This is a genomic window from Lacinutrix iliipiscaria (genome assembly GCF_042686125.1).
GTDB lineage: Bacteria > Bacteroidota > Bacteroidia > Flavobacteriales > Flavobacteriaceae > Oceanihabitans > Oceanihabitans iliipiscarium.
The window spans coordinates 520249-577919 of the sequence record NZ_JBHUOV010000001.1; the positions used below are offsets into that span (position 1 = coordinate 520249).

The window sequence follows — 57671 nt, forward strand, 5'->3', positions numbered from 1 at the left end:
GATTTATCTTTACTAGTGCCTTTTTTATCTGAAGTCACCATACCTTTATCTAGTCCGCCAGACTCTAACCTTTCTTTTTCCTCTTGATCTATTCTTTTAAGGTTTTCAACATGCTCCTGAAAAACCAGAAGTCTGTCTTCATCAGATAATGAAACTAAATTTAAAATACTATCATTTCTATTCGCAATACCTTCGTAGTAAATAACATCATCTAAATTGTCTCTCTTACGCTTTATTGCTCTATAGGGTTTACTGTTTAAGGTCATCGCTAACAAAGTGCTATCATAATACGCTCCTGCATCGATGTACTGCATATAATCAAAACTCATATCGCCAAGTATCTCATATGTTTTTCCTTTAAGTACTATATCTGTCATACTAGCTCTTAAAGATTTATTGTAGTAAGCAACCGCTAATGAATCTGATTTGTTTTTTAAATGGTATTCTGCAATCTGAAAGTATATCTTATCTAAATATGGTCTATTCTCTCTATTCTCTTCTAAATCAGTTAATAATTCTAAAAATTCTAATTTGTTGTCATTGTCATAATCAAAATTCTTAGCCTTTTCAATATGAGCACTAATAAGATACATTCGAGGCGTTCTTCGATTTAAATCTATAACTCTGTCAAAAGCAATATTCGCACTATCTTTATCTCCTAAAGCGTTGTAGAGCTGACCTTGAATAAATCGGTATCGACCACGTTCATCATTATTTTTTGTTGCATTAGCAGCAATATCTATTTGGGTTAATGCACTATCTAACGACTTCGTATTTATATAAGCTTGAGCAAGCATTGATGTCGCATCGGCCAAGTCCTGATCTTCTAGTTCTTCTTGTTCTAAAAGACGTTTTAAATTTTGAATAGCAAGGTCATCGTTTTCTAATCTGATATTAGCCTTTTCTCTCCAAACTTTAGCCTGATTAATCTTGTTACTTGCTGGGTATTTATATAAAATATAATTGAAAGCTTCTAAAGCAGGAACAAATCGTTGATCAAAATAACGCGATTTTCCCAAAAGCAAATAAGCCTCATCGATTTGCGGATTGTATTCTTTACCTTTAATATTCATACCGTGCTTTTGAATAGCTTTTACAGCTTTTTCTTCGGCTCTAGTAAAGTTTTCGTTTTTGCTTTCTCCAGGAAGTGTAACCTCTTCGGTCACTTGCATTCGTTCTATTGGAAGTATTTCCCAATAATTATCATTGTAGCCTTCGTTAAGGGTTTGTCTGCCTTTTTCTAATGCATTAAAGCCATTAAAAAGTGTGTTGTCTCGTGCAGATAACGCATGATAGTTTCTACTAATAAAGCTATTTTTTTTTCGCGAACAGCTTGTTACTAAAGTTGTTGCTACTAAAAGTAGTAATATGATTTTTAAAGATGTTTTCAAACGTTGGTGTATTTAATCAAATAAATAACTATAAACTCAAGTAATTATTATATAATAACTGCTTAAGCACGTAAAAATACGCATCTTTTTTAATTTAGCTATATAAAGTGGTCACTTTTAGATTATTTCGGTACCAGCAAAATGAGCTTCAAGTTCTTTTAAAGTCGCTTCACTAGTCTTTAAGTCTTTAACAATTTCTCCTTTTTCTAGAACTACAATACGCTCACATACATCTGTAACATGAAGTAAATCGTGACTAGAAATTAATACAGTTACGCCTTGTTTTTGGGCTAGGTTTTTAACGATTTGTTTGAGTCGAATTTGTGTTGTAGGGTCTAAGTTAGCAAAAGGTTCGTCTAAAATAATTACCTCAGGATTACCAATAAGAGCTGCTACAATTCCAGCTTTTTTTTGATTTCCTTTACTTAAATCTCGTAAGTACTTTTTTTGGTTTAATATTTCACCATGAAAGAAGTCTTCAAACTGAGCTACTAATGCATCAACATCTGCTTTATTTTGTCCACGAAGTTCACCAATAAAATAGAAATATTCTTCAGCTGTTAGGTAACCAATCAAAAAACTTTCATCTATAAACGCCGACGTGAAAGGTTTCCAATCTTCGCTTTCATGAACCAGAATGTTGTTGTTTTTAATATTTCCTGTAGTTGGTTGTATTAAATCTAGAAGAAGACTAAAATAAGTGGTTTTCCCTGCACCATTATTTCCTACCAACCCAAAACTTTGTCCTTTAGGAATTTCTAAGTTTTCGATATTTAAAACTAAATTACTATTGTATTTTTTTGAAAGGTTTGTTGTTGTAATCATGATACTATTGGGTTTCGATTTAAATTAGTTTTTCTCGCTAAAAGCAGCTACAGTTTTGTATTTCCCTTTTTGATAAATATTTTCAATTTTATTTAAGAAAAAGTTTTTAAACACTATCCCTAATGTACCTGATGCAGCTAAAGCTATAAGGCCAGCATTAAAGCTTATGAATTGATATGGTATAAAAAAGATTATGATTGGTAAAAGCATTTTAGGTAATGCAATTAGTAATTGCGTTGGATTAAATCCGTTGGTGTTACTAAACGCCTTTGCTTTTGTATTAAGCTCTATTGGAACTCTATTTAATGCACCACCAAACAAAGTAATAAAGGTATTTAAACCTATATTAAATAAGGCACCTGCAGCTATCATAAAATAAATGTCCCAACCAAAATAGATATAAGGAGTACTTAAAATAAATGCAATAATTACAGCCACAACCATTAAGTACCACTTAGATTCTAAGTATTGACGATAAGGTATGTTTTGGCTCATTAACATTTTATAGTATTCACTATCCCATGAAGGGACTAGTTGTCCAAAACTTAACAAAAACCCTCCTGTTATAAATATGGCTGCAAAAGCTAAGATATAAGGCATTTTTTCTACATACACCTCTTGTGTGAAAAAAAACAATCCATAAAACAAGAAGAAGAACGACATCATTAAAACTTGTTTCGGTCTTGCATTTCGCATAATCATTTTTACATCATTTTTTAAAAATGGTGCAACGCTTCCAAAACGATTCATCCATGATAAATCTGTCGCATTTACCGCCTTTACTTTCTTAGAAATTGCATCATCTAAATAGAACCCTTTTTTTATGTATTTAAAGTTTATATAGTATAGACCTATACAAAGTAACAAAGGTAAAATCAGTAAATATGGTGTGTTATATAAGGTATTAAATGCGACACCTATAGGTTTTGAAATCGCAAAAATGTTATAGTACTCTAATCCTATTAAACCAATTAATACTGGAGCTATAATATAAAATACAAGATTACTTTTATTGACTAAAAAGTTAAGATAGTTAATAGATAAAGTCAAGAACAAAATAGATACAAACCAGCAAAATACATTTAAAACAGGATAACCTTTCACCAATAAAACAATGCTAAAAGGAAGAAACACTAAAAGCGATAAAAAATTAAAGAAAGACAATGTTGTTTTCCCTAAAAGGTAATGAATAACGGTATTGCGCTTTATAGGAATTGTCATCAGCGGTTTGACATTCATAACGGGTAACTGTTGAATAAAATACCTTATAAGTATTTCGAACAAAAACCAATAGACAATAAAATTGTTTATTGTTATTATAGGATCAACTTCTGGGACTAGTTCTTTTAATATAAAAAACATAGAACCACCCATAATTATTGCAATTCCTCCAAAATAAATTGAAGCCAATATGAGTAAAATTTTAATAGCTAAGCCTTTTTGAAAATAAGAAGCTCTTGTAAACTGCTTCCATTCAAAACTTAAAAAACGCTTTATCATAATTTTGGTTTGGTTTTATAATTAGTAATATTAATACAGTTTTTGTTACAAACAAAACACAATACTTACTTATGTTTCTTATTTTTACAAAAAAATAGATATGTCTCAATTTCATAAACTCACTATAAAAGATATTCACAGAGAAACAGTAAACGCTGTAACTATTACTTTTCAAGTTCCAGAACACTTAAAAGAAACTTTTGTGTTTAAGGCTGGACAATACATAACTTTAAAAACTACAATAGCTAATAATGACGTTAGGCGAGATTATTCATTGTGTACTTCTCCAAAAAGTGGCGTACTAAAAGTTGCTGTAAAAGAAGTTGAAGGTGGTACATTCTCTTCATACGCAAACAACACACTGCAAATTGGTGACAGTATTGAAGTCGCTTCTCCAAAAGGACGATTTGTATTTACGCCTAATGATTCCAAAACTAAAAATATTGCAGTATTTGCTGCTGGTAGTGGAATAACACCAATTTTAAGTATTATAAAATGTGCTTTAGAGGAAGAGGTTTATAGTAAAGTCATACTTGTTTACGGTAATAAAACAACTAAAGACACTATGTTTTTAAACGAGCTTTTAGAATTACAGCATGAATATAAAGAGCGCTTTTCTATTCAGTTTGTGTTTAGTCAAGCTGATGAAGATGATGCTATTTTTGGTCGTATTGAAAAAAGCACTGTAAATTATGTAATGAAAAACAAGCATAAACATATTGATGTCGATGCCTTTTATTTATGTGGTCCAGAAGGTATGATCCATACTGTAAAGGATGTTTTGACCGAACATAATATCGCCGAAGACAAGATTCATTTTGAACTTTTTAAAGCAGCAAAACCCGCTACAATTAATGATGATGCCGTTGAAAGCGGACAAACAGAAATTACTATTACTGTAGATGATGAAACCTCAACATTTATAATGCCTAAAAAACAATCCATTTTAGAAGCTGCCTTAGATGAAGATTTAGATGCTCCTTATTCATGTCAAGGTGGTATTTGTAGTAGTTGTATTGCTAGGGTTGTTGAAGGCGAAGCGACCATGAGGCAAAATAATATTTTAACTGAAAGTGAATTGGCCGAAGGCTTAATTTTAACATGTCAAGCTCACCCAACAAGTTCTAAAATTATAGTGGATTATGATGATGTTTAAAATAAACTTAAAACAGCGTTTCATCGATAAAAAAAATCTTTAAGCTTAAAAATTATACACTTTAACGATTTTTTTATCCTTTTATAACCGTTAATTTTTTTTAACTAATAAACGAAATATATTAGTTCCAGTTTTAAACTATAAATAATAATAGTTAGGGATTATTTATTTTATGGTAAGTTTAAAATCAGCCCTATTCTTCGGAATAGGGTTTTTTTATTTACCTTAAAATTGATTCTATTTTATTTATAATTTCTTGTGAAGAAATAGACCTTGATGCTTCACGGTAAGTTTCAGGGTATTTGTTTCCATAAACAGAAGTTGGTATTAAAGGAAACTGCTCTCTATCTGCTACTAAAGCAAAATCTTCTGGTTGATTAAATGGTGCAAAACCAGCGTAAGGATGGGTCACTCCCCAAATTGTAATTACTTTTTTTCCAAGCATTGCCGCAAGATGTGCATTTCCAGAATCCATAGACAACATGACATCTAAATTAGAGATAACATCTAACTCTTCATTTAAATTGAGTTCTCCTGCTAGATTAACAATATTTTCTGATTTTGAAGCGATACTTTTTAATGTTTTAATTTCTTGGCTTCCACCTCCAAAAAGTAAAACTTGATACTTTTTAGAAAGTTCACCAATTACCTCTTTCATCATATCCATAGGATACATTTTACTAGCATGTGCAGCAAATGGTGCAATGCCAATCCATTTTCTTGAACGAGTTCCGGTTTTAGAAAGGATGTTTTTATTAAGTTGAACCGTTTCAGGAAATGAAGGATTTTCTAAATCAACATTAAATCCTAATGCTTTAAAAACATCAGCATAACGCTGGTGAGTTGTTTTTAATTGCTTAAACTCTTGTCCGCTTACTAAAGCTTTCTTTTTTGCTCTTCCTTTATCAATTTGAATAAAAGGTTTTCCAATTAAAAATAATTTTAAAATTTTTGTACGAAGTACATTGTGCAAATCAGCAATAGCATCAATGTTTAGCGCCTTTAATTCTTTAGACAATTTATATAAGCCTAAAACACCTTTATGTTTTACTTTAACATCAATAAAAAAAACCTCAACATTAGGTAGGTTTCTAAAAAAAGGAGTGAAAAATTCACGTGTTAAAACAGTGATTTTCACATCAGGAAATTGCTGAGAAAATGCGCTTAAAACAGGAACTGTCATGGCCACGTCTCCCATGGCTGAAAGACGAATGACTAATATATGTTTTGGTGTTTTTGGCATCTCAATTAAAATGAGGTCCCGAAACAAGTTCAGGATAACAACTACCTATTTCTGTGATCGTAAAACAGGGTTTAGCTCATCATCATTATACATTTTCATTTGCTTGTACACTTTCATGTATTTGTCGCCTTTAGAAATGTCGTCAAGTAAGGTATCAATAGCAGTAGATAAATCCACACGTTGCTCAAGTAAAACATTTAGTTTTGTTTGGCATGCCGCTCTATGGGCATCAGAAGCGTCTGTTCGAGTTGCTTCTTCATTCATATGATAAACTTTTAACGCCAAAATTGATAATCTATCAATTCCCCAAGCTGGACTCTCTGTATTTATAGTCGCATCACTTTTAGAAACAACATCTTTATATTTTTCTAAAAAATAACTGTCAATATATTCCACCATATCTGTTCTGTCTTGATTAGAAGCATCTATTTGACGTTTCAATTTTAAAGCAGCAACTGGGTCAATTTGTGGGTCACGAATAATATCTTCATAATGCCATTGCACTGTATCAATCCAACATTTTCTATATAATAAATGCTCTAATAAATTAGACTCTTTATCATACATATTTGTAAACGGTTGATCAACAGTATTTATAACATGATATTTTTCTATAACCTCTTGAAATATTTTATTTGCTTTTTCTGAGAACATGATGTTTTGTTTTAAAGGTGCAAATATACTTCTAAATAATTAACTTTACCATTCAAAAATTATAATTACAACGATGCATATTCATAATCTATCTGAAAACAATTCTATTTTAAATACTTTTATTTCTGAAATGCGTGATACTACGATTCAAAGAGATCGCATGCGTTTTAGGAGAAACATTGAGCGTATTGGTGAAATATTAGGATATGAATTAAGCAAAACGCTTCGGTATCATGCTGCAACTGTTGAAACGCCTTTAGGACAATGTAAAATGGATTTGTTAAATAATGACATTGTGCTTTGTTCTATTTTAAGAGCTGGTGTACCACTACATAATGGTTTATTAAACTATTTTGATGATGCTGAAAACGCCTTTATTTCAGCTTATAGACATCATAAAGAAAATCCTGATAGTTTTGAAATTATTGTTGAATATTTAGCGTGTCCAAGTTTGGAAAACAAAACCCTTATTCTTGCAGATCCTATGCTAGCAACTGGACAATCAATGGTTGCTACCTTTGAAGCTTTAAAGCCGTTTGGAACACCTAAAAATATACATTTAGTAAGTGTTATTGGCGCTCAGGAAGGTGTTAATTATGTAAAAAATAATTTTAGAGAAGACACTCATTTATGGATTGCAGCAATTGATAACAAACTGAGTGAAAAAGGATATATTGTTCCTGGTTTGGGTGATGCAGGAGATTTAGCTTTTGGAGAAAAAGTACAGCATTAATAAAATAAATGGTGTAAATAGTAAAACACCAAAAAACACTTCTTTAAACCATTTTTCTTTTATAATTTCTATGTAATTAGTAATTATAATTGATAGTGGAGCAAATAAAAACAAAAACTCACTGCCGTTTTTACTTGGAGCAACTACTACGATTGTAAATGCAATAATTAAAGCTGCGAAAACGGTTTTAAACGAGGGTCTTACATTTCTCATTTTCTTTTTAAAGCTTCTTAAATAATAAAATGTTGACCAAGCTCCAAATGAAAATAACAACGTTAACCCAACTAAAAACTGTAAAGAATTATAACTATTGAAGTCAAAACTTATGCTATAATTTGTATTTAATAAACTCCAATAATCATTATAAACAATAATAGATGTACTTATACTTAAAACCAAAATTGTGACTATCCCCAAAAAAGGAATAAGCCAATGTTTAATGTTGTTGCTAGAATAAAACAACAAGACTATTGGGATAAGACCAAAAAACAATATCGCCCAAAAATAAAATAGGGAAGCCACACTTATTAAAAGAGCAGCATCGAATAATTTCGTTTTCACATTTTTTTTTGAACGAAGGCTAATTAAACGTCTTAATGCTAAGAGAATAAAAAAGTTTGCCCAAATAATACGGGAACTAAATAAAGACTCAGGAATTAGTACCAAGAATAGACTGAAAAGGAGAATTTCAAAATTATTCTTTAATGTCAATTCATTCTTGGTTGTTATAAAATTTAATAATAATATAGAAAAGTAAGCTCCTAGAAAAGTTATGACTTGTTCTAAAATAAAGGTATTAGTAACAGGTTCCTGTATATACTTAAATTTAACCGTTAAAAACGCTAAACATGTAAATACAAAAACTATTAAAAAATTAATTGGTTTAGATTTACTAAAAATACTTGTAATCATGAAGGCTTTTTGTATTTTTGCAATGTAAATATACTATTATGAAAGATTTCTTTTACGCTATTCAAGATTTATTTGTAAACGTTCTTTTCGCTCCATTAGATGCTTTAAGAGCTTTAGAGTTAGAAAATTGGTTTGCTGCCAATGCTATTTCTTGGATTTTTATTCTAATTGGTTTTGTGGCTATGATATATTGGTTGCTTCAATTAAGAACGTTTGATAAAAACAACGAAGAAAACAAATCGGTTACGGCTCATTCTTATTTATAAGTCGAAACCAATATCTTTACGATAATACATCTTATCAAAATGTAGTTTTTCTATACTTTGGTAAGATTTTTTTATGGCTTCTTGATAGGTATTCCCATAACTAGTTATCGCCATAACACGTCCTCCAGATGTCATAATTTTATCATTTTCCAGTTTTGCACCAGCATGAAAAGGTATAGAGTCTATAATACTTTCTACACCTGAAATTTCTTTTCCTTTTTCATAAGCTTCTGGGTAACCTCCTGAAACTAACATTACTGTTGTTGCTGCTCTTTCATCAATCTCTATGTCAATTGTATTTAAAGTTTGATTGGCAATGGATTGAAAAATTTCAACTAAGTCATTTTTAAGTCTAGGTAAAACCACTTCTGTTTCTGGATCTCCCATTCTTACATTATACTCAATCACTTTTGGGTCGTCTCCTACCTTAATTAAGCCAATAAACACAAATCCTTTGTAAGGCAAATTATCTTTTTGAAGACCTTCAATAGTAGGTTTAACGATTTGCTCTTCAACTTTATTTAGAAACGCTTTACTTGCAAAAGGCACTGGAGAAACAGCACCCATGCCACCAGTATTTAAACCCGTATCACCTTCTCCAATACGCTTGTAATCTTTTGCTGTTGGCAAAATTTTATAATGTTTCCCGTCGGTTAACACAAAACAGCTTAACTCTATACCATCTAAAAACTCTTCAATGACTACCTTCGTACTAGCATCGCCAAATTTTGCATCGACTAACATACTCTTTAATTCTGCTTTTGCTTCATCTAAGTCATTTAGAATTAAAACACCTTTGCCAGCTGCTAATCCATCTGCTTTTAAAACATATGGTGGGTTTAAGGTCCCTAGAAAAGCATAGCCAGCTTCAACCGTTGTTGCATTAAAACTTTGATAAGCTGCTGTTGGAATATTATGACGATACATGAACTCTTTAGCAAACTCTTTACTGCCTTCAAGTTCGGCAGCAGCCTTTTCTGGGCCAATTACTGAAACATGTTTTAAGTCATCATCATTTAAAAAGAAATCATGTACACCTTGTACCAATGGGTCTTCTGGGCCAACCACAACCATATCTATAGCCTTTTCTAACACCAAAGTTTTAATGGCGGTGAAATCTGTGACACTAATATTAATGTTTTGAGCAATTTTCGCAGTTCCTGAATTTCCAGGAGCAACGTAAAGGGATTGGCATAAAGGACTTTGAGTAATTTTCCAAGCAAATGTATGCTCTCTTCCACCAGAGCCAAGAATTAAAATAGTCATGTTGTGTATTGTTTGCACAAAAATAATTGCTTTTACGCTTAAAAAGCAATTATTTTACAAAAACATATTATTCTTTTATCATTTGAATTTATTTGACATTTCCTTACGTCTTAATGGCTTTCCAATAAAGAAAGCATCACGTGCTTTGGAAATGATTCAAGATAAAAATGATAGAGATTTTGAAGCCTATATTCTTCTTAAACAACAAGAGATTGTAAATTATCATTTACAAAACAATTCCTATTATAAATCACTAATAAAAAACCCAACCATTACAAACTGGAACAAGATTCCTGTAATGACTAAGCGTGATTTACAACAGCCTTTAAACAAACGATTATCTGAAGGCTTCACAAGTAAAAATGTGTATATAAATAAAACCTCTGGTTCTTCTGGAGATCCTTTTGTCTTTGCAAAAGACAAATATTGTCATGCATTGACTTGGGCAGTTATTAAAAACAGATTTGCTTGGTTTGATTTAGATTTTAACACCTCTAAACAAGCGCGATTTTATGGGATTCCTTTGGATAAAAAAGGTTATTACAAAGAACGTTTTAAAGATGCTTTAAGTAAACGTTTTCGGTTTTCTGTATTTGATTTAAGTGATGCTGCTTTTGAAACCTGTTTGAAAAAATTTGAAGCAACAAATTTCAATTATATAAATGGTTACACCAGTTCTATCGTGCAATTTGCTAAATTTCTTCAGAAAAAAAACATCCAACTAAAAAGTGTTTGCTCAACATTAAAAGCTTGTGTAGTCACTTCTGAAATGCTTTTCGATAATGATAAACGCCTCATGGAAAAACAGTTTGGTGTTCCTGTTATTAACGAATATGGCGCTTCTGAATTAGATTTAATTGCCTTTCAAAACACAAAGGACGAATGGCAAGTCAATTCTGAAACACTCTTTGTTGAAATTCTTGATGAACAAAATAACGTCTTGCCTTATGGAGAAGAAGGACGTATTGTAATTACCTCCTTTTATAATAAAGCGCATCCTTTTATTAGATATGATATTGGAGACATTGGTATATTATCTAAAAAAAGCACACTCAAAAAACCTATTCTTGAAAAACTTATTGGAAGAACCAATGATATTGCAATTTTACCAAGCGGTAAAAAAGCTGCAGGATTAACCTTTTATTATATTACAAAAAGTATCATTGAGGATGATGGAAACGTGAAAGAGTTTACCATTAGACAATCAAAAATTGATACCTTTAAAATTATATATGCAAGTGCTGAAGATCTCTCAGAAACTAAAATAGAAATTATTAAAACCGAAATGGAAAACTACCTTGAAAAAGGATTAACCATTCTTTTTGAAAGACACGACCAAATAGAACGTTCAAAAAGTGGTAAATTGAAACAGTTTTCATCATTAATGAAATCAAATACATGAATATTACCATTATTGCTGGTGCACGACCAAATTTTATGAAAATAGCTCCAATAATTGAAGCTATTCAAGCTAAGAAACAGCTTGGTTTTAATATGAATTATAGATTAGTTCATACTGGACAACATTATGATAAAAACCTGAGTGACACTTTTTTTAAAGAACTTAATATTCCTTTTCCAGACATTAATTTAGAAGTAAAAAGCGGAACTCAAGCTCAGCAAACTGCAGCTATAATGATTGGCTTTGAAAAAGAATTGCAACAAAACCCTTGTGATTTGGTGATGGTTGTTGGTGATGTCACCTCAACGATGGCATGTACAATTGTCGCTAAAAAAGCAGGTATTGATGTTGCTCATGTAGAAGCAGGAATACGTTCTGGTGACATGAATATGCCAGAAGAAATAAATAGAATTGTTACCGATAGTTTAACCGATTATTTTTTCACAACGTCTAGTTATGCCAATGCTAATTTAGCACAACTTGGCGTATCCAAAGACAAGGTGTTTTTTGTTGGAAATGTCATGATTGATACCTTATTAAAAAACTTGCCTAGACTTAAAAAACCTCAACTTTGGGATGATTTAGGATTAGAAAACAAAAAGTATATGGTAATGACTTTACACAGGCCAAGTAATGTCGATGAAGAAAATCAGTTAAAAAATCTTATTAATCATATCGTGACATTAGGGAAAGACTATCCTATAATTTTTCCAGTACATCCACGCACAAAAAAACTACTTGAAGGTTTAGACTTAAATTTTAATAACCTTCATTATGTAGAGCCATTGGGTTATTTACATTTTAATTATTTGGTTAAAAATGCCTTTGCCATGCTAACGGATTCTGGTGGAATTACAGAAGAAACAACGGTTATGAATGTGCCATGTATTACGCTTCGTGATTCTACAGAACGTCCTGAAACTTGTGATATTGGCACCAATGTTTTAGTTGGAAATGATGCGGCAAAAATTGAAACCGCATTTAACAATCTGTTATCTAGTAAATGGAAACAAGGCCAAACTCCAGAGCTCTGGGACGGCAAAGCAGCATCACGCATAGTTGATTGTTTAGTAGAAATTTATTCGCTTTAATGAAAGACATTCTCATCATAACCAGCTATTTCCCTCCAGAAATTGGAGCGGCTTCTAATCGTATTTTTCATTTAGCAGAAGGCTTACAAAAACGCGATTACAAAGTTTCAGTTATAACCCCTTTACCTAATTATCCTACAGGTAAAATATTTGAGGATTACAAAGGGAAATTTAAACACACATCTATTGAAAATAATATAACCATACACCGCTTATGGATTTATGCTACCATTTCTAAAAATAAGTTTTTACGATTAATAGCCATGGTTTCTTATAGTTTTAGTTTACTATGGTTTTTTATGTTTAATAAAATTCCAAAAACGGTTATCGTTCAATCACCTCCTTTGTTAGTGGCTTTTACGTCTATGTTTTTCTTGCGTTCAAAAAACAGAAAACTTATTTTAAATGTGAGTGATTTATGGCCAATTGCAGGATTAGAACTCGGTGCATTTAAGAAAAATTTCAGCTATAGATTACTAGAAAAAATAGAACGTTTTAATTACAAAAAAGCAGGTTTAATTTTTGGACAAAGTGAAGAAATACTGACACATATAAAATCTATTTTCCCAAATAAAGAAACTGTTTTATATAGGAATTTCCCTGATTTTTGTGCTCCAGAAATTAAAGCCAATAACAAAACCAATGGTAAGGTGAAATTGGTTTATGCAGGTTTACTAGGAATTGCTCAAGGTGTATATAAGCTTTGCGAATCTTTAGATTATGGCGCAATAGAACTTCATATTTACGGTTCTGGAGCTGAGCAAAAAAAAATTAAAGCTTTAATAAAAAGCTATCCTAATCTGCCCATATTTTTCCATGGTAGAATCTCTAGAGAAGAGTTACATAAAGTACTTATGCAGTATGATGTTGCAATAATACCATTGTTAAATAGAATCTACGGTTCTGTACCTTCAAAAATATTTGAGTATGCTAAACTAGGGTTGCCTATTTTATACTTTGGAGGTGGAGAAGGTGAGAATATTGTTTCAAAATATAATTTAGGTTGGGTTGCTAAAGCAGGTGATTATGATTTTTTAAACCTCGTAATCTCTTCAATAAATAAAGATATGATTAGTTTAAAACTAAAAGAAGAAATCAAAGCTATAGCTATAAAAAACTTTGATTTTAATAAACAGTTAGATGCTTTAATTATAAATCTTTAGTACGCCTTTTCTTCACCTTTAATAGCGTTTAAAGCCGTTTGGACTATAATTTTGATGTCTAATAAAATAGACCAGTTTTCAATATAAAAAATGTCGTATTTCACACGATTAATAATATCTTTATCTGTTTCTATTTCTCCTCTAAAACCACTTACTTGGGCTAAACCAGTAATTCCAGGTTTAACAAAGTGACGTACCATAAATTTATCTATTCTTTTAGCATACATATTTGTATGACTCACCATATGTGGTCGTGGTCCAACTACAGACATATCTCCAAACAACACATTAAAAAATTGAGGTAACTCATCTATACTAGTCTTACGTATAAATTTACCTATTCTAGTCACACGCTGATCTCCTCTAGTTGCTTGATGTAAATGTGCGTTTTTATTTGGAGTCATAGATCTAAACTTGTAACAGTCAAATTCTTTATAATTAAAACCGTTTCTTGACTGTTTAAAGAAAATTGGCCCTCTAGATTCTATCCTAATTAAAATTGCCAATAATGGTGTTAGCCATGACAATAAAAAAACGATTACTGTAAAAGAAAAGATAATATCGAAAAGACGTTTGATGAATTGATTCACAGAATCTTCTAATGGAATATCGCGTAAGGTTAATATTGGTGTGTAATTGTAATATTCATATTTTAATTTTTTTGAATAAATATCTTTATTGTCTGGTAAAAACTTAACAATTTTAAGGTTGTTATCAGCAAAGTCGATTATTTGATTCAGTTGTTTATTTGTTAATTCTGAAACTGAGCAATAAATTTCATCTATATGTTGTTCTTTAATATATTTAAAACAAGACTGTAAATCTTCTATACTTTTATCTTTAAGATTAAACGTTTTCTTGTGTGTGTAACCATATTCTGGATTGTTTTTAAAAAATTTCTCTAGTGCAGAGGTTTGTTTGTTCTTACCTATTATAGCTGTTATTCTGTAGTTTCCCCCAAATGAAACTCTATATTTTTGCAACAAATAATACAATGTAAATTTAAACAGAGCTACTAATAAAAAGACGCAACCTACATACTTAAAAATGATTTTCGGAGAAATATTTAAGTCATTATAAAATCCAGAAAAAGCAAAAATCATTAAAGTGAAAAGGGCTAATTGCCTAAAAATTAATGCAACAATGGATACTTCTCTGGTATACCTATAGACACCATAGAATTTAGAGAGAGTTGAAAGAATAATCCAACCTGTTGAGACTATAAGAACAAAGGATAGTGGTTCTACATTTTTAAAGAAAAAAAATAATGCTAAAGCGTTTACTATACTTAAATCAATTAAGTATGATATGGGCCTTAAATAGACAGAATATCTTCCTTGCTTAAATGTGCTCAATTTATTTTTTTATGTGTTTTGAAAAATCTTTATGCTCGCTTTTATATAAATCCTCTTCAGATAGCGATTTAAAATAGCTAAATGTTTTTTGCATACCTTCTTCTCGTTCGACTTTAGGTTCCCAGCCTAACAGTTTTTTAGCCAATGAAATATCTGGTTGTCTTTGTAAAGGGTCATCTATAGGTAGTTCTTTATAGATAATCTTTTGATCTGTTTGGGTTAATTTAATTATTTCTTCTGCAAAATCTTTAATTGTAATTTCATTTGGGTTTCCAATATTTACTGGAGAAGAATAGTCACTAAAAAGCAATCTAAAAATACCTTCAACTTGGTCATCAACATAACAAAAAGAGCGTGTTTGCATTCCATCTCCAAAAACAGTTAAATCCTCACCTCTTAGCGCCTGTCCCATAAAAGCTGGAATAACTCGACCATCATTAAGTCTCATTCTTGGTCCATAGGTGTTAAATATGCGTACAATGCGTGTTTCAACACCATGAAATCTATGATAAGCCATCGTTATAGATTCTTGGAATCGTTTCGCTTCATCATATACACCTCTTGGTCCTATAGTATTTACATTGCCATAATACCCTTCTGTTTGCGGATGAACTAATGGGTCTCCATAAACTTCCGAAGTAGAGGCGATTAATAATCTTGCTTTTTTAGCTTTAGCTAAACCGAGTAAATTATGTGTGCCTAGCGAACCTACTTTTAACGTTTGTATTGGTATTTTTAAATAATCAATAGGGCTAGCTGGAGAGGCAAAATGCAATATATAATCTAAGTTGCCTTCAATTTTTATAAACTCAGTGACATCATGTTCAATAAACTCAAAGTTTGGGTTATTAGCTAAATGGCTTATATTTTTCTTGTCGCCAGTAATGTAGTTGTCCATTCCAATTACCTGAAAGCCTTCTTTTAAAAACCTGTCAGATAAATGTGATCCTAAAAATCCTGCTGCGCCTGTGATTAATACCTTCTTCATTAATTAATAGATTTTCTACCTATTGAGCTATAGTGAAACCCTTCAGCTTTAATATCATTTACATCATACAAATTCCTCCCATCAAAAATTACTAAGTTTTTCATATTGCTTTTTAACTTATTAAAATCTGGTGTTCTAAATATACTCCATTCTGTACAAATTATAAGAGCATCTACATCTTTAATGGCTTGATACATATCTGAAGTGAAGTTTAACTGATCTCCAAATTTTCTTTTCACATTAGGCATTGCCTCAGGGTCAAAAACATTTAAATTCACGCCATGTTCTAATAATTCTTCAATCATATATAAAGAAGGCGCTTCGCGAATATCGTCTGTTTCTGGTTTAAAAGCTAATCCCCAAATAGCAAATGTTTTGCCTTTTAAATCATTATTGAAATACGAAAGAATTCTAGGGATTAATATTTTTTTCTGAACGTCATTAACTTTTATAACAGCGTTTAAAATATCAAAATCATAGTTATGTTCTTTTCCTGATTTATGTAAAGCCTTAACATCTTTAGGGAAGCAAGAACCTCCATATCCAATTCCTGGAAATAAGAAGCGTTTACCAATACGTGAATCGGTTCCCATTCCTGCTCGTACTTTATCGACATCTGCACCTACTTTTTCACAGAAATTAGCAATCTCATTCATAAAAGTGATTTTAGTCGCCAAAAAAGAATTTGCAGCATATTTAGTAAGTTCTGCAGATTTTTCATCCATGATAATTATTGGATTTCCGGATCTAACAAATGGTTTGTATAGTTTTTCCATAAGTTGGGTTGCACGATCTGAGCTAGATCCTACCACTATTCGTTCAGGTTTTAAAAAATCATCGACAGCAAAGCCTTCTCTTAAAAACTCTGGATTAGAAACAACGTCAAAATCTACCGTAGTTTCTTTGGCAATTGCTTCTCTAACACGATCTGCGGTTCCAACAGGCACAGTACTTTTGTCAACAATAACTTTATAACTATCCATAATTTGACCAATATCTTTAGCGGCTCCTAGAACATAAGATAAATCTGCTGAACCATCTTCATCTTCGGGAGTTGGTAGTGCAAGAAATATAATGTCTCCATGATCTAACCCTTCTTTTAAAGATGTAGAGAAACGCAATCTGTTTGCTTTAATGTTTCGCTCAAATAATACATCTAAATGCGGCTCATATATTGGTACTACTCCATTTTGCATTTGTTTAACTTTGTCCTCGTTGATGTCAATACAAAGAACTTCATTGCCTGTTTCGGCTAAACATGTTCCTGTTACCAGACCTACATAGCCTGTTCCTATTACAGATATTTTCATTTATTATTGATTTTAAAACAAAAATAGGAAATAATTATAGTTTAATAAGGTGTAATAATTACATATAACGTTTAATTACGCTTGTAATCGAATATTACTCTATTTTTTAAGTTTTATTGTAAAAATAGTCGAGAACTCTTTCTCTAAAAACAATTAAATAAATAGGTATTGTAGAATAAAAGAAAAAGTTTCCGGCAATAAAAATCACGAAAATTAAAAGAAGAATAAAAAATAATAAAATAGAATTAAATTTGAATGTAAAAAATAATTTATAGTAAGCTGTTAAGTAAAATAATCCCCCTATAATTCCCCAAAAATAAAAGGTGTCTATAAACCCCATTTCTGATTGAGTTGAAATGTCATGTACACCTCCAAATAGATAATTTAAGGCTGTCCAATTTTCATTAATATAAGGTATAACATCTCTAACTAATAAAATATCTCTAAACGATAAAAACACAGATAACAGCCCTCTTTCTTCTCTAAGTGAACTGAAAAATTCTACCTGATAAAAAAGAATATATAATGTACTAACACTAAGGAGGGCAAATATTAGGACTGAAATTATTTTACTTTTTCGAGATGGAAATTTAGAGCTTATCATATAAACAATTATTGCTAAGAACACCAAATACAATGATTTAGTACCAATGAGGAGGCAAGAAGATAGAATCAAAAAAAACTTGTAATCAAACTTGGGGTTTAGTTTATACTTTAAAATAAAATAAAACAAGGTTATAATATATACATATGAGGCCGTTGAAGATGTGAGTAGCAATCCGTTATATCCAAATCTATTTCCAGAATATGTTTCGAAAAGGGCTACACCAAACATAAATCCTAAAATAATTAATAAGCTATTGAATGCAATTAAACTTTCAAAAACCTGAAACAATGATTTACTTTGCTTTTTATTTAATTGGTATTTGGTGAAAAATCTAAATAACAATAGAGGGTAAAGGTATCTTCCTAATACTAAAATTGAATTATTAGAGAAGCTAATGTTTAAAAAATATTGACCTAGCAAATAGCAAATAATAAGTGTGCCAGTTATTTTAAAAAACTTAAAATCTTTTCGCCTAAATAAAGAAAAAGAAATGTATAACATTACTGACAGCTTAATAGTTCTAGGTATTATTGAATAGTAACCTGTTGTAAATTCAAAATATTTGTTAGCTGCTTCAGAGATGTAAAAAAGTAATATTAAAATTATAGCAATATTATTCTTAATCCACGTATTAATTTTAGAACAAAATTCAACTATATCCATGTTATTCCTTCTACTTTAAAGATATTTGTTTGTGTTTTTTAATATGGTTAAGCAATATAAAAGCAATTAATATGCTAAAATACTTTACACCCAGAGTGCGTTCTAAAACGCTTTCGGTAAGACAAGAAACAATAAAACACATTATAAGTAAAAGGTTTATATAATCTTTATTTTTAGTAGTCATTTTTATGAGTATAAATAAAAGAGTAATAAAACATAATAGCCCTATTATACCATGCGATACTAAGTATTCAAAAAATTGATTATGAGAATTATAATTTCTTTCAAAAGCAGTGTAATCATGCATTTTCTTATACTCTATTTTTCTTAAATCATTATCATTATTTGGCCCAACCCCAAAAACTGGTGCTTTTTTAAACACTTCTATCGACGCATCTAATCTAGTAATTCTATAATCTTTATGCTTTTTATCAAAAGGGTTTAGTTTGTAAACTATTTTCTCCCTTAAATATTGGTGTGGGTGAAATAATGCAATCATAAGTAAGGCTAAACCTAATGATCCAACAAGTAATAATTGCTTGATTTTTTTCCTTTTTAAAGCATAAACAAACACTACTATCAATAAAATAATGATAGCGTTTCTTGCCAACAATTGAAATAACAAAAATGATAATAAGACCAAAAGAGTATAACTTATTCTTTTATTTAAATATGTGTTAAATAATGTTTTTATAAACACCCACATAATAAGAATTCCTATATAAGGTGGATGCTGATCTAATGGTTTAGCAAAGTTAATATTAAGGTGTCTCCATCTGAAAAAATACTCTAATGGCTCATTCCCTTTGATCATGGCATAAATTATATGACATTCACATATTATCATAAATAAGACCAAGCCTAAAGCCAAGCCGTAATAAAAGTATTTTTCAAGATTGTTTAATGAAGCACTTAAGATAAACAATAATGGAATTAAAATTAATGGTAAAGCTCTAATCAGTTCCTTTATAGCAATGTCAAAATCTCCTGTTATTATCCCAATGAGTCTTGGGATAATTAGTAAAGCTGGAATTAAAACCAAGTATAAATAACTACTTTGATTGGTTAGTTTTTTTTGTTTTATAAAGATTACAACAGCGCACACGAGTAAAATGACTGTAACTATTGTGCCATACTGGTCTTTAAAAGGAAGGGCTAGTCCTAAACAAAACATGAGAAGCAAGAAAGCTTTATTAATATTAATTCTGTTTGTAATAAAACCAGCAGTCATATATATAAACTATAAATTATTTGTGATCTTTAATTAATTTTTCACTCTTTAAATCTTAATTCAATAAGCCTTATAATCTATTAGAAATCAATAAGTTGTCATAAAAAACATCATGTTTATTCGAATCACTCCAATACCTATATAAGCCCATTTTTAAATAAGGTAAAGACTTGTTGTGCATATTCGCACCATAAACTTTATTGTGTTTTCCATTAGAGGGTGCGAAGGTCTTATTATTTAATTCTCTTGCAACATAACTAGAATTAATATAATATTCTGCATTCTTTAATGTCGTAGAACCATCTTTAAATTTGATGTCTTCACGTAAAGGAAAGCTATCAAATGGATTACAAACCCTACCTCCCCAGTTATTTATTGCTATTTGATCTTTTTTATTATTATCAATACATGAAAGCACCAATAGAAAGCAGGCAAATATTATAAGGATAATTGATTGTGCCTTCATATTTCTGAATTTCTGAATTTCAAAATTTTTGCTGGAACACCTCCTACTAAAGCATATTCCGGAATGTCCTTTGTTACTACAGAACCCGCTGCTATAATAGTATGATCATGTATAGTCACGCCTGGAAGAATCAAAGCATTAGCACCAATCCAAACATCGTTGCCAATTTTTGTTTGTAAAAACTCCTTTCCTTGTTTTTGAATTGGGATATCTATGCGGTCTGATTTATGATTTCTAGAATATATTTTAACATCTGGCCCCATAATAACATTACTTCCAATTTCAACATTAGACTGTATAATGCATCTTGTTCCTAATTCAGAATCGCTCCCTACTATACAATTAGGTGCAATTTCGGCCATGTTTTTAACCCGTAATCTTGAGCCACATTTTTTTAAATACTTTGATACAAAAAGGCGTCTTAGGAATGGGAAAAACAAACTATAAGGTCTATAATCTTCTGGAGTGTTTCTCAAAAACACAAGATAAAAAGCGTATATAATTTTTTTCAACTATTGTAAATTTTTAATAAACGACTACAAACTTTAGTCAAAGATAATTCTTTAAATGAATTTAATGCGCCTTCTTTTAATTTAGAATACTCTTCACTTTGACATAGTCGCTCTTTAAGAAACGTTGGAATTGTCTCTTTATTTTCTATTGCAAACGTATAACCATTAAATCCTTCAACCACTTGTTCTTTAAATTGTGGAATATTTGAGGTTAAAACAGGCGTACCACAATACATGGCCTCAAGAGTTACTGTTGGAAATCCCTCTGATCTAGAAGGTGAAAACAAAAATTTTGATTCATTATATAACACTCTTAATTGCTCATGTGATTGATCAATTTTCAAGGTTATATTGTGCCCTTTTTTTATTAGTTCTTTTATTTTATTTTCATATGGCTCGCCTTTACCTACCACACAAAATGAAATTGAATTATCTAATACCTCTAATGTTTTATATAGAATGTCTATGCCTTTAACATGGAAAAAAGAGCCTACAAAAATAAAATCATATTTCTTTTTTACATCTGGCATATTATAAAATACTTTGTCATTTATCCCGACAGGTAGCACTTCTCCTTTAGTCAGATTTAATTTGTTTTTGATTTGTTTTTGAATTTCTTTACCAACAGGAATTGAGTAGTTAATTTTTTTAGCAAAAAAACCAAACATTTTTTTATTGGATTCATTAACTTGAGTATTAATATCTGACCCATGAAAAGTAACCAAAAGCTTTGTTTTTGTATAACATAATTTATATAACCAAACAAATAGAATTAAAGGAAAAAAATAGTGTAAATGAATAACATCATACTTTTTAAAATAATTAGGAATAAATCGGAAAAATGTTGTAATGTACTTTAAAACACTCCCTGCTTTAGAGGTAAATGTTCTTCTCATAAAAAAAATATCAATTACGTTTTCATTTCCAACTAATTCGTTTAGTTTTTCATATTGGTTTTTAACAAAAATTCCTGCGTACTTTTTTTGTACACTAGGATACATATTTGTTACTATTAATATTTTTTTCATAATTATATATAATAAAGAAGAAAGATAGTAATATTAAAAAAGTAAGGTCTGAACTCATAAACAATCCTCTAAAAAAGAAATTAAACCAAAGTAAGAAAGCCAAAACATAGTACATTTTTTTATTGATTAATATCTTAAGTTTTTTAAGCATTACAATTATAATGATTGCAAATAAAATTATTCCAATTACACCAAATTCTCCTAAAACTGAAGCAAAATTGCTATCAAATATTCCAACCATTTTAGTGAAATACGACCTCCACCCTTGATTATAAAAATCATAAACTACGCTCCCTTCAGAAAATACTGTTCCAAAAGTTGCAGAACCGGTTCCAATTGGGAAATAATCTTTAGCAATTAAAATGCTTAAATGCAACATTATGCCTCTAATATAATGACTAGTAAGATCAAATGAATCCTGAAGGTTTGCCCAGGTTCTTGAAATTAAAGGTGTGGTATAGTTTAAAATTATAAAGCCAGAAAAAACTACTATTATAAACGTTTTTTTAGTAATTAACTGAATCAGTGTTTTTGAATAGTTTATTATTAAAACTATTGCAATAGCCAATAAAGTAGTTCTACTTCCTAAAAATAGAAGTATAGATAGTGCTATTAAAGTATTTAACGCTATTTTTTTATGATTCTGATAGTAAAAATGTATTTGAGTTTTATACAAATAAATAAAGAAGATTGTTAAATATAAAATGTTCGCTTTTACAAAACCACTATATTTAAAATCTGTAGATGTAAAATCTGGAATCATCCCAATATACAATGCCATTTTTTGCTTGTATATTAAACTTAAAACGAAACCAATAAACAATATATAAATGAAGAGCTTTGTATACTTTAAAAAATATGGGATAATCATATTTCTTCTGTAATAAATATACCCAAATAAAACAAAAAACTTAATATGCACTAAGTTTTGTGTTAAAATATGTACGGTGTTATTATTATAGCCAAACAACAAAGAAATAACCGTCATATATATATATAGCAAAGTATAAGATACAATATAAAGTTTAACCTTTCCGGTTTTTAATATTTGAAAAAGTTCTAACAATAAAATTGAAATTAACAACACTTCATCTGTAAGTCCAAGAATTTTATCGCTTAAAATTAAGCTCAAAGGCCTTCTTAATAGTGAAATAAATATTAGTGAAAATATATATTTAAATTCAAATTTCATTATAACCGTAAGATTGTTTTTTTATAAAACGCCAAAACCCTGTAGCTTTAATTATATTTTCTTGAACCGAACCAGTATCGTTTAATGATATTCTCTTTAATCTAAACAAGTCTGTTTTATCGTCATTATAGCCATAATCAACGGTTACAGCACATTGATAGCCTGATTTTTTAACAAAATTAATCTCTCTATTAGAGTAGTCTCCATTAGGATAGGCAAAGGCATAAATATCGTTTCCTAAAAGGTTTTCTAATTCTTTTTTAGAACATTCTATTTCTCTTTTACTATCACTCTCATTTAAGTTAATTAAAATGGGGTGATACATTGTATGGGCTTGAAAATCTATTAATTTAGACGCTAACATTTCCTGAATTTCTGAAAGGTTTAAAGCATGTCTTTCTTCATATTCTTTATCTTTTATGTATCCTAGAGTTTTTAAATATAGTAACATATCATCATATGGCATTTTCTTTATTTTTTGTAACTCTTGCTTAGGTATGTTATAATTACTCCAAAAATGTTTATTTGAATTAACAAGAGAACTACATAAAAAAATTGTTGCTGGGATACTGTATTTCTTAAATATAGGAAGTAATTTATAGTTTTCTTTATGTCCATCATCAAAAGTTAAAATTGCAGTATAATGAGGTAAAGTAGAAAGCGATCTATTTGCTCTATGTTCTAGATAGTCTTTTAATGATATAAAATTATACTTCTTTGTTAGTGTTTTTAATAATGCATCAAAATTGTCTGGTGATGGGTCATGAAGTAATAGTATAGTAACTTTATTTCGCTGTTTTAGAAAACGAAGGAGTGCGTCTAATTGTAAAAATTTTATACTAGAAAAAAAAAATCTTTTACCAGGTTTCATCTATTTGAATGTACTTTTTAATTTTCATTAAATCTTCTTTAAACAGGTCTTTATATTGACTATTTAGCTCTTGTTTTATTAATTCACTTTTTTTCTGAGTATTTAAATCCTTTATTGCTCTTCTTATTTTTACTCTTGTATTAGAGGAGAATAGTTTTTTAAATATACTTCTAATAAAATTATTTGAGTTTTTATCAAATAAAACTTTATTAAGAGACTTAAATCTAACATTTTTTGTCTTATTAGCATTGAATATTTTAATAACTTCTTTAGTTTCTAACCCTAAAAAGTTTAGGGTTTTATCTACAACTTCTTCAGGATTTTTTATCAATTCTTCAAAGAAAATAATATTAATATTATTCTTGTTGAAAATTCTATATAAATACTCAAGTTTTTTACCGTAAAGGCTTCTTTCAATATATTCTTTATTTTGTTCTATAGCTTTATTTATATCATCATTTTCCTCTTTTGATAATTGTCTTAAAAATTTAAATGCTGAACGGATTCTATCCTCGGGTTTTCTTAAAAGTAATATGATTTTAGCCTCTGGATTATAATTTTTAATCCTTTCTAAACTATCTGGGTTTTCAATATAATCGACACAACCACTTATAACGACCTTTTCATTACTCAGATGCCTAAATTGATTTTCAAAAAAAGAAGTGCCTTTTGAGTATAATGTTTTATCAATAAAAAAAGGGTAATCTTTAAGCGCTGATTCGCCATATATATCTTGGTGTTGAATTAACCATTCGTATAATGATGTAGTTCCGGCTTTTTGTACGCCAATAATAAATGTATTTACTTTCATCTAAATGGTATATAAGCTAATAGTATTCTATAATGTTTCCAAATTATATAAACCCCTAAAAAATTCCAAAATGACATACTTACAACACTGCTAATCGCTGCGCCATAATATCCATAAGGTTGAATTAAAATTAAATCTAAAATAATATTAATTATAAAAGCGCCTAGTACTAAGTTTTGAAATGTTTTTTGTTTGCCTGTCATTTGAAATACTACGCCAACTGGCCCACAAATTGCATTTGATAGTTGTCCAACACAAAGCAAAAGTAATAGATTAGAACCTAACAAAAACTCTTCACCAAAAAAGGATAATAAATAATTCCTAAAGATGACCAAAAAAAGGATTATTCCTAAAGAGAAAAAAAAGTTGACCTTAATAGTGATTGACAACAATTTATCAAATAGTTTTTTGTCCTCCTCTTTGTAAGCTTTGGCAATTTTGGGTGCTAAGATACTATTCATAGATTGTAAAGAAAAACCTATTAAGGCTGCTAGTTTTAATGCCACATGATACACACCTACTTCTTTAGATGAAGTATAAACACCCAGAAAGATAGTGTCTGTCCAACCTAATAATAAGATTAATGATGAAGACAACATTAATGGAAGTGAGTCTTTTACATAATCTATAACTTTAAAATTTGTTGGTTTAACTTCAACAGTTCTGATTATAGAATGGACTTTAATAAATGAATAAATAGTTAACCCGAAAAGGCCTGTGGTGTGTGCTAAAATTGGTACATACGGCTCTCTGTAATTTGCAAGACTATAAAAAATAATTAACAAAATTAACGCAAAAACAAAACGCCCTGCATTAGTAAAAAACGAAAACTCTTTAATTTTTTTTAGTCCTCTTAAAGCACCTGCATTAATAATAGTAAGAGTCCATAAGGGTATAGAAGCAAATCCAAAAACAACATAAATAGGTTGATCTATATTAAAGATTTCACAAAAAAACGATTTAAATAAAACTCCCAAAAAGGCTATAAATAATGCTAAAAAAAAGGACACCTTAATTGTATGATAATACACTTCTTTAGCTTCTTCGATGGGTGTTGATGAAAACGTTTTAACAAGATTAATATCAAACCCAAACCTTGGAATTAATGAACCAATTAAGAATATTGAAAAGCTAATAGCTACCAAACCATTAACTTCTGCACCATAAAACCTTGAAATTAATAACGTAAAAATATAACCTGCAAGAAACCCAAAAACTTTAATAATAAAGAATGAACCGCCTTTTGAAAATAATTCTAAAACATTTATGTCTTTAGCTAAAAGCCTTTTTATCATTTCTTCTGCGTAATTTCACTTTTAGTTATAACGATTTTTTTTTAGAAAACTATACAATCATTCCAGCTGCAACAGTCTCATTTGTTGCGTCATCTACCAAAATAATACTTCCTGTAGTTCTATTCTCTCTATAAGAATCTACCATTAAAGGTTTTGTGGTACGTATTTTAACTTTACATATGTCATTCATGTGCAATTCTTTATCGTCGTTAATACGATCTAAGGTATTGATGTTGAATTTGTACACCACTTCTTTTATCATTGCTTTTTGATCATTAGAAGTATGTTTAATAGTGTATTTTGCTCTTGGTTTTGCAGAATCATTATGTAACCAACACAGCATCACTTCTAAGTCTTGAGATGCTTCGGGCTTATTATTAGAGCGTACGATCATATCACCACGACTAATATCTATGTCATCTTCTAATGTTATTGATACAGACATAGGCGCATAAGCTTCTTCCAAAGTTTGTTCTAGAGTGTCAATACTTTTTATTTTTGAAGTAAATCCAGATGGCATCACAGTAACCTCATCTCCTTTTCTAAAAATACCGCTAGCTACACGTCCTGCATAACCTCTATAGTCTATAAAACCTTCGCGTTGTGGTCTTAGAACGGTTTGTACTGGAAAACGTGCATCTACTTTATTAATATCGCTACTAATATGCATCGTTTCTAAGGTGTGCAACATAGGAGCTCCTTGATACCAAGGCATGTTTTCAGATTTATTCACTACATTATCACCGTTTAAAGCGCTCATTGGTATAAAACGTACATCTGTAACTAGCATTTTTGAAGATATATCTTCAAATTGTGCTATTATTTTATTGTAAACTTCTTCAGAATAATCTACCAGATCCATTTTATTAATACAAACAATAATGTGTGGTATTTGCAATAATGAAGCTATGAAGGCATGTCTTTTGGTTTGCTCAATAACCCCATGTCTGGCATCAATTAATATTGTTGCCACATTAGCTGTTGAAGCACCAGTAACCATATTTCTTGTATACTGTATATGGCCTGGAGTATCAGCAATTATAAATTTACGTTTAGGCGTAGTAAAATACCTATAGGCGACATCTATGGTGATTCCTTGTTCACGCTCATCACGTAAACCGTCGGTAAATAAGGCTAAATCGACACCGTCATGACCTTTTCTTTTACTTGTGTTTTCAATAGCCACAAGCTGGTCCTCGAATATTGATTTCGAATCATATAATAAGCGTCCAATCAATGTGCTCTTTCCATCATCTACACTTCCCGCTGTTGTAAAACGTAATAATTGATTATTATCTAACATGTAATATTATATTTTTATTGATTGTAGTTTTTTAGAAATAGCCTTGACGTTTTCTGTCTTCCATGGCTGATTCTGAGCGTTTATCATCACTTCTATTTCCTCTTTCTGTATTTCGCATTCCAGCAACTTCGGCTGCAATTTTTTCTAAAGTATCTGCATCCGATTCATCGCCACCAGTAATGGTGATATCTCCTAAAGTTCTAAAACGTATTTTTTTAACCACAACTTCTTCGTGTTCTTCAAGAGTTAAAAACTCAGAGTTTGGAATCCACGTACCTTCTCTACGTACTACTTCGCGTTCATGTGCAAAGTACAAGGATGGTATAGCAATATTTTCACGCTTTATGTAATTCCAAACGTCCATTTCTGTCCAATTACTAATTGGAAACGCTCTAAAATGTTCGCCTTGAAAATGCTTTCCATTAAATATATTCCACAATTCTGGTCGTTGATTTTTAGGGTCCCATTGTCCAAAATCATCTCTATGTGAGAAAAAACGCTCCTTTGCTCTAGCCTTTTCTTCATCGCGTCTTCCACCACCAATTGCACAATCAACTTTATTCGCTTCAATAGCATCTAAAAGTGTTGTAATTTGAAGTGCATTACGTGTGGCATTTTTACCTTTTTCTTCAGCAACACGACCATCATCAATTGATTCTTGAACAGAACCAACAATAAGGTTTACTCCCAATTCTTTAATGATATCATCTCTAAATTTAATAGTTTCAGGGAAATTATGCCCTGTGTCTACATGCATTAAAGGAAATGGAATCTTAGCAGGGTAAAATGCTTTTTTTGCCAAATGAGTTACTAAAATAGAATCTTTACCTCCTGAAAATAAAATGACAGGATTTTCAAATTGCGCCCAAACTTCACGTAAAACAAAAATAGCTTCACTTTCTAATTCATCTAAATAATTTAAATAATATTTACTCATTTTCGTTTTTGATTAATATGTCTTTAATTTTTATTCCTCCCAATCTTCCAGATTCTTTCCAATTTTTTCTTTTGTATATATACACATCTAAACTATCAAAATAAGTTATGTTTACTTTATTTCGCAAAATAATATACTTTTCATTTTTGATTGTTTCCATGTTTGGAGAAGAACTAGATCGATAAGGTTTTGGAGACTCTGAATAAAACCCTTTAACACCATAACTATATTTAGCAACTGTTGCTTCTGAGGTTGAAGGGTCAAGCTGAAAAACAAAGCCTATTACTGAATCATTAATTCTTTGAATACCAAATTTCTCTACTTTAAGTTGAGAAGTAAACTGCTGATTTACATCTCTTAAGTCAATTAATTCATCTGCAAACTTATTCGTTTTCTGCTTAGTATCATCATTTTGAATACTGTCATTAGACATACTATTGTTTCCTTTTTTATCTGATTTACAGGTAAAAACCAATGTTGATAATAATATACAAAGAATTACTTTCCTCATTTATCTTAATAATGTTTTAGTTTAAACTTTATTTCCTTTAATATTTTTTTTACAGCTTCATCAACACTTTCTTGTTCTGTGATAATTTCTATATTAGGATTTTCTGGCGCCTCATAAGGAGCAGAAATACCTGTCATGTTTTTAATTTCGCCTGCTCTAGCTTTTTTATATAGCCCTTTCACATCACGACGTTCACATTCTTCAATACTAGTGTTTACATATACCTCGACAAAGTTAACATCTTTTACTATATTTTTAATGTTCTCCCTGTCTTTTTTATAAGGTGAAACAAATGCCGCTAAAACAACTAAGCCTGCATCAATCATTAAGTTTGCAATTTCTGCAATTCGTCTTATGTTTTCTGTTCTATCTTCTGGCGAAAAAGTTAAATCGCTATTAATTCCTTTTCTAATATTATCGCCATCTAAAGAGTACGTTTTAACACCTTGCTTGTGAAGTTCTTGTTCTACTACATTAGCAATAGTAGATTTTCCAGAACCTGAAAGGCCAGTAAACCAAATTAAAAATGAGTTATGCGCGTTAGATTTTTGTCTATCAAGTTTAGAAACTTGATAGTTATGAGGGATAATATTTTCTTTCATACATTTATTTTTTTCCAAGAAAAAATCTTCTGATTTTTCCTAAAGGTAATTTAAGCCATGCTTTTTCGTGAATATAGTATAGCACAAATTTCGTAAATAATTCTGTAAGTGCAATATATAACGCAATTTCATCAAAAGCATTAAGTACTATTCCCGAAATGATAAATGTAGTAGAGGTTGCAACAACTCGCCATGAAATGGACTTATAAATAATTTCTTTATTGGTGGTGGCTTGTTTGCTTAAGATTTTTAACCATAATCTTTCGTGAAAATAAAAAATAGCTAGTTTTATTAAAAACTCTGAAGCTCCTATTTTTAATGCGTTTTCAATACTACATTCACCAAGTATACAAGTCACAAATAAAACAACCAACACAGTATCTGTTGTGGCAACTATTCGCCAAGAAATCCCTTTTAAAATACTGCGAATATGTGATGATTTTTTTATGGTTGTCATAATTAGTTTTTAGCAACCAAAAACCAAGGGTTCAAAAGGTTTTCTTTATTATATAAAAGAGGCTCATTGGTTTCTTTAGAAATCACCTCTATTCCTACTGCATTGCAAATAGCTTGACCAGCAGCTGTGTCCCATTCCATGGTTGGTGCAAATCTAGGATAAACATCTGCGTTTCCTTCTGCCACTAAGCAAAATTTTAATGAACTGCCTTTTGAAACGACTTCAACTTCTTTTCCCTCACTTTTTAATGTTTCAACAAAATCTAAAGTCTCTTGACTCATATGTGATCGACTTCCTACAACTTGAACAGGGTTAGAATTAGAAGGTTTAGGCTGTAATTTTTCTAGTAAACCTATAATGTTTTCAATTGAAGATTTATGAGACTCTAATTGTGCTTTAAAGGCAGTATTAGTCTTCACCTCTCCGATGTAAAGTGTTTTTGTCGCAGGAACATAAATCACTCCTAGTTCTGGCTTTCCTTGACTAACTAAAGCAATATTTACGGTGAATTCACCATTTCTCTTAATAAACTCTTTAGTGCCATCTACAGGGTCTACAACCCAACAAGTGCTCCAATCTTTTCTAGTAGAATATTCGATTTGCTTATTTTCTTCACTAATTATCGGAAATTCAGACTTTGATAAATATGAATTAATAATATCGTTAGCTTGTTTATCGGCTTCTGTTAAAGGTGATTTATCATCTTTATATTCAACCTCAATCACAGAGTCATAAATATCCATGATTCTTTCTCCAGCATCTAGTGCGGCTAAAATTGCTGTTTGTAAATAATTATTAAACATTTCCGTTGGTTTAAAGTGAATTAAGTTGGTGATTATTTTTCAAAAACTTTAGTGTAAAAGTTAACAAGCTTTGTGCTTTCAAACTCCCAAGATAGTTCTTTTTTCACTCTCTGATACCCAAATTCTCCCATCTTTACTCTTAAAGATTCATCATCTAGAAGGGTAATTATTTTATTGGCAAAATCTATTGGATCTGTATTTATAGCATATAAAGACGCCTCTTGCGCAGAGAATTGTCCTTCTTTAAGAGTATATTGTACAATTGGTTTTTTTAATGCCATATACTCCATGATTTTATTCATCGTCGACAAATCATTCATGGCTGTTGGTTTATCTGGATTTACACAAACATCAGCCGTGTTTAAGACATTTAACATCATCTCATCATCTACTCTTCCATAGAAGTCAAAATGGTTTGACAGACCCATTTCGTTACATAGATTTTTTATCTCGTTTAAGTGTGTTCCATCTCCAACAATTCCAAATTGAACATCGTCTCTTTTTGACAGAATATATTTAGCAGACTCTAATAACAAATCAAGTCCTTCTTGCTCACCAATAACACCAATATAACCTATAAGGTATTTCTTGCCTTTTTTAAGGTTTTCAACTGGAGGAATAATCTTTAAGCGTTCTAATTTTGGTCCACTTCTTACAACTTGAACCCTATCTTCACTCATATTGCCTCTAGTAACTGCAATGTTTTTATACGATTCATTTGTCGCTATAGATGCATAAGCGGTTTTAAAAGTTAATTTTTCAAATAATACCATTAAGTTGTAGAAAAAACCCTTTTTTTCGAATTTTGAAATATACAGTTCTGGATTTATATCATGATGATCAAAAATATATTTCACCCCAAATGGCTTAAAGAATAATGCGGTAAGAAAAATTAAATCAGGTGGATTACAACCGTGGATGATATGAAATTTCTTTTTAAAAAATATTTTCCAGCTTAAAATAAATTCCCAAAAAATAGCTTGTGTATATTCTAAAAGGTAACCTAAAGCACCTTTACCTTCTTTTAATGCATGTCTATAAATCTCAATATCGTCAATAACCTCATAAGATTTTGTATAGCCTTTCATTTTAGGGCATATAATAGAAACTTTAGCGCCATGATCTTTAAGCGTTGTTGCTTCTTGCCATACACGTCTATCAAAAGGTGCTGGCAAGTTTTCTATCACAATGAGTATGTGTTTACCAGCAAATTCCAATATAATTGTCTTTAGAGGTTAATTTTTCATCGACTCGAACCAAATCAATTATAGTTTTGTTAGATGGAATAGTGTTGATGATTTTCGAAAATTCTTTAGCGTTATTACCTATAACTAATACTTCAGAGTTTTCTATAACTTCATTTACATCCTCTTTGAGTAGTTTATAAATATGAGGAATATGACTATTAATATATTCTTTGTTTTTTCCTAATAAAGAAGATAAGTGTACATTGCTATCGTAAACATTTAAATCATAACCTTTACCAATTAAGGTTTCTATAACCTCAACAATAGGACTTTCTCTTAAATCGTCTGTACCAGATTTGAAAGCAAAACCTAAAAACCCTACTTTCTTTTTTTGAGTTTGATAAATTAATTCTAAGCCTCTTTCTACTTGATAGAAATTACTTTTTAATAAACTAGAAAGCAATGGTGTTTTTAAATCTAGGCTTTTAGCTATTTGAGTTAAACCTCTAACATCTTTTGGCAAACAAGAACCTCCAAAAGCAAAACCTGGCTTTAAATAATAAGGTGATAAATTTAATTTTGTGTCTTTAGCAACGATATCCATAACCACGTGCCCATCGACTCCATTTTCTTTACAAATATTACCAATTTCATTGGCAAATGTAATTTTCATGGCATGAAAGTTATTGTTAGTATATTTTATCATTTCTGCCTCTTCTGGCTTAATAAAATATATAGGAGCGTCAATCGTTTGATACAAAGATTTCATAATCTCTTTGCTTTTCTCACTCTTAGTCCCTATTATGGTATATGGAGGATTAGCAAAATCATACATGGCAGATCCTTCCCTTAAAAACTCTGGATTAGAAACAACGCCAAAATCAACGTTATGTTTTTTACCTGATATATCTTCAATAATCTCTTTACAAGCCTCTAATGTTCCTACTTTAACAGTGCTTCTTATAACAACAGTATGAAACGTGCTTTTGTTTTTTATAACCTCGGCTATTTGTTTAACAACTCCAAAAATATAAGCAAGATTAATCGCTCCATTTGGCAAGCTTGGTGTACCAACACAGATAAATGAGACATCAGTTTTCATAACCGCCTCAGTAAAATCTTGAGTTGCTTTCAATAAGCCTAAATCGACAGATTTTTGGATTTCTTCCTCTAGGCCCTTTTCAATAATCGTAGCCTTTCCCGAATTTATTAATTCAACTTTAGTTTTCTCAACATCTACACCTATTACGTTATGTTTATCTCGAGAGAAGCAGGCACAACTTACAACTCCAACATAACCTAAACCAAATACACTTATATTCATTATCTATACACTATATAATTAAAAACTCTTGTAAAATAATACTTCAAATTTTTCTTGGTATTATTCTTATAAGGTTGCAAAAATAGTGTTTCTTTTAATCTTATTCTATTTCCATCAAATAAAAATCCTGTGTATAGTGGTCTATTGTTTAAAATTTGATTTTGAGATTCTGAAAAATCTTCATTTAATGCTTTTTCGGCTGCTTTTAAAACGGTTTCTGGATGTTTTAAAAAATCTTCACTTTTAAAGCAAAAAGTGTGATGTCCTCTTCGCTTCAAAACCTTTATAACTATGCTACAAATAGTGTTAACCACTAAGTAGTAAATATTTGCCATTAAAAAGTTTTTTGAAGGTTGTTCGATATCTTTTTTGTTAAAAGACTTTACAACTTTAACTGGATCTTTCTTTAAATAGATATACTTTATAGCAATATCTTCTTTGTTTAAATAATTTGAAAGATTAAGTGCTCTTGCGGGATATTTTGAAGATTCTATTATGATTTTTTCATCAACATTGAGAGCTATTGCTTTGTATAAATCATTTAAATCTTTTTGATAATTTAAATCATTAGTCTTTAAAAAGCTTTTTAAAATATTTGAATGGAATTCATTTTTTTGAAAAAGCGAATCATATTCAGCATATGATTTTGTATTAGATAAACGTTCAAAAGTTTGTCTTATTTTTTTCCAAAACAAATATACATCACTATCTTCTTTTCTTTTTGGTGGAATACCATCTCTTTTAAAGAATCTGTTAATCTCTCCTAGGCTTATTGAATCACTGGTGTTTCCTAAAACGATATCAAATAAAGTTGTTCCGCTTCTGCCAGCTCCAATAATGTAAATTAATGTTTTTTTCATTTTTAATTCTAAGAGAACACAAATTTAATGATTAGCTATTTCGGTAGGTTTTAATACGCTATAGCTAGGTCTTTTGGCAAAAGTAACATAATTATTATCTTTAATTAATTTAACCCTATCTAATACTTGATTTTCTTTAAGTATAACATATGCAAAATCAAACCAAGACATTTGAGTTTTATCACAATAATGATATGTTCCAAACTTTGTGGTCTTAGAGGTTATAATCTTGTAAATATAGTTCGCTAAATTATCACAGTTTGTTGGGCAACCTAATTGAGCATCAGTAATTCTAATTTCTTCTGTTTGTCCTATTTTATTAAGAATTGTTTTATAAAAGTTTTTTCCAAACGTTTTGCTATATAACCATGATGTTCTAACAATAAAATGCTTGCTATAATTTTCTTTTATATATAATTCTCCTTGCAATTTAGACTTCCCATACTCATTAATTGGGTTGGTGGTGTCTTCTATAGAATAAGGCGTTCTTTTTTCTCCATCAAAAACATAATCTGTTGAAATATGAATAAGTATTGTATCGTGGTTTCGACAAGCTTTAGCTAAATTCTTAACAGCTTCAGCATTTATTATAAATGCTAATTCTGGCGTTTTTTCTGCCTGTTCTACATTTGTATATGCTGCACAGTTAATGCAATAATTGTAATTATTAGCTTTAAATATTTCGAAAACTTCTGATTCATTAGAAATGTCTAAATCAGATTTAGACAAAAAAGTAAACTCATATGCCTTAGAATAATTCGCATACAATGCTTTAATTGTTTGTCCTAATTGGCCATTAGACCCTGTAACTAATATTTTTGTTTTCATTTGAATTCATTTTCAAATGTTGGCAGTTTTAAATCTTTATCAGAAAGAATTAATTGTTCAATAGGAATGTTCCAATTTATATTCAATGTTTTATCATTATAAATAATTCCTTTCTCTGAAGGTGCGTTATAATAAGCATCACACTTATAGGAGAAAATGGTGTCGTCTTCTAAAACTAAAAAACCATGAGCAAAATCTTTAGGAACATACAGTTGTTGCTTGGTTTTACCATCTAAAACTATTGAAAAATGTTTCCCGAAAGTTAACGAATCTCTTCTTAAATCAACGATAACATCTAGAACACTTCCTTTAATAACTTGCACTAATTTGGCTTGAGCAAATTCTCCTGATTGATAATGAAGCCCTCTTAAAACACCCTTACTTGATTGTGATTGATTGTCTTGAACAAATGTAGTTTTTAGCCCAGTTGCATCTTGAAAATTTTTCATGTTAAAACTCTCAAAAAAATAGCCTCTAGAATCTTTAAAAACTTTAGGAGAGATGATATAACTCCCTTTTAAATATATTTCTTCAACCGTCATGCTATACTAATTGTTGAAGGTATTTACCATAACCACTTTTTAATAATGGTTCTGCTAATTTATTTAACTGCTCTTTATTAATAAATCCCATATTATAAGCTGTTTCTTCAATACATCCTATTTTTAAACCTTGGCGTGCTTCAATGACTTGTACAAACTGTGAAGCTTGCATTAGTGAATTAAATGTTCCTGTATCCAACCATGCAGTGCCTTTATCTAAAATTTGAACACTTAAGTTGCCTTGATTTAAGTAGACTTTATTTACATCTGTGATTTCAAGTTCACCACGATCACTAGGCTTTATATTTTTAGCAATATCTACAACATTATTATCGTAAAAATATATCCCGGGAACTGCAAAATTAGATTTTGGGCGGATTGGTTTTTCTTCAATTGAAATTGCTTTTTTGTTTTCGTCAAATTCAACAACGCCATAACGTTGTGGATCTTGTACATGGTAAGCGAAAATAACTCCGCCTTGGGGGTTTTTAGTGGATTGTAATGTTTGATCTAGTCCAGAACCGTAAAATATATTATCCCCTAAAATTAAAGCCACTGAATCTTGTCCGATAAATTTTTCGCCAATAATAAACGCTTCTGCTAAACCATTAGGATTTTCTTGCACCGCATATTGGAAAGAGCATCCATAATCACTTCCATCTCCTAAAAGTTCTTTAAATCTAGGTGTGTCTTTAGATGTTGAAATAATTAATATCTCATTAATTCCTGAAGACATAAGCGTAGTTAAAGGATAATATATCATTGGCTTATCATAAATAGGCATCAATTGCTTGCTTACCACTTTTGTGAGTGGATGTAATCTCGTGCCCGACCCTCCTGCTAATATTATTCCTTTCATTTATAAGGTTGTTTACGTTTTAAAGGTATTTATCAATATACCAATTTACAGTTTTATTTATCCCTGTTTCAAAATTTTCGTCTGCTTTCCAGCCTAATTCATTTTCAATTTTAGAAGCATCTATTGCGTACCTAAAATCATGACCCGCTCGATCTTTAACAAAAGAAATTTGCTCTTTATAGGATTTGTTTTTAGGTTGAATTTCGTCTAGTATTTGGCAAATCGTATTCGCAATATAAAGATTATTTCTTTCGTTGTTGCCACCTATATTATACGTTTCTCCAGGCTTTCCTTTTTTATAAACAAGATCAATACCTTTGCAGTGGTCTAAAACATATAGCCAATCACGAATATTTTTTCCATCACCATAAATAGGTATGTTTTCGCCATTAAGAGCTTTTCTTATTATTGTGGGAATTAATTTTTCATCATGCTGTTTAGGTCCGTAATTATTAGAACAGTTTGTTGTAACAACGTTCATTCCGTAAGTATGAAAATAGCTCCTTACTATAAAATCTGACGAGGCTTTAGATGCACTATAAGGGCTATTTGGCGCATAAGGTGTTTGCTCTGTAAACAATCCTGTTTCTCCTAATGAACCGTAAACCTCATCCGTTGATATGTGATGAAATCTGCTTTCCAAATGTTCACTTTTAACATTATTAGGGCCATGCATCCAATGATTTTTAGCTTCATCTAATAAATTAAATGTTCCAAAAACATTAGTTTTAATAAACTCATCGGGTTTTTCAATAGAATTATCAACATGTGATTCGGCAGCAAAATGAATGACGGCTTTAAAATCATATGTCTTAAATAATTTATTTATTAAATTTCTATCACAAATATCGCCTTTAACAAATGTGTAGTTGTCTTGGTTTTCTATTTCATTTAAATTAGAAAGCTCACCTGCGTATGTGAGCTTATCTAAATTTACTATATGCGTGTCGCGTTCATTATTTAATAAATATTCTATAAAGTTTGAACCAATAAACCCAGCACCTCCTGTGATTAAAATGTTATTTAATAGCATTTTTATTATTCTAATAGTTTATCTTTACTTCCATATATGCTGATTATATCTAAAAGTTTTATTTCTTTTAATATAAAGAAGAAAAGTAAAACAATAAATACTGTTATTGTGTATTTGTTTTTATTAATTGCAATTGCACTATCTATTTTAACAGCTGGACTAAAATCACTTAATAAGCTAATTACTTGGCTTTTATCTTTAAGTTCGTTATTAAGTTCAGCAATCATTAATCGAATCTCTTTTTGTTCTTTAAAAATTTCAAACTCCTTAGTGTTTATCTTATCTTTAGTGTTCGACAAATTTAAATTAAGCGTTGTATTTTGGGGGTCTAAGGATTCTGATTGTCCATAATATTTTTTAAGTAAATCAATATAATTGTCTTGCAATTCTTCGGAATCAATCAACATTTTTTCATATACTGTTATATTGTCTTGAATTAAAGCTAACTCTTGCTTTTGTAATTCTACAAAAAATTTATTTTCCTCAAAAGCTGATAGCAACCTATTTGACAAACCGTCATATATATTAGGAGAGTGAGAAAAAACTGAAATGGTTTGAATTTTATAATTTTCTAAATCATAATTTTCTTTAAAAGTTGCAAACGATATATGTAAAGTTGAATCAACAACTTGAACATATTCATAATACTTTTCAAGAATTACATTTTCATTTGCGTTATCATTAATTTCAAGTCCAACAATATTAACCGCATCTGTTGAAGGAAGGTTTAATCTTTTACCTAATGCAACTGAATCTCTTGCTTTTGCTATAGAATTAAGTCTTGATATATTATTATAAATTAACTCTCCAGTTTGAAAATTTTGAGAAATAATTATATTAGACTGATATACAGCAGGAAGGGATCTGTCTAAAAACATCATCAAAACGTACACGACAACAGCAGAACCTATAATCTTCACGAAATGTTTTCTTATTATATTTATAGTATACAATAAAAATATACCTAGTTTTTTTAATATCAATATTAGAAAAAGTAAAATTTTCGAAAAAAACTTTCCTATGCTGGTGAAAATCTTCTCTAATTGATTAAAAAACTGCCCTAAATCTAAGTCTTCAGGACTGTTAGGTTTTGGTAATTTATCACTCATAACGGCTTATTAGTTAAATATTTGCTGTAAAATTTTTCTTGTAATTAAATATGTTGGTTTTACACCTGATGTTCCTAGACCTCCTGATGCTAACGTGCTTCCGGTTTCTAATGGATTATCACTAGCATAATAAGCATAGCGCACTTTAACGTCTGGATTTATACTTCCTCTAACTTTAGATGCTGCTTGAATAGCTTTTTGGTAATGAGCTCCTTCCATTTCTAAGCCTATAACATTCCATGTAGAATTAAAAAAGAATTTTAAAATGTCTTTATTTTGTAGCGATGTGCCTAAAACTGTAATCATAGATCCTTCATAAACCTCTACACCTTGACCCTCTAAATCTTCTTTATTCAATTCATTTTTAAAAGGATAATTATCTGCTGTCCCTTCAAATATGTGTGCCGAAGGTATCATGATATCTCCTTTCCCTCCTTCTAAAATACCTGCTTTTCCCATAACAGAAATTGACTCTACATTTAAATGTTTTTTCTTGCCGTTAGGCTTGTATGGTTTTAACAATTCATCAATAGTTTCATAAGCTTGCTCACCAAAAGCATAATCCATTACAATAATAATAGGCTTGTCTGTCTTTAATTTCTTGTCATTAATATCGACATCTATTTTAGAAAAATCAATCTTATCTGTGTCAAATATTTGAACATTTATATTTGTTCCAGAAGCATCTTCGACATATATCATTCCTTTCTGCAACGCTTCTTTTGTAACTTTATTGCGTAAATCATTATTATCTTTATGACTTATAGCTTCATAGACTTCAAAAATGTCTTTTTTAGAGGCTAAAGCTTTTAACGCATTTGGTGCAAAAAGTGTGTTCATTACACTATGCATATTAGCACTAATAATATGAATTGGTCTGTCTAAGAGTCCGTTTTTGTGTAAAATGTCTTTTATGTTATTCGCCCATATCTCACCATGAATATGATGCCCTAATCGCTCCCTTAATACAGGACTAAAAGTCACTGTTCTCTTGTTGTTATTTACGACCTCTTCTATGGCTAATTTGCCTAACCAATAAACAATATGCAGTAATCGAGCAGGTTGTGTTGGTGTTGCAAATTCTTCATACATTTCATTTAGCTCATTAAAGGTTCTCCCTAAAATATTAGCTGTATGGGTAATAGCGATTTCACGCTCCTGTTGAGTGAGTTTCTTTTTAGTTGTTACAGCTTTTTCAAGCTTAACCCAGTCTCTAGTTGTAGCACCATTTTCATCAATTAAAACACGTTTACTTATTTTATGAGACTCAACAAATAAAAAAGTAAGGTGGGTTAAAATATCGTAGATTTCTGAACGTCCACGAGTAATCTCAATATTCATTTGCTCATCATCAATGCGGTAGCAATTGCGTCGTCTCTTTGGAGGAATTATTGCCTTAAAATGTGAGTTTCCATAACCTTCATCACTAGTTAAGTTAATAAAAGTACATTCTTCTATGCCTTCTGGTAATCTGTCTATAACATAAAGCAGCCCTTCAAGTTCGGCTTTTTCTTCTCCAATTGAGCCATAAATTTCTGGCCTTAATAGTAGTAATGCTTCTCTTAATGTTTCACCAGAAACACCCATGGGTTTATAAAACCCTCTATTAAAAAGGTGTCGCATTGTAATATACATACGCTCAATGGCATTTGAACTCTCTTGAGCTCTCGTTCTTGCATGATGTTTTTTATTACTCATATTATTTCTTTAGCGAGCAAATATAATACTATTTCGTTAGATTTAAGGCTTCCATTTTGTCTGCCAATTTTCTGTCGTTTGATAAACGTGGTAATTTATTTTGGCCTCCAAGTTTTCCAATAGACTTCATATAGTCTTGAAAGCCTCCTTTTTTTATTTTAGTAATCTTTAAAGGTTGTAAAACCTTGCCTTGAATTAAGTCATAATAATAACTGTTTTGTTGTTGCAATAATACATCTATTTTTTTCGCTAATGAGGAAAGGTTTTCGGGTTCCTTTTCAAATTCAATAAACCATTCGTGATATGGCAGGCCTTCATTTGGATTAATTTGAGGTGCCACCGAAAATTCTGAAACTTCCACCTTTTCATCTTTAATCGCTTCTTGTATCGCTTGCTCAACTTCCTTACCAATAACATGTTCTCCAAAAGCAGAAATAAAATGTTTTATTCTTCCTGAAACAATAACTCGATATGGTTTTGTTGAAGTAAACTCTACAGTATCACCAATATTATAAGCCCAAAGTCCAGCGTTCGTTGAAATAAGCATCACATAGTTTACACCAAGTTCTACATCAGCAATGGTCATACGTTTTGGGTTCTCGTTAAAAAACTCTTCAGCTTTAATAAACTCATAAAAAATACCTGAATTTAATTGAAGAAGCATTCCTTTTTCACCTTGCTGGTCTTGAAAGGCAAAAAACCCTTCACTTGCTGGATACAGTTCTATACTATCAACTTTTCGCCCAATAAGGTTTTCAAATTTAGCTCTATAAGGTTCGTAATTTACACCTCCGAAAATAAATAGGTTAAAATTCTTAAAAATATCTCCTATTTTCTTTCCTGTTCTCTCTTGTAGCTTTTCAAAATACATTTGAACCCAGGATGGAATTCCGGAAATAATAGTCATGTTCTCTGGCAATGTTTCATCAACAATGGCATTAACTTTTGTTTCCCAATCTTCAATACAATTAGTTTTTAAAGATGGCATTCTGTTTTTTTGAAGGTATTTCGGAACATAATGTGCAACGATTCCTGAAAGCCTTCCTAATTGAATCCCGTTTTGCTTTTCTAAAATTGGACTCCCTTGTAAAAAAATCATTTTACCATCTACAAATTTCGCATTTCCCGTTTCATGGATATACATCAAAATAGCATTTCTAGCAGCTTCAACATGAGTCGGCATACTTTCTTTTGTGATGGGGATGTATTTAGCACCTGAAGTGGTTCCAGAGGTTTTCGCAAAATAAATAGGTTTGCCTTTCCATAGGATATTTTCCTGACCCTCTACAACTTTTTCTATATAAGGTTTCAATGCCTCATAGTCCCTAACTGGCACACGTTTTATAAAATCGTTATAGTTATTAATGTTTTTAAAATCATGATCTTTTCCAAATTGAGTTGCAGAAGCTTTACTAATTAAATTCTGAAACACTTTGTTTTGAGTGCTTAAAGGGTTATTAGCCCATTTTTGAACAGACTTATAAACACGTTTTGCGAAAGGTTTTGCTAAAGCTGATTTTAATGATAGCATTATTTATTATGTGTATTAAACCAATTAAAAATTAGGTCGTTTCTTCTTTGTTTAAAATTTGATAAACTATGATTTCCACCTTCAAAAATTTCATACTGAAACTCGGTTTTGTTAGATATTTTTAAAGAATCTATTATTTGTTGTGCCTCTTTTAAAGTTACCGCTTTATCGTCTGTACCATGTAGTATAAGAACAGGTTTGTTTATTTTATTGTGCCAATATACAGCAGATCTTTTAATATACTCATTTTTAAATTGAATAGAATCTCCAATTAATGGCTTCATTACATTATCATACATTTCCTGCCTAAACCTTGCGCCTTCAAATAAATTAGAAGGTGCGCCAACAACAGCAAGGCTATTTATATTGTTTGTTAATTTAGATATTTGATAGGTGTTCATTCCGCCTCTGGAGTAACCTAAAACATGAATGTTTCTTGGGTCGACAAAGTCTAAGTCTCTTGCAATGCTTATTAGTTTTAAAATATCATTTAAGTCTTTCCCTCCAAATTCATCAACACCTTCGCTTGCTATATTACCTCTTAATTGGGAGGCTAAAACCACATAGCCTTCTGAAGCTAAAAAATTTAAATAATTAAGACTATTGGGTAATATCATACCATAGCTCTGGTTGCCGCCTCTACAAAAAACAATTGCAGGAAGCTTAGAGTTTGCTTGGGTTTGTTTCGGTTTAGCGATATAGCCTTCAATAGCTAAGTCATCTGAGATGTAATTAATTTTATATGTTTCAATATTGTTAATATGAAACGCTTCGGTAGTATTTAAAAGTTGTTGCGATATTATTTGATGATGAAAAGTGTTCCCTAACTTTTCTTTACAAGAAGAAAAACAGACAATTAAACCAAAGACGCCAGGAAAGAATACCTTTTTATAGAAAAATAGTTTCATTCAAAATCTATAAAGTTGGTTGGATTGATAGGATAACCATCACTCCATAATTCAAAATGTAAATGTGGACCAGTGGTTAACTCTCCTGTATTTCCTGACATCGCAATAACTTCGCCTGATTTTACTAAATCTCCTTGAGCTTTTGTTAGTGAGGCATTGTGTTTATACACAGAAATTAATCCGTGACTATGTTCAATAAGTATAACATGTCCAGTTCCTGTGGTCCAATCGGCAAAAATTACTGTGCCATCAGCAGTGGCTTTTATTGGTGTATCTTTAGGAACAACAATATCTACTGCATAATGTTTCTCTTTCGCATTATACGTTTCGGTAATGGTTCCATTTACTGGAGGAAACAAGACAAAATTGGCTTTCGTTGCTGATTCAAATAAATTGTATTTATCTTCTTTATCAACTTTCTCTCTTAGCAGAGAATCTTCTTTAGTTGGAGATAAGTTAATTTCACTGACCTCTAATTTTGCGGCTTCAATTATTGAATCTCTATTAAAATCTATGCTACTTAATTCGCCATGTAAGACTTTCTTTATTGAGGAGAAATAACGTTCATTTACAGCTATAACTTTTTCTAAAGAATCTGTTTTATGATTTAAGATTGTTGCTTTCTTTTTTAAGGCTGTTGAAGAATACCCAGGAATGTATTCCTTTAATGGAGTAAACGCAATTAAAACAGTGGTTGCTGCGACTAAAAATATAGAGGAAATAGCTAATAAAACAAAAACGTTTAATCGTGTTAATTTAAAAGACAAACGCTCTTCAAAAGTGTCTTCGTTAAGTATAACGAGTCTATACTTGTGCAAGAGCTTTTTCGCTATTTTCTTTTCTTTTTTTTGATTACTCATAGTAAACCCAAATTTAAATAAAATAATCTCAAGAGCTATTTACTTTGTATTAAAGTTGTGTTTTAAAACGATAATATTAAACTTTAATTATTAACTTTGTACTAAATTCTAAGATTATGACTTTAAATATGATTCCTCTTGTTATTGGTTGGCCACAAATAGTATTGATAGCTGTTGTTATATTACTCATTTTTGGTGGTAAAAAAATACCCGAACTTATGCGTGGTCTTGGTAGTGGTATTAAAGAGTTTAAAGACGCTAGCAAAGAAGAAGAAGAAAATAAAAGCGAATAGTTTCATTTGCTTTTAAATATTTAAAAAAAACCAACGTTATACGTTGGTTTTTTTGTGTTAAAGATTGATGCGATATCCTTTTGCTTGCAAAAGATTAAGCGGAAAGCTTGGTCTTGAGCACAGCGAAAAGAAACACCCTAATTAATTTTAATAGACTTCACAATGGCCTCTAGTTCAAACATATAATCACGTTTAGCTACAGAAGGCGCAAAGGCGAAAGCCTCGACAACAACATAGCGTTGATTGGCTGGATCTGCAATCATATAATTTACAAATGGTCCAGACATGAAGGCGTTTTCCATATCCCAAATACCTTTAGTTTCTATTGCTGGTTTTTGGTCTATAGTAATTTCTGAAAGGAAAGGTGCATAAGCATCTTCTGTAATCATGTAAGCCTCTTCTGTTGGTCCAGGAATGTAAGCTTTATTTATAGAATCTCTAATCTTTACAATTTGATTGATTAAAGTTTCATTTTTGGTGATTGAATTGTATGGCAATTCATATAATAGCAAGTTGGTTGTTCCTGTGGTAATGTCTTTTCTAATCCAATAAAATGACCCTTCTTCCTTGGCTATTCTATAAGCGCTTGGAAAGTCTATTGAAACGCCTAATTTGTCTTGAATTGTGTTGTTTTTATGAAGTGATAATTTAATTCTTCGTTGTTTTTCTTTAAGTTCTTCATTTTTAAAAGCTGAAATAATTTTTCCTGCTTGGTCTTTAATTTGAGATACAATATCTGCATTAGTTTTTCCTGTGACCAAAACAACTTTTTGTGGTTTAGCATATACATCACTTGCAATTTTAACAGCTGCTGAGTCGTGGCCTTTTTCAATTTTTAAAATCGTTCTGTTTTTAGTGACAAAATCTGAAAACACTTGTGATGGGATTTGCGCCATTGAAAACATTGGTTCGTCTTGATTTAAGCCGTAAATTGGAGCAGCAAGCACCTCTCTTATGGTTTCACCTACAGAACCTTCCCAAAGCTCATTATCGATAACCACTGAAATGTTATTTAATGTTCCTGAAGATTCTGATAGTATTCTTTTTTTAGGAGATTTACTGTCTTCACAAGACATAAATAGTGTGATTGCAAAAGCAATACAAAGAAAATTTCGCATAATTGTTAGTTTTTTAGAATGGAATTACCCTTTAGATATTACAAGCGTCATTCCTGGTTTTAAATTATTACCACTAATATCATTCCAATCTCGAATATTTTGCACAGAAACTCCAGGAAATTTTTGTGAAATACTCCATAAAGAGTCTCCACTTTTAACAGTATAGGTTTTACTATTTGAAGAAACCACAGTCTTTGCTTGCTTTTGCGTGCTACTCGATGAGCCTCCTGAAGGGTTTCTTGGGTAAATGGTTAAGCGTTGGCCAATGCGTAAATTATTGCTTCGTAAACCATTCCACTGTTTAAGCTGACTTACACGCACGCCAAACTTACGTGCGATTTTTCCGAGATAATCTCCAGATTTTACTTTGTATCTGATTTTACTTTCGGATTTAAAAAATTGTGGTAGTGGTTTTTCGCGTTTATCAAATTCGGCTTTTGCTAAAGCATAAATTGCTGTTTCATTGTTGACGAATTTTCCAATAGCTTCTCTTGGTAAACGCAGCGTGTAATTCTTATCTTTTATAAATGGAATAATATCTAATTTATATGAAGGATTTAAAAACTGAAGGGTTTCAATATTTACTTCTGTCGCTTCACTGACTTGATCTAAAGTAATCATTTGCTTCACTCTTACAGTATCAGTTTCTATATATTGAAACTCAGGTTTTACAGGTTTAAAACCATGTTCTTCTGCAAATTCAAAGATGTACATCGTTGCTAAAAATGCTGGTACATATCCTGCGGTTTCACGTGGAAGGTTGTGTCGTATATTCCAATAATTTTGATAACCTCCTGACCTTCTAATGGCTTTACTAACATTTCCTGGTCCTGAATTATAAGCTGCAAGTGCTAAATCCCAATCGCCAAAAATCTCGTAAAGTTTTGATAAATATACTGAGGCTGCTTCTGTAGATTTAATAGGATCGCTACGTTCATCGACATAACTACTTACGTCTAATCCGTATTGCTTTCCAGTAGCAAACATAAATTGCCATAAACCTGTGGCGCCAACACGAGATCTAGCTCTGGGTTTTAAAGCAGATTCGACAATAGATAAATACTTCATTTCTAAAGGAATGTTGTAGTTATCCAGTTCTCGTTCAAACATTGGGAAGTAATAATGACTTAATCCCATTAATTTTTCAAACGATTTTCTTCGATTTTTAAGAAAGGATTTGATAACGCTTTCTAGTGACGGATTGTATTCAACATTAAAAGGGGTTCTCGCGTTAAGCTCAGCTAGCCTAGCTTTTAAAGTGTCTGTAGGTAATTCTGGATAGTAAACATCTTTATAATCTAATTCGGAAACGGTTCTGTAAATCGTATCAAATAAAGAAGTGCTATATAATTCTTCAAGCCATTTTTCGTCTAATTGAGAAGCATGTTCATGGTCCTTAAATTCTACAATTGAATCTAGTTGTTCTAAAGATTTAATCTCTTTTTTATAAAAGGCTTGACCATCTATAACAGTATCGATGATATATTTTTCGCCAGCTTCTAATTCTTGTTCAGTAAGCTTTTGCGAAGTGTTCGACACCTGTAAAGTATCTTGAGCATTTAAGACGCTAAAGCTTAAAAAAGTAAGGCCTATAAAAAAAATCTGTAACCGCATAGTTTAATATTAACGTCTCATTAAAACGTGAAACATGCTAAATTCGTGTTTTTTATTAAAAATAAAAAATGAACTCTAATTTGTATCATCTAGAATAGCTGCTATTCCAGGTAATGTTTTACCTTCTAAGCTTTCAAGCATCGCACCACCTCCAGTACTCACGTAGCTTACTTGGTCTTCAAAGCCAAACTGTTTTACAGCAGCAACAGAATCACCACCTCCAACAAGTGAAAACGCTCCGTTTTTAGTAGCATTAGCAATGGCATGTCCAAGAGCGATAGTCCCTTTCGCAAAGTTTTCCATTTCAAAAACACCTAATGGACCATTCCATAAAATGGTTTTAGATTGTGCTATAATATTTGCAAAATCTGCTTCTGTATGCGGACCAACATCTAATCCCATCCATCCTTCAGGAATATTATTTACTGCACAGGTGTTGGTATGTGCATCATTACTAAAATCATCTGCTATTATAGCGTCAGTTGGTAAATGCACTTGTACATTTTTGGATTTAGCTTTTTCTAATATCTCTAGAGCAAGTTCCATTTTGTCCTCTTCAACTAATGAATTTCCTATACTTCCACCTTGAGATTTAATAAAGGTAAAAGTCATTCCGCCACCAATAATTAAATGATCTATTTTATCTAGAATATTATCTATTATCGTAATTTTTGAAGATACTTTTGCACCTCCAAGTATAGCGGTTACTGGTTTTTCTCCAGTTTCCATAACTTTTTTTATGCTTTCGATTTCTTGGGCTAATAAGTAGCCAAAACATTTATGGTCAGGAAAAAATTGCGCAACAACTGTTGTAGATGCATGAGCGCGATGGGCAGTACCAAAAGCATCATTAACATAAATATCTCCTAGTTTAGATAAAGCTTCAGCAAAATTTTTGTCGCCAGATTTTTCTTCGTCATGAAAACGTAAGTTTTCTAATAGCAAAACCTCACCTGGTTGTAGGTTTTGTGCTGCTGCTTCAGCGTCCTCGCCAACACAATTTGAAACAAACTTGGTTTCAACACCAATAATATCTTCTACTTTTTTAGCAATGTGACGTAAGGAAAATTCATCTTGAACTCCTTTAGGTCGTCCTAAATGCGACATTAAAATGCAGCTGCCTCCATCTTCAAGAATTTTAATAATTGTTGGTTTAGCCGATTCTATTCTGGTTGAATCGGTAACTTCAAAGTTTTCATTTAATGGGACATTAAAATCCACTCTAATTAGAGCTTTTTTATTGTCGAAGTTAAAATCGTTAAGCGTTTTCATTTAGCTAGTTTATAAAAATTGCATCATTAATTTAAATCGCTAAGGTCTTTAAAAATAATAAACTGCGCAATTTTTAATTGAGGTTACTTTTAGTGTTTGGTTTTAATGATAAAAACTATATTTGTGACATGCTTTTTAGTAATATTTTAGGACAAAAACATATAAAAAACCATTTAACTCAAAGTGTTGATAATGGTCGTATTGCACATGCACAACTATTTGTTGGTCCTGAAGGTTCTGGCACTTTACCTATGGCAATTGCTTATGCTCGATATCTTTTATGTCAAAATACTAATGGTGAAAACACAAATGGTAATGAGGCTTGTAATATAAAGTTTAATACTTTTTCTCATCCAGATTTACACTTTGCGTTCCCAGTAACAACAAGTGATAAAGTTAAAAGTAAGCCTGTCTCTAGTTATTATTTAGAAGAATGGAGGCAATTATTAAACGAACAGCCTTATGGTAATTTATTTGATTGGTACAAGTTGCTTGGTGTAGATAATAAGCAAGGACAAATTGGTGTAGATGAAGCTCATGAAATCGTTAAATCACTTACTTTAAAATCTTATGAAGGTGGTTACAAGGTCATGCTAATTTGGATGGCTGAAAAAATGAATACTGCTGCTGCTAATAAGTTGCTAAAACTCATCGAAGAGCCACCAAATAAAACTGTTTTTATTCTCATTGCTGAAGATGAAGAACAGATAATTAATACGATTAAGTCGAGATGTCAAATTTTACATTTTCCGCCTTTAGCCGAAAACGATATAAAACAAGGATTGCTTAATCAATATAATTTAGATGAAACCGTTGCAACAAAAATCGCACATCAATCTAATGGAAATTACAATAAAGCATGTGATTTAGTTTATCAAGATAGTGAAGATTTGCAATTTGAAACTTGGTTTGTATTTTGGATTAGAAGCGCCTTTAAGGCTAAAGGAAATAAAGCCGCAATACATGATTTAATTTCTTGGAGCGAAGACATCTCAAAAACAGGGCGTGAAACTCAAAAACAATTCCTTCATTTCTGTTTAGATTTTTTCAGACAAGCATTACTCATGAACTATAAGGCAAACGATTTGGTTTATTTTGAACCAAAAACAGAGCAGTTTAAGCTAGAAAATTTTGCGCCTTTTATTCATGATAATAATATCATGGATATCTCAAATGAATTGCAGGACGCCATTTATCATATCGAGCGTAATGGTAATTCTAAAATTATACTTACCGATTTATCTATAAAGCTCACCAGATTGTTGCATAAAAAAAGTCAGGCAATTACCTGACTTTTAGCATTTTATAGCATAAAGCATTTTACTTTTTATATGATGCATTTAAAGCTTCGATAATAATTTCTGTTAAATCGTTTTCTTCAGTACCATACAATACGCTAGCTGCAGCATCACTAGTTCCTAAAATATAAGTATATCCGTTTTTCTTTCCATAATCTTTTACAAAAGCTTTAACTTTTATAATTGCAGAATCTATTTCAACTTGAAATGCTTGTTGCATTTGTTGCTGTTCAAACTGAGTTTGTTGCTGTAAGTATTGTTGTTTTTGGGTAAGTGCTTGATATTTTTCTTGCGCTTTAGTTTGAGACAGCTTTTCTGCTTCTAATTGAAAGGCTTGAGCTTCTAACTGAAAAGCCTGAGCTATACTATCGGTTTTCCTTTTAAAAACATCATCTAAAGCTTTAAATTTTTCTTCAACTTCTATTTTACCTTGATACTCATTAATAACTTTTCCGTTATCCATATAGGCGATTTTTTGTTGCTGACAAGATGTAAAAACAAAAACAGTTATAAGAGCTAATATTATTTTTTTCATAAATGAAAGGTTTTATATTTTTTTTAATCAGCGCAAATGTAAAAAAAGGAATGGAATTTACACCCATAAATATTATTTATGTAAAAAACCACAATCATAGCTTAATGTTATTAAAAAACAGCCTATATAAGCGCTTTTAAGCGCTTTTTAAAAAACAAAGGTGTGGTGTGTTGAAAAACTGTTTTAAACTTAAATAAAAAGAATGTAGCGCGGAATTAGCAATTTTTTATCACATAAATCAAAGAAGAGTACTCTCCAGAGGATTTTGCTTTTAAATTAGATTGGAAACCTATCCAAAAAGCTTTAAATGGATTCATAATTCCTTTTTTATACTTTTCTGAAAGTAGGCTTACATAATAAGCATCATATTTCATTGGAAGTGTTTTTACAACACACATTTTTTCTGAAGCAAAAAGTGATTTCATCGCCTCTTGATTAAAGTGCCAAAGATGTCTTGGCACATCAAAAGCAGCCCAAAAATTCTTGTAATATTTAGCGTCAAAACTTTTATGATTAGGCACAGCAATAATTAAAACACCATCAGTCTTTAAAAGTTTTTTAAAAACTGATATCTGATTTTGAAGATTGGGTAAATGTTCTAGAACATGCCAAAGTGAAATCACATCAAAACTTTTATTTTTAAATCGAGCAGAATCAATAGTTTCAAAAACAGCATTATTTGTCTTTTGATTTGCTATAGCTCGAGCTTGTTCGTTAGGTTCTATTCCAAATATATTCCAATTGTAATTTTGAGCAACTTTTAAAAAATCTCCTGTTCCGCAGCCAAAATCTAAAAGATTTTTTTCACTAGTACTTAAAGCATCTATTAGTTTTAACTTTTGTTTTAATGCTACTTTCCGAACGACATGATATGCTTTTTCAAATAAATTTCTTTGTGTATCAGTGTGTGAAATATAATCTTCGGTTTTATAATACTGAGGCAATTTATCTTCGGATGGTAATGGTGATGTTTCTAAATAACCGTAAGTTTTATTAAGTTTTAAATTGAATATTTCTCCAGAAACAGAATGATCTTTAACCGTTAAATATGTGTCGTTTTCTTTCATTTAAAACTAACGTTCCACGTGGAACACTTGATTATTATCTTCCCATATAAACTAACAAAACAGAAATGTCATTAGGAGACACTCCGCTTATTCTTGAGGCTTGAGCTATAGAGGTTGGCTGTATATTTTTAAGCTTTTCACGTGCTTCTAAACTCATAGACTTAATTTGTGAATAGTCGAAATTTTCAGGGATTTTTACATATTCTAGTCGACTAAGTTTATCTGCATTGTTTTTTTCTTTTTCAATATAACCTGAATATTTAACCTGGATTTCTGTTTGCTCAATGACTTCACTATCCAAATTATTTTCCTGTATGTAGTTCTCTACCGCTTCAAATTGTCTCACATCATCTATTGTGATATTTGGTCTAGAAAACAACTTAAACATTTTATCTTGTTGCTTAACCTTGGTTGAATTTTTAGCCTCCAAAATAGGATTAGCTTCAGTTGGAGTAACACTTGTGTTTTTAAAAAATTGGACAAACTTTTCGGCTTGTTCATGCTTTTCCTCCATACGTTTTAATCTTTTCTCACTAGCTAATCCTAGATCAAATCCTTTAGGTGTTAATCGTAAATCAGCATTATCCTGACGTAATAGTGTTCTATATTCTGCGCGAGAAGTAAACATTCTATAAGGCTCTTCTGTACCTTTAGTTATTAAATCGTCTATTAAAACACCTATATAAGCTTCATCTCTTTTTAAAGTAAAAGGCTCTTTTTCTTGTACTTTTAAACTTGCATTAATACCAGCCATCAAACCTTGCGATGCTGCTTCTTCATAACCTGTTGTTCCGTTAATCTGTCCTGCAAAATACAGCCCTTCTATTAACTTGGTTTCAAGTGTGTGTTTTAATTGAGTAGGTGGAAAATAATCGTACTCAATGGCATATCCTGGGCGGAAAAACTTAACATTTTCAAATCCTACAACTGAACGCATGGCTTTAAATTGAACATCTTCAGGTAAAGAAGTTGAAAAACCATTCACATAGAATTCGACTGTGTTCCAGCCTTCTGGTTCTACGAATAATTGATGTCTATCTTTATCTGCAAAGCGATTTATTTTATCTTCTATTGAAGGACAATATCTAGGACCTAAACTTTTTATTCTACCATTAAACATTGGAGAACGATCAAAACCTTCTCTCAGTAAATCGTGTACCTGCTCACTTGTATAAGTCATATGGCAAGAACGTTGTTTGGTTAAAGGTTTAGTAAGGTCTAGGTAAGAAAATTTTTCTGGGTTTTCATCTCCTGGTTGCTCTATCATTTTTGAAAAATCTAGGGAACGACCATCTACTCTTGGTGGTGTACCTGTTTTCATCCTTCCTGAATCAAAGCCTAAATTCACCAACTGCTCCGTTATTCCAGTTGCAGCTCTTTCACCTGCTCTTCCTCCACCAAAATTTTTATCTCCTATATGAATCAATCCGTTTAAAAAAGTGCCATTAGTTAACACTACAGATTTCCCTCTTACTTCAATTCCAAGCGAGGTTTTTACACCTACAACTTTGTCATTTTCTATCACTAAGCCAGAAACCATTTCTTGGTAAAAATCAAGATTGGGTGTTTGTTCTAGCATTAATCTCCAGTCTTCTGCAAAACGCATGCGATCACTTTGAACCCTTGGACTCCACATGGCTGGGCCTTTCGACTTGTTTAGCATTTTAAACTGAATCGCAGAGGTATCACTTACAATACCACTATAACCACCAAGCGCATCAATTTCTCGGACAATTTGGCCTTTAGCAATTCCGCCCATAGCTGGATTACAAGACATTTGAGCTATGTTTTGTAAATTCATTGTAATGAGTAGTGTTTTACTTCCCATATTTGCAGCAGCTGCAGCAGCTTCGCTTCCTGCGTGACCAGCTCCAACAACAATAACATCATATGTATCTAAAAATAAACCCATTGTAGTGTTCCACGTGGAACAATTAGTTTTTAATAAAATTAGTTTGCAAATATACGTGCTTTTAATGAATTCTATCCTATTTGATTAAGGTAGTGATTTTCCTTTTCTCGCATGAGCTTAGCGTCATGCTCTGTTTTATCTTTGTAACCACAGTAATGTAAAACACCATGAACTATGACGCGATATAATTCTTCAAAGAATTTTACATTAAAATCTTTAGCATTGTCTTCTACTCTTTCAGTAGAGATAAAAATATCTCCTTGTATGTTTTTTCCTACAGAATAATCAAAGCTAATAATGTCAGTCAAGGTGTCATGATTAAGAAACTCAACATTTAATTTATGTAAATAATCATCGTCACAAAACACATAATTGATTTCATCTATGGTACAGCCTTCAGAAATAATAACATCAGAAATCCATTTAGAGATTTCAGGTTCATTATTTAATTTAAAATCATTTTCGTAATTAAAACTAATCATTGCTTTGCTTAAAATACTCTTGTACTTTCTTTTTGTAAACTGGTTGCAAAGGTAGGCTTTGTCTATTTAATATTTCTGTAGTATTAAAATATTGTTTTGCAGTAGGGATTTGATTATTTGTGTTGTTATTGAATTCTTTTTTATTAGGTTCAGATTCTCTTTTTTCTTCTTGACCTTGTTGAAATGTAGCGTTATCTAGTTTTAATAATTGATGCTGCAATTGCATCATTTTCTCCATGGTTTTATTTGTAAATCCTTTATTTAACAAATCCATTTCAACTTGTTCCATTTGTTTTACCAAATTACTTCCTACTCCGCTTTTACCTTCTTTTGCTAATCGATCTTGAAGTGCTTGTCGAATTTGTTGTTGTTGTTGATATATTCTGTACAGCTCTCCATTAAGCTCTTCGTTTGAGCCTTCGCCTTCACCTTGCTGACTGCCTCCTTCTCCTTCTTTACCATTTTTTCCTTCTCCTTTATCTTTTCCATCCTTGCCTTTTTGACCCTCTTTTCCTTGATCTCCTTCTTCAGGCTTTCCTTTCTCGCCTTTTTTCACTCCTTCTTGCATTTCTTTATTAAGCTGTTCTTGACTCTTAATAATGTCTGGCAACCCTTCTTCGCCTTCACCTTGTCCAGGCTTAGGTTGGCCTTGTCCGCCTTGACCTTGACCATTCATTTCCATTTGCATATTGTCTAGCGTATCACTTAAAATATCAGCTAAATTATTTGCTGATGTAATGGCGTATTGTTGATTAGAAATGCCTTTATAGATTTGATTTTCTGAAAACTGATCTAAAGCTTTATCAATATTAAAAAACACTTCTGTAATCTCTTTATTAACGCGTTCGGAAATTTTAGGTTGACGTAAAGACAAAGCGAAAAGACTATCGTCAATATGCGAAAAATGCTCTCTTAAATTATGTTGTTTACGCAAATACGAAGCGTACTTATTATGATTCACTTCAACCTTATCAAATTGATTCATTAAAGCTTCCTCATCAAAAGAAAAGACCACTAAATTATCTAATATTTGTCTTAGCATCTCAGCATCCTCTTGGTTATCGCTTTGCTGGCCTTGCATCATGCTTTGCATCATTTTCTCGCTCATTTGTTGCATTTTTTTGGCTGCATTTTTTTGACTTTGTTGAGCGTTTTTTTGACTTTGTTTTTGTTGCTCTTGAGCTTTTTGTTGCTCTTCTAAACTTTCTTCTTTAGTCGATTCTTCAATTTGCTCCTTTTTCTGAAGTTCATTAGAAGCGTCTTTTTGCAAAACATCAACTTCGGCTTCATCTATCTTTTCTCGAGGCATATCGATGGGCTTTTTCAATTCTTCATTGTCTTTTTCCAAGGCATCCATATCCTTTTGGAACTCTTCAAACTTTTTATTTAGTTCATCCTGCTTTTCTTTAGTGTTTTCTTTTTCAGGTTTATTAGATAACGCTTCTTGATCTTTAGCAAGTTTTTCTAGTGCTTGTTGAAGCTTTTCTAACTTTTTTGTGACGTAATACTTCTTTGTAAGCTCAAGCAGTTGTTCTAAACTTCGCTTTTGGGTTTTATTTTGTTTCGCTAATTTTTCGAGCTTATCACTCAACTCCTCTTTGCTGATTTTTTCACGGAGTTTCTCTAACTCTTCAAGTAGTTTTTCGTCTTGTTTAAGCTGTTCTACATTTTCTTGAAGTCGTTCTTTTAAATCTTCTTTAAATGGGTCTTTCTCTTCATTTTGTTGAAATTCCTCCAAGTTTTCTTTTAATTTCTTATTGAAGTTTTTCATCATCTCCTCCTGCTGTTCTTGACGCTTCAAAAAGTTTTCTAATTTACGTTTATCATTAAAATTAAGTTCCGATTTTTCTTTTTGGGTTTTAGAGAGTTCTTGAAGCTCCTTTTCTCTTTCTTCAAATTTTTCTAATGATTTATTTAAGTCTTGAATGGTTTCATTTTGTTGCTGTAACTGCTTGTTTTCCGCTTCATCTTTAGTCAGTTTTCTATAAGAAAAAACTTCACTCTTAGTGCTTTTATACTTGTTAATGATATCATTATCAAACACTTGAAAATACAAATCATAACTAACACCTTCTGTTAAATTTAACTGGTTGGGAAATGCGCTAATAAATTCTGAAACATTTGATTTAGAAATCGGAATTTGCTCGGTTTGTTTAAGTTTTTCATCATCTGAGGGATAATACACCAATTGCAATTGGTGTAAACCATAATCATCACTTACTTGTCCATAAAAATATAAACTCTGCTGGTCTAAGCTATCGACCTGCATTTTTAAATTAAGCTCTGGATATTCATCACGAACCACATCAATATTAAAAGCTAAATTTTCATAATCTTTTAAATTAGTGTTGCTCGTTGTTAGGTTGTACTTAAAATCATTATACACGCGTTTAGAAGCCTCAAAAGCGCCATCTCCTTTGGTTAAAAACTCTAGTGTATCTTTTGCATATAAGTTTACTTTTTCTGTAGCTTTAGTATTGAGCTTCCATGTAATATTTGTGCCTTGAGGGACGACTGCATTTCCAGTGCTTTTTAACACCTCATCTTGCTTTTTTGTGTAACTAGGGTAATCTAAAACCATATCAAAATTCAGCAACATAGGTGCTTCAATAATTTTTAATGTATATGATTTTGATGTCACATTATTGGCTGAAAATTTAAAATTTATACTTTCACGTGGTTTCGATATCACATACTCAAAATCTCCAACAGCCTTTTGTTGTAAGAAATAAGATTCGTTATTGTAAGTAATTTGTACACTTTCTGGTATAACTTCTCCAGCGGTTTTAACTAAAATTTTAAAATCCTTATTTTCAACACCTTCTAATTTATCATTTATGACAAAAAATTGAAATGGTGCAGGCGGTTCATAGGCTGTTTTATAGTTCACTACACGTTCATAACTGTCACTAAACCAATCAAATTTTCCAGAAATTGAAGCTAATAATAAAACAAGTAAAGGAATTGCTGCATATTTAAGATACTTCGCGTTCTTCTGGAAATTAATAGCTAATTTAAATGGTATAGGTTTTAGCTCTGCTGATTTTTGTTCAATACTAGCTAAAAGCAATTCGGAATGTACCTCGGATTGGTTAAGCTGTAAAACATTAAGCAACTTGTCATTTACGTTAGGAAAATGCTTTCCTATTATACGCGAGGCGTCTTCATAATCTATTCCTTTTTGAAGCTTTAATAACTTCGCTAAAGGAAACGCTATAAACTTTGAAAAGAGCACCAATTCAACAGCAATAAAAAGCCAAAACAAAATAGTTCTTCCTAATGGACTTAGCCATAAAAAGTGTTCAATAAGTAGAGTAATTAAAAAGTACAACAAGCCAATACTAAAAAATAAAATAGCACCTTTAATAAGTTCATTAGTGTAATATTTTCTAATAAACTGCTCTAGTTTTACTTGTATGGTTTTAAAATTGTTCAACATATAAACATTTAACTTACTAAACTACAATTTTATTTTAACTCAATAATACTTAGTTTTGGTAACATTCTGTTAATTTTGATGAGGTACAAACAGATGTATCCTTTTAAAGGAAGAGAGAAAAACACATTTATAATGAAAGATCTTAAATATTTAGCCGCTTTTTCTATCCCGTTAATGGCATGTATAGGACTATATTATAAAGGTGTGTTTTCGTTTTTAGTTCCTGTTTATGCCTTTGTTTTACTACCTATATTAGAACTGGTTTTCCCTCTTGATACTAAAAATTTAGAAAAAGAAGATGTTGAAAACAAGCTAAAAAACAAGCTCTTTGATTGGTTGTTATACCTTAATGTGCCAATCGTGTTTAGTTTGTTGTATTTTACATTACGTTTGGTTTCCACTACAGTCTTGGAAAACTATGAAGTTATAGGTTTTACCATATCTATAGGTATTGTTTTAGCAATTAATGGTATTAATGTTGCCCATGAACTTGGCCACAGACAAAGTACCAACGAGCGCTTTCTTGGAAAAGCTTTACTTCTTCCTTCATTGTATATGCATTTTTATATAGAGCATAATTTTGGGCACCACCTACATGCGGCAACACCTGAAGATCCAGCAACAGCTAGATACAATCAAAGTGTGTATTCCTTTTGGTTGACTTCGGTTTATAGGCAATATTTTAAGTCATGGAAAATTCAAAAGACGCTCTTAAAAAACAATAACAAATCCTTTTTTTCGATAAAAAACGATATGCTTTGGTATAGCCTTTTTCAAATTGCTTATTTAACTATAGTTTACCTTTATTTTGGAACAACTGGTTTGGTATTTGCTCTTGTTGCTGGTATTATTGGTTTTATTCTTTTAGAAACTGTTAATTATATTGAACACTATGGCTTACTGCGTTTAAAAACGAAATCTGGTCGTTATGAGCGTGTTCGAGAAATTCATTCATGGAATTCCAACCATATTATAGGACGACTTGTTTTGTATGAACTTACGAGACATAGTGATCATCATTATAAATCTTCAAAAAAGTATCAAGTTTTAGATTGTCATGAGGAAAGTCCACAGATGCCTTATGGTTATCCAACCTCCATGCTCATCTCTTTGTGTCCTCCATTGTGGTTTAAAATTATGAATAAGCGTGTTCCACGTGAAATGATTTCTTCATAAAGAAACAATAAGAATATTTTAAAAAGCGCTCAAGACTTTGTTCTTTCCTGCTCGCTATTCTATCTTTGCACCATAAAATAAAAACAATGACCAAAAACGTTCGCGTGCGTTTTGCACCTAGCCCAACAGGACCTCTACATATTGGAGGTGTTCGTACTGCTTTATTCAACTATTTATTTGCG

At 31.1% G+C, this 57671-nt stretch carries 55 protein-coding genes (1 of these 55 running past the window's edge); 10 read left to right on the top strand and 45 right to left on the bottom strand.

What is annotated here, in order from left to right; genetic code table 11:
- From porW to ACFS5M_RS02305, 3 genes are all read right to left on the bottom strand, one after another.
- Positions 1-1391 (bottom strand): type IX secretion system periplasmic lipoprotein PorW/SprE (porW, locus tag ACFS5M_RS02295; protein WP_379897749.1); only part of this gene is annotated, 1391 nt, incomplete at its 3' end.
- 117 nt (positions 1392-1508) lie between these two features.
- Positions 1509-2216, bottom strand: a complete 708-nt coding sequence (locus tag ACFS5M_RS02300; RefSeq protein ID WP_183485227.1) for an ABC transporter ATP-binding protein — start codon at positions 2214-2216, stop codon at positions 1509-1511.
- Between the two features lie 24 nt (positions 2217-2240).
- Positions 2241-3716: a DUF5687 family protein gene (locus ACFS5M_RS02305; protein WP_183485229.1), complete on the bottom strand. Its 1476-nt coding sequence runs from the start codon at positions 3714-3716 to the stop codon at positions 2241-2243.
- A gap of 100 nt (positions 3717-3816) precedes the next feature.
- On the opposite strand from ACFS5M_RS02305, the gene ACFS5M_RS02310 reads away from it, so the two are divergent.
- Positions 3817-4872, top strand: coding sequence for a 2Fe-2S iron-sulfur cluster-binding protein (locus ACFS5M_RS02310; RefSeq protein ID WP_183485232.1), 1056 nt, complete (start codon positions 3817-3819; stop codon positions 4870-4872).
- A 220-nt stretch (positions 4873-5092) separates the two neighbouring features.
- Here ACFS5M_RS02310 and ACFS5M_RS02315 read toward each other — a convergent pair whose 3' ends face one another.
- Positions 5093-6115: a glycosyltransferase family 9 protein gene (locus tag ACFS5M_RS02315; RefSeq protein WP_379897752.1), complete on the bottom strand. Its 1023-nt coding sequence runs from the start codon at positions 6113-6115 to the stop codon at positions 5093-5095.
- A gap of 45 nt (positions 6116-6160) precedes the next feature.
- Entirely contained in the window at positions 6161-6769 is a 609-nt protein-coding gene (locus tag ACFS5M_RS02320) for a DUF4254 domain-containing protein (RefSeq protein ID WP_183485235.1), read from the bottom strand.
- Between the two features lie 73 nt (positions 6770-6842).
- Between ACFS5M_RS02320 and upp the strand changes: the two genes are divergently transcribed.
- Positions 6843-7502 carry a uracil phosphoribosyltransferase gene (gene upp, locus ACFS5M_RS02325; RefSeq protein WP_183485238.1) on the top strand — a complete coding sequence of 220 codons (660 nt, stop codon included), beginning with the start codon at positions 6843-6845 and terminating at the stop codon, positions 7500-7502.
- Here the strand turns inward: upp and ACFS5M_RS02330 are convergent.
- Entirely contained in the window at positions 7473-8414 is a 942-nt protein-coding gene (locus ACFS5M_RS02330; RefSeq protein ID WP_183485241.1) for a DUF6427 family protein, read from the bottom strand. The two genes, upp and ACFS5M_RS02330, sit on opposite strands and share 30 nt — an antisense overlap.
- Positions 8415-8452: 38 nt before the next feature.
- Between ACFS5M_RS02330 and ACFS5M_RS02335 the strand changes: the two genes are divergently transcribed.
- Positions 8453-8680 (top strand): DUF6341 family protein, encoded by a 228-nt coding sequence (locus ACFS5M_RS02335; protein ID WP_183485243.1) that lies wholly within the window; start codon positions 8453-8455, stop codon positions 8678-8680.
- Here ACFS5M_RS02335 and purD read toward each other — a convergent pair.
- Positions 8675-9946, bottom strand: a complete 1272-nt coding sequence (gene purD / locus ACFS5M_RS02340; RefSeq protein ID WP_183485246.1) for a phosphoribosylamine--glycine ligase — start codon at positions 9944-9946, stop codon at positions 8675-8677. The two genes, ACFS5M_RS02335 and purD, sit on opposite strands and share 6 nt — an antisense overlap.
- Positions 9947-10028: 82 nt before the next feature.
- Here purD and ACFS5M_RS02345 point away from each other — a divergent pair, with 82 nt between their 5' ends.
- The 3 genes from ACFS5M_RS02345 to ACFS5M_RS02355 are packed head-to-tail and all read left to right on the top strand — an operon-like array spanning position 10029 to position 13602.
- Positions 10029-11348, top strand: coding sequence for a phenylacetate--CoA ligase family protein (locus ACFS5M_RS02345; RefSeq protein WP_183485249.1), 1320 nt, complete (start codon positions 10029-10031; stop codon positions 11346-11348).
- Positions 11345-12439 carry a non-hydrolyzing UDP-N-acetylglucosamine 2-epimerase gene (wecB, locus tag ACFS5M_RS02350; protein WP_183485251.1) on the top strand — a complete coding sequence of 365 codons (1095 nt, stop codon included), beginning with the start codon at positions 11345-11347 and terminating at the stop codon, positions 12437-12439. The genes ACFS5M_RS02345 and wecB overlap by 4 nt, the downstream gene beginning before the upstream one ends.
- Positions 12439-13602, top strand: a complete 1164-nt coding sequence (locus tag ACFS5M_RS02355) for a glycosyltransferase family 4 protein (protein ID WP_183485253.1) — start codon at positions 12439-12441, stop codon at positions 13600-13602. Before wecB ends, ACFS5M_RS02355 begins: the two co-directional genes overlap by 1 nt.
- Here ACFS5M_RS02355 and ACFS5M_RS02360 read toward each other — a convergent pair.
- The 30 genes from ACFS5M_RS02360 to ACFS5M_RS02505 form a co-directional block, all read right to left on the bottom strand.
- Positions 13599-14957 (bottom strand): undecaprenyl-phosphate glucose phosphotransferase, encoded by a 1359-nt coding sequence (locus tag ACFS5M_RS02360; protein ID WP_183485255.1) that lies wholly within the window; start codon positions 14955-14957, stop codon positions 13599-13601. The two genes, ACFS5M_RS02355 and ACFS5M_RS02360, sit on opposite strands and share 4 nt — an antisense overlap.
- A 1-nt stretch (position 14958) precedes the next feature.
- The gene (locus ACFS5M_RS02365) at positions 14959-15945 is read right to left on the bottom strand and encodes a UDP-glucuronic acid decarboxylase family protein (RefSeq protein ID WP_183485256.1); all 987 of its coding nucleotides are present in this window, start codon (positions 15943-15945) and stop codon (positions 14959-14961) included.
- A complete protein-coding gene (locus tag ACFS5M_RS02370; protein ID WP_183485258.1) occupies positions 15945-17255 on the bottom strand; it encodes a UDP-glucose dehydrogenase family protein in 1311 nt (436 codons plus the stop codon). The genes ACFS5M_RS02365 and ACFS5M_RS02370 overlap by 1 nt, the downstream gene beginning before the upstream one ends.
- A 106-nt stretch (positions 17256-17361) precedes the next feature.
- Positions 17362-18525: a hypothetical protein gene (locus ACFS5M_RS02375; protein WP_183485260.1), complete on the bottom strand. Its 1164-nt coding sequence runs from the start codon at positions 18523-18525 to the stop codon at positions 17362-17364.
- A gap of 10 nt (positions 18526-18535) precedes the next feature.
- On the bottom strand, positions 18536-19756 hold the full coding sequence (locus ACFS5M_RS02380; RefSeq protein WP_183485263.1) for an O-antigen ligase family protein: 1221 nt from the start codon (positions 19754-19756) through the stop codon (positions 18536-18538).
- Positions 19757-19826: 70 nt separating this feature from the next.
- Positions 19827-20222 (bottom strand): hypothetical protein, encoded by a 396-nt coding sequence (locus tag ACFS5M_RS02385; RefSeq protein WP_183485265.1) that lies wholly within the window; start codon positions 20220-20222, stop codon positions 19827-19829.
- Positions 20219-20734 carry an acyltransferase gene (locus ACFS5M_RS02390; RefSeq protein WP_221267541.1) on the bottom strand — a complete coding sequence of 172 codons (516 nt, stop codon included), beginning with the start codon at positions 20732-20734 and terminating at the stop codon, positions 20219-20221. Before ACFS5M_RS02390 ends, ACFS5M_RS02385 begins: the two co-directional genes overlap by 4 nt.
- Positions 20731-21762, bottom strand: a complete 1032-nt coding sequence (locus tag ACFS5M_RS02395; RefSeq protein WP_221267542.1) for a glycosyltransferase family 4 protein — start codon at positions 21760-21762, stop codon at positions 20731-20733. The genes ACFS5M_RS02390 and ACFS5M_RS02395 overlap by 4 nt, the downstream gene beginning before the upstream one ends.
- The gene (locus ACFS5M_RS02400; protein ID WP_183485267.1) at positions 21725-22543 is read right to left on the bottom strand and encodes an O-antigen ligase family protein; all 819 of its coding nucleotides are present in this window, start codon (positions 22541-22543) and stop codon (positions 21725-21727) included. The genes ACFS5M_RS02395 and ACFS5M_RS02400 overlap by 38 nt, the downstream gene beginning before the upstream one ends.
- A 400-nt stretch (positions 22544-22943) precedes the next feature.
- Complete coding sequence (locus ACFS5M_RS02405) at positions 22944-23825, bottom strand: polysaccharide deacetylase family protein (RefSeq protein ID WP_183485269.1); 882 nt, start codon at positions 23823-23825, stop codon at positions 22944-22946.
- A complete protein-coding gene (locus tag ACFS5M_RS02410; protein ID WP_183485271.1) occupies positions 23812-24636 on the bottom strand; it encodes a sulfotransferase domain-containing protein in 825 nt (274 codons plus the stop codon). The genes ACFS5M_RS02405 and ACFS5M_RS02410 overlap by 14 nt, the downstream gene beginning before the upstream one ends.
- Entirely contained in the window at positions 24633-25931 is a 1299-nt protein-coding gene (locus tag ACFS5M_RS02415; RefSeq protein ID WP_183485273.1) for an MATE family efflux transporter, read from the bottom strand. Before ACFS5M_RS02415 ends, ACFS5M_RS02410 begins: the two co-directional genes overlap by 4 nt.
- 49 nt (positions 25932-25980) lie before the next feature.
- Positions 25981-27234 carry a sulfate adenylyltransferase subunit 1 gene (locus tag ACFS5M_RS02420; RefSeq protein ID WP_183485276.1) on the bottom strand — a complete coding sequence of 418 codons (1254 nt, stop codon included), beginning with the start codon at positions 27232-27234 and terminating at the stop codon, positions 25981-25983.
- Positions 27235-27265: 31 nt separating this feature from the next.
- On the bottom strand, positions 27266-28171 hold the full coding sequence (gene cysD, locus ACFS5M_RS02425) for a sulfate adenylyltransferase subunit CysD (RefSeq protein WP_183485279.1): 906 nt from the start codon (positions 28169-28171) through the stop codon (positions 27266-27268).
- The gene (locus tag ACFS5M_RS02430) at positions 28164-28682 is read right to left on the bottom strand and encodes a hypothetical protein (RefSeq protein WP_183485282.1); all 519 of its coding nucleotides are present in this window, start codon (positions 28680-28682) and stop codon (positions 28164-28166) included. Before ACFS5M_RS02430 ends, cysD begins: the two co-directional genes overlap by 8 nt.
- Before the next feature lie 5 nt (positions 28683-28687).
- On the bottom strand, positions 28688-29284 hold the full coding sequence (gene cysC / locus ACFS5M_RS02435) for an adenylyl-sulfate kinase (protein ID WP_183485285.1): 597 nt from the start codon (positions 29282-29284) through the stop codon (positions 28688-28690).
- A 4-nt stretch (positions 29285-29288) separates the two neighbouring features.
- Positions 29289-29741: a DUF2061 domain-containing protein gene (locus ACFS5M_RS02440; protein WP_183485288.1), complete on the bottom strand. Its 453-nt coding sequence runs from the start codon at positions 29739-29741 to the stop codon at positions 29289-29291.
- Between the two features lie 2 nt (positions 29742-29743).
- On the bottom strand, positions 29744-30544 hold the full coding sequence (cysQ, locus tag ACFS5M_RS02445; RefSeq protein WP_183485290.1) for a 3'(2'),5'-bisphosphate nucleotidase CysQ: 801 nt from the start codon (positions 30542-30544) through the stop codon (positions 29744-29746).
- 32 nt (positions 30545-30576) lie between these two features.
- A complete protein-coding gene (locus ACFS5M_RS02450) occupies positions 30577-31731 on the bottom strand; it encodes a glycosyltransferase family 4 protein (RefSeq protein ID WP_379897766.1) in 1155 nt (384 codons plus the stop codon).
- A 13-nt stretch (positions 31732-31744) separates the two neighbouring features.
- The gene (locus ACFS5M_RS02455; RefSeq protein WP_183485296.1) at positions 31745-33055 is read right to left on the bottom strand and encodes a UDP-glucose dehydrogenase family protein; all 1311 of its coding nucleotides are present in this window, start codon (positions 33053-33055) and stop codon (positions 31745-31747) included.
- Positions 33055-33915 carry a hypothetical protein gene (locus ACFS5M_RS02460; RefSeq protein WP_183485299.1) on the bottom strand — a complete coding sequence of 287 codons (861 nt, stop codon included), beginning with the start codon at positions 33913-33915 and terminating at the stop codon, positions 33055-33057. Before ACFS5M_RS02460 ends, ACFS5M_RS02455 begins: the two co-directional genes overlap by 1 nt.
- Positions 33916-33939: 24 nt before the next feature.
- Entirely contained in the window at positions 33940-34743 is an 804-nt protein-coding gene (gene rfbD / locus ACFS5M_RS02465) for a dTDP-4-dehydrorhamnose reductase (RefSeq protein ID WP_183485302.1), read from the bottom strand.
- Positions 34740-35285 carry a dTDP-4-dehydrorhamnose 3,5-epimerase gene (gene rfbC / locus ACFS5M_RS02470; RefSeq protein ID WP_183485305.1) on the bottom strand — a complete coding sequence of 182 codons (546 nt, stop codon included), beginning with the start codon at positions 35283-35285 and terminating at the stop codon, positions 34740-34742. Before rfbC ends, rfbD begins: the two co-directional genes overlap by 4 nt.
- Position 35286: 1 nt before the next feature.
- Positions 35287-36144 carry a glucose-1-phosphate thymidylyltransferase RfbA gene (gene rfbA / locus ACFS5M_RS02475; protein WP_183485307.1) on the bottom strand — a complete coding sequence of 286 codons (858 nt, stop codon included), beginning with the start codon at positions 36142-36144 and terminating at the stop codon, positions 35287-35289.
- A 19-nt stretch (positions 36145-36163) separates the two neighbouring features.
- Positions 36164-37177: a dTDP-glucose 4,6-dehydratase gene (gene rfbB / locus ACFS5M_RS02480; RefSeq protein WP_183485310.1), complete on the bottom strand. Its 1014-nt coding sequence runs from the start codon at positions 37175-37177 to the stop codon at positions 36164-36166.
- 5 nt (positions 37178-37182) lie between these two features.
- Positions 37183-38286: a hypothetical protein gene (locus ACFS5M_RS02485; RefSeq protein ID WP_183485313.1), complete on the bottom strand. Its 1104-nt coding sequence runs from the start codon at positions 38284-38286 to the stop codon at positions 37183-37185.
- Positions 38287-38295: 9 nt separating this feature from the next.
- A complete protein-coding gene (locus tag ACFS5M_RS02490; RefSeq protein WP_183485316.1) occupies positions 38296-39984 on the bottom strand; it encodes a DUF6909 family protein in 1689 nt (562 codons plus the stop codon).
- 28 nt (positions 39985-40012) lie between these two features.
- The gene (locus tag ACFS5M_RS02495; RefSeq protein ID WP_183485319.1) at positions 40013-41515 is read right to left on the bottom strand and encodes a GH3 auxin-responsive promoter family protein; all 1503 of its coding nucleotides are present in this window, start codon (positions 41513-41515) and stop codon (positions 40013-40015) included.
- Entirely contained in the window at positions 41515-42423 is a 909-nt protein-coding gene (locus tag ACFS5M_RS02500; protein ID WP_183485322.1) for an alpha/beta hydrolase family protein, read from the bottom strand. Before ACFS5M_RS02500 ends, ACFS5M_RS02495 begins: the two co-directional genes overlap by 1 nt.
- Positions 42420-43283, bottom strand: coding sequence for a M23 family metallopeptidase (locus ACFS5M_RS02505; protein WP_183485325.1), 864 nt, complete (start codon positions 43281-43283; stop codon positions 42420-42422). The genes ACFS5M_RS02500 and ACFS5M_RS02505 overlap by 4 nt, the downstream gene beginning before the upstream one ends.
- A gap of 116 nt (positions 43284-43399) precedes the next feature.
- Here ACFS5M_RS02505 and ACFS5M_RS02510 point away from each other — a divergent pair, with 116 nt between their 5' ends.
- Complete coding sequence (locus ACFS5M_RS02510) at positions 43400-43576, top strand: Sec-independent protein translocase subunit TatA/TatB (protein ID WP_183485328.1); 177 nt, start codon at positions 43400-43402, stop codon at positions 43574-43576.
- Between the two features lie 137 nt (positions 43577-43713).
- On the opposite strand, the gene ACFS5M_RS02515 is transcribed toward ACFS5M_RS02510, so the two are convergent.
- The 3 genes from ACFS5M_RS02515 to ACFS5M_RS02525 form a co-directional block, all read right to left on the bottom strand.
- A complete protein-coding gene (locus tag ACFS5M_RS02515) occupies positions 43714-44694 on the bottom strand; it encodes a DUF4837 family protein (RefSeq protein WP_183485331.1) in 981 nt (326 codons plus the stop codon).
- Between the two features lie 24 nt (positions 44695-44718).
- On the bottom strand, positions 44719-46308 hold the full coding sequence (locus tag ACFS5M_RS02520) for a LysM peptidoglycan-binding domain-containing protein (protein WP_183485333.1): 1590 nt from the start codon (positions 46306-46308) through the stop codon (positions 44719-44721).
- 75 nt (positions 46309-46383) lie between these two features.
- Positions 46384-47580 carry a phosphoglycerate kinase gene (locus tag ACFS5M_RS02525; protein ID WP_183485336.1) on the bottom strand — a complete coding sequence of 399 codons (1197 nt, stop codon included), beginning with the start codon at positions 47578-47580 and terminating at the stop codon, positions 46384-46386.
- Between the two features lie 128 nt (positions 47581-47708).
- On the opposite strand from ACFS5M_RS02525, the gene ACFS5M_RS02530 reads away from it, so the two are divergent.
- Positions 47709-48872 carry a DNA polymerase III subunit gene (locus ACFS5M_RS02530; protein WP_183485339.1) on the top strand — a complete coding sequence of 388 codons (1164 nt, stop codon included), beginning with the start codon at positions 47709-47711 and terminating at the stop codon, positions 48870-48872.
- Positions 48873-48900: 28 nt separating this feature from the next.
- Here ACFS5M_RS02530 and ACFS5M_RS02535 read toward each other — a convergent pair whose 3' ends face one another.
- The 5 genes from ACFS5M_RS02535 to ACFS5M_RS02555 all read right to left on the bottom strand — a co-directional run bounded on the left by ACFS5M_RS02535 (position 48901) and on the right by ACFS5M_RS02555 (position 56313).
- A complete protein-coding gene (locus ACFS5M_RS02535) occupies positions 48901-49413 on the bottom strand; it encodes an OmpH family outer membrane protein (RefSeq protein ID WP_183485342.1) in 513 nt (170 codons plus the stop codon).
- Between the two features lie 215 nt (positions 49414-49628).
- Complete coding sequence (locus tag ACFS5M_RS02540; RefSeq protein WP_183485344.1) at positions 49629-50480, bottom strand: class I SAM-dependent methyltransferase; 852 nt, start codon at positions 50478-50480, stop codon at positions 49629-49631.
- 34 nt (positions 50481-50514) lie between these two features.
- Complete coding sequence (mnmG, locus tag ACFS5M_RS02545; RefSeq protein ID WP_183485346.1) at positions 50515-52392, bottom strand: tRNA uridine-5-carboxymethylaminomethyl(34) synthesis enzyme MnmG; 1878 nt, start codon at positions 52390-52392, stop codon at positions 50515-50517.
- Positions 52393-52463: 71 nt separating this feature from the next.
- A complete protein-coding gene (gene ybeY, locus ACFS5M_RS02550; protein WP_183485348.1) occupies positions 52464-52874 on the bottom strand; it encodes an rRNA maturation RNase YbeY in 411 nt (136 codons plus the stop codon).
- Positions 52867-56313, bottom strand: a complete 3447-nt coding sequence (locus ACFS5M_RS02555) for a DUF4175 family protein (protein WP_379897775.1) — start codon at positions 56311-56313, stop codon at positions 52867-52869. Before ACFS5M_RS02555 ends, ybeY begins: the two co-directional genes overlap by 8 nt.
- A 132-nt stretch (positions 56314-56445) precedes the next feature.
- Between ACFS5M_RS02555 and ACFS5M_RS02560 the strand changes: the two genes are divergently transcribed.
- Together ACFS5M_RS02560 and gltX are read left to right on the top strand one after the other, a co-directional pair.
- Complete coding sequence (locus ACFS5M_RS02560; protein WP_183485350.1) at positions 56446-57489, top strand: alkane 1-monooxygenase; 1044 nt, start codon at positions 56446-56448, stop codon at positions 57487-57489.
- A gap of 86 nt (positions 57490-57575) precedes the next feature.
- Positions 57576-57671, top strand: partial view of a glutamate--tRNA ligase gene (gene gltX / locus ACFS5M_RS02565; RefSeq protein WP_183485352.1) — the 5' portion only. 1413 nt of this gene lie beyond the right edge of the window; 96 of the gene's 1509 nt are visible here — the first part of the coding sequence; the start codon lies at positions 57576-57578; its stop codon lies beyond the right edge, outside the window.

What these genes read in the sequence shown, in the direction of transcription:
- ACFS5M_RS02300 (WP_183485227.1), bottom strand. Translation starts at nt 2,216, where the DNA reads ATGATTACAACAACAAACCTTTCAAAAAAATACAATAGTAATTTAGTT.
- ACFS5M_RS02305 (WP_183485229.1), bottom strand. Translation starts at nt 3,716, where the DNA reads ATGATAAAGCGTTTTTTAAGTTTTGAATGGAAGCAGTTTACAAGAGCT.
- ACFS5M_RS02310 (WP_183485232.1), top strand. Translation starts at nt 3,817, where the DNA reads ATGTCTCAATTTCATAAACTCACTATAAAAGATATTCACAGAGAAACA.
- ACFS5M_RS02315 (WP_379897752.1), bottom strand. Translation starts at nt 6,115, where the DNA reads ATGCCAAAAACACCAAAACATATATTAGTCATTCGTCTTTCAGCCATG.
- ACFS5M_RS02320 (WP_183485235.1), bottom strand. Translation starts at nt 6,769, where the DNA reads ATGTTCTCAGAAAAAGCAAATAAAATATTTCAAGAGGTTATAGAAAAA.
- upp (WP_183485238.1), top strand. Translation starts at nt 6,843, where the DNA reads ATGCATATTCATAATCTATCTGAAAACAATTCTATTTTAAATACTTTT.
- ACFS5M_RS02330 (WP_183485241.1), bottom strand. Translation starts at nt 8,414, where the DNA reads ATGATTACAAGTATTTTTAGTAAATCTAAACCAATTAATTTTTTAATA.
- ACFS5M_RS02335 (WP_183485243.1), top strand. Translation starts at nt 8,453, where the DNA reads ATGAAAGATTTCTTTTACGCTATTCAAGATTTATTTGTAAACGTTCTT.
- purD (WP_183485246.1), bottom strand. Translation starts at nt 9,946, where the DNA reads ATGACTATTTTAATTCTTGGCTCTGGTGGAAGAGAGCATACATTTGCT.
- wecB (WP_183485251.1), top strand. Translation starts at nt 11,345, where the DNA reads ATGAATATTACCATTATTGCTGGTGCACGACCAAATTTTATGAAAATA.
- ACFS5M_RS02355 (WP_183485253.1), top strand. Translation starts at nt 12,439, where the DNA reads ATGAAAGACATTCTCATCATAACCAGCTATTTCCCTCCAGAAATTGGA.
- ACFS5M_RS02365 (WP_183485256.1), bottom strand. Translation starts at nt 15,945, where the DNA reads ATGAAGAAGGTATTAATCACAGGCGCAGCAGGATTTTTAGGATCACAT.
- ACFS5M_RS02370 (WP_183485258.1), bottom strand. Translation starts at nt 17,255, where the DNA reads ATGAAAATATCTGTAATAGGAACAGGCTATGTAGGTCTGGTAACAGGA.
- ACFS5M_RS02375 (WP_183485260.1), bottom strand. Translation starts at nt 18,525, where the DNA reads ATGGATATAGTTGAATTTTGTTCTAAAATTAATACGTGGATTAAGAAT.
- ACFS5M_RS02380 (WP_183485263.1), bottom strand. Translation starts at nt 19,756, where the DNA reads ATGACTGCTGGTTTTATTACAAACAGAATTAATATTAATAAAGCTTTC.
- ACFS5M_RS02385 (WP_183485265.1), bottom strand. Translation starts at nt 20,222, where the DNA reads ATGAAGGCACAATCAATTATCCTTATAATATTTGCCTGCTTTCTATTG.
- ACFS5M_RS02395 (WP_221267542.1), bottom strand. Translation starts at nt 21,762, where the DNA reads ATGAAAAAAATATTAATAGTAACAAATATGTATCCTAGTGTACAAAAA.
- ACFS5M_RS02400 (WP_183485267.1), bottom strand. Translation starts at nt 22,543, where the DNA reads ATGGCATTGTATATTGGGATGATTCCAGATTTTACATCTACAGATTTT.
- ACFS5M_RS02405 (WP_183485269.1), bottom strand. Translation starts at nt 23,825, where the DNA reads ATGAAACCTGGTAAAAGATTTTTTTTTTCTAGTATAAAATTTTTACAA.
- ACFS5M_RS02410 (WP_183485271.1), bottom strand. Translation starts at nt 24,636, where the DNA reads ATGAAAGTAAATACATTTATTATTGGCGTACAAAAAGCCGGAACTACA.
- ACFS5M_RS02415 (WP_183485273.1), bottom strand. Translation starts at nt 25,931, where the DNA reads ATGATAAAAAGGCTTTTAGCTAAAGACATAAATGTTTTAGAATTATTT.
- ACFS5M_RS02420 (WP_183485276.1), bottom strand. Translation starts at nt 27,234, where the DNA reads ATGTTAGATAATAATCAATTATTACGTTTTACAACAGCGGGAAGTGTA.
- cysD (WP_183485279.1), bottom strand. Translation starts at nt 28,171, where the DNA reads ATGAGTAAATATTATTTAAATTATTTAGATGAATTAGAAAGTGAAGCT.
- ACFS5M_RS02430 (WP_183485282.1), bottom strand. Translation starts at nt 28,682, where the DNA reads ATGAGGAAAGTAATTCTTTGTATATTATTATCAACATTGGTTTTTACC.
- cysC (WP_183485285.1), bottom strand. Translation starts at nt 29,284, where the DNA reads ATGAAAGAAAATATTATCCCTCATAACTATCAAGTTTCTAAACTTGAT.
- ACFS5M_RS02440 (WP_183485288.1), bottom strand. Translation starts at nt 29,741, where the DNA reads ATGACAACCATAAAAAAATCATCACATATTCGCAGTATTTTAAAAGGG.
- cysQ (WP_183485290.1), bottom strand. Translation starts at nt 30,544, where the DNA reads ATGTTTAATAATTATTTACAAACAGCAATTTTAGCCGCACTAGATGCT.
- ACFS5M_RS02455 (WP_183485296.1), bottom strand. Translation starts at nt 33,055, where the DNA reads ATGAATATAAGTGTATTTGGTTTAGGTTATGTTGGAGTTGTAAGTTGT.
- ACFS5M_RS02460 (WP_183485299.1), bottom strand. Translation starts at nt 33,915, where the DNA reads ATGAAAAAAACATTAATTTACATTATTGGAGCTGGCAGAAGCGGAACA.
- rfbD (WP_183485302.1), bottom strand. Translation starts at nt 34,743, where the DNA reads ATGAAAACAAAAATATTAGTTACAGGGTCTAATGGCCAATTAGGACAA.
- rfbC (WP_183485305.1), bottom strand. Translation starts at nt 35,285, where the DNA reads ATGACGGTTGAAGAAATATATTTAAAAGGGAGTTATATCATCTCTCCT.
- rfbA (WP_183485307.1), bottom strand. Translation starts at nt 36,144, where the DNA reads ATGAAAGGAATAATATTAGCAGGAGGGTCGGGCACGAGATTACATCCA.
- rfbB (WP_183485310.1), bottom strand. Translation starts at nt 37,177, where the DNA reads ATGCTATTAAATAACATTTTAATCACAGGAGGTGCTGGGTTTATTGGT.
- ACFS5M_RS02485 (WP_183485313.1), bottom strand. Translation starts at nt 38,286, where the DNA reads ATGAGTGATAAATTACCAAAACCTAACAGTCCTGAAGACTTAGATTTA.
- ACFS5M_RS02490 (WP_183485316.1), bottom strand. Translation starts at nt 39,984, where the DNA reads ATGAGTAATAAAAAACATCATGCAAGAACGAGAGCTCAAGAGAGTTCA.
- ACFS5M_RS02495 (WP_183485319.1), bottom strand. Translation starts at nt 41,515, where the DNA reads ATGCTATCATTAAAATCAGCTTTAGCAAAACCTTTCGCAAAACGTGTT.
- ACFS5M_RS02500 (WP_183485322.1), bottom strand. Translation starts at nt 42,423, where the DNA reads ATGAAACTATTTTTCTATAAAAAGGTATTCTTTCCTGGCGTCTTTGGT.
- ACFS5M_RS02505 (WP_183485325.1), bottom strand. Translation starts at nt 43,283, where the DNA reads ATGAGTAATCAAAAAAAAGAAAAGAAAATAGCGAAAAAGCTCTTGCAC.
- ACFS5M_RS02510 (WP_183485328.1), top strand. Translation starts at nt 43,400, where the DNA reads ATGACTTTAAATATGATTCCTCTTGTTATTGGTTGGCCACAAATAGTA.
- ACFS5M_RS02515 (WP_183485331.1), bottom strand. Translation starts at nt 44,694, where the DNA reads ATGCGAAATTTTCTTTGTATTGCTTTTGCAATCACACTATTTATGTCT.
- ACFS5M_RS02520 (WP_183485333.1), bottom strand. Translation starts at nt 46,308, where the DNA reads ATGCGGTTACAGATTTTTTTTATAGGCCTTACTTTTTTAAGCTTTAGC.
- ACFS5M_RS02525 (WP_183485336.1), bottom strand. Translation starts at nt 47,580, where the DNA reads ATGAAAACGCTTAACGATTTTAACTTCGACAATAAAAAAGCTCTAATT.
- ACFS5M_RS02530 (WP_183485339.1), top strand. Translation starts at nt 47,709, where the DNA reads ATGCTTTTTAGTAATATTTTAGGACAAAAACATATAAAAAACCATTTA.
- ACFS5M_RS02535 (WP_183485342.1), bottom strand. Translation starts at nt 49,413, where the DNA reads ATGAAAAAAATAATATTAGCTCTTATAACTGTTTTTGTTTTTACATCT.
- ACFS5M_RS02540 (WP_183485344.1), bottom strand. Translation starts at nt 50,480, where the DNA reads ATGAAAGAAAACGACACATATTTAACGGTTAAAGATCATTCTGTTTCT.
- mnmG (WP_183485346.1), bottom strand. Translation starts at nt 52,392, where the DNA reads ATGGGTTTATTTTTAGATACATATGATGTTATTGTTGTTGGAGCTGGT.
- ybeY (WP_183485348.1), bottom strand. Translation starts at nt 52,874, where the DNA reads ATGATTAGTTTTAATTACGAAAATGATTTTAAATTAAATAATGAACCT.
- ACFS5M_RS02555 (WP_379897775.1), bottom strand. Translation starts at nt 56,313, where the DNA reads ATGTTGAACAATTTTAAAACCATACAAGTAAAACTAGAGCAGTTTATT.
- ACFS5M_RS02560 (WP_183485350.1), top strand. Translation starts at nt 56,446, where the DNA reads ATGAAAGATCTTAAATATTTAGCCGCTTTTTCTATCCCGTTAATGGCA.